The organism is Streptomyces sp. NPDC096176, from assembly GCF_044763255.1.
Classification (GTDB): Bacteria; Actinomycetota; Actinomycetes; order Streptomycetales; family Streptomycetaceae; genus Streptomyces.
In genome coordinates this window covers 1-55,393 of the sequence record NZ_JBIWFV010000017.1, presented here as the reverse complement: position 1 = coordinate 55,393, position 55,393 = coordinate 1, and the positions used below count along the sequence as shown (strand labels likewise).

The 55,393-nt window shown below is 70.7% G+C and carries 51 protein-coding genes, 2 tRNA genes and 6 pseudogenes; 27 read left to right on the top strand and 32 right to left on the bottom strand.

The window, feature by feature from the left end; genetic code table 11:
• The first annotated feature begins 65 nt into the window (after positions 1–65).
• The gene (locus ACIQ7Q_RS32045; protein WP_403869951.1) at positions 66–818 is read left to right on the top strand and encodes a hypothetical protein; all 753 of its coding nucleotides are present in this window, start codon (positions 66–68) and stop codon (positions 816–818) included.
• A 21-nt stretch (positions 819–839) separates the two neighbouring features.
• On the opposite strand, the gene ACIQ7Q_RS32040 is transcribed toward ACIQ7Q_RS32045, so the two are convergent.
• Both ACIQ7Q_RS32040 and ACIQ7Q_RS32035 read right to left on the bottom strand, forming a co-directional pair.
• A complete protein-coding gene (locus ACIQ7Q_RS32040; protein WP_403869948.1) occupies positions 840–1,727 on the bottom strand; it encodes a transketolase family protein in 888 nt (295 codons plus the stop codon).
• A gap of 33 nt (positions 1,728–1,760) precedes the next feature.
• A complete protein-coding gene (locus tag ACIQ7Q_RS32035; RefSeq protein ID WP_403869945.1) occupies positions 1,761–2,495 on the bottom strand; it encodes a transketolase in 735 nt (244 codons plus the stop codon).
• A gap of 139 nt (positions 2,496–2,634) precedes the next feature.
• Here ACIQ7Q_RS32035 and ACIQ7Q_RS32030 point away from each other — a divergent pair.
• A tRNA-Pro gene (locus ACIQ7Q_RS32030) sits at positions 2,635–2,708 on the top strand.
• Positions 2,709–2,724: 16 nt separating this feature from the next.
• On the top strand, positions 2,725–2,919 hold the full coding sequence (locus ACIQ7Q_RS32025; RefSeq protein WP_403870072.1) for a hypothetical protein: 195 nt from the start codon (positions 2,725–2,727) through the stop codon (positions 2,917–2,919).
• A gap of 114 nt (positions 2,920–3,033) precedes the next feature.
• Here ACIQ7Q_RS32025 and ACIQ7Q_RS32020 read toward each other — a convergent pair whose 3' ends face one another.
• From ACIQ7Q_RS32020 to ltnD, 7 genes are all read right to left on the bottom strand, one after another.
• Positions 3,034–3,789, bottom strand: a complete 756-nt coding sequence (locus ACIQ7Q_RS32020; protein ID WP_403869943.1) for a FadR/GntR family transcriptional regulator — start codon at positions 3,787–3,789, stop codon at positions 3,034–3,036.
• 10 nt (positions 3,790–3,799) lie between these two features.
• Positions 3,800–4,867, bottom strand: a complete 1,068-nt coding sequence (gene denD / locus ACIQ7Q_RS32015) for a D-erythronate dehydrogenase (RefSeq protein WP_403869940.1) — start codon at positions 4,865–4,867, stop codon at positions 3,800–3,802.
• Positions 4,864–5,667 (bottom strand): 2-oxo-tetronate isomerase, encoded by an 804-nt coding sequence (gene otnI, locus ACIQ7Q_RS32010; RefSeq protein WP_403869937.1) that lies wholly within the window; start codon positions 5,665–5,667, stop codon positions 4,864–4,866. The genes denD and otnI overlap by 4 nt, the downstream gene beginning before the upstream one ends.
• A 63-nt stretch (positions 5,668–5,730) precedes the next feature.
• Positions 5,731–7,038 (bottom strand): MFS transporter, encoded by a 1,308-nt coding sequence (locus tag ACIQ7Q_RS32005; RefSeq protein ID WP_403869934.1) that lies wholly within the window; start codon positions 7,036–7,038, stop codon positions 5,731–5,733.
• Between the two features lie 50 nt (positions 7,039–7,088).
• Positions 7,089–7,763 carry an aldolase gene (locus tag ACIQ7Q_RS32000; protein WP_403869931.1) on the bottom strand — a complete coding sequence of 225 codons (675 nt, stop codon included), beginning with the start codon at positions 7,761–7,763 and terminating at the stop codon, positions 7,089–7,091.
• On the bottom strand, positions 7,760–9,040 hold the full coding sequence (gene otnK / locus ACIQ7Q_RS31995) for a 3-oxo-tetronate kinase (RefSeq protein WP_403869928.1): 1,281 nt from the start codon (positions 9,038–9,040) through the stop codon (positions 7,760–7,762). Before otnK ends, ACIQ7Q_RS32000 begins: the two co-directional genes overlap by 4 nt.
• Before the next feature lies 1 nt (position 9,041).
• Positions 9,042–9,959, bottom strand: coding sequence for an L-threonate dehydrogenase (gene ltnD / locus ACIQ7Q_RS31990; protein WP_403869926.1), 918 nt, complete (start codon positions 9,957–9,959; stop codon positions 9,042–9,044).
• A 361-nt stretch (positions 9,960–10,320) separates the two neighbouring features.
• Here ltnD and ACIQ7Q_RS31985 point away from each other — a divergent pair, with 361 nt between their 5' ends.
• A complete protein-coding gene (locus tag ACIQ7Q_RS31985) occupies positions 10,321–10,512 on the top strand; it encodes a hypothetical protein (RefSeq protein ID WP_403869923.1) in 192 nt (63 codons plus the stop codon).
• Between the two features lie 134 nt (positions 10,513–10,646).
• On the opposite strand, the gene ACIQ7Q_RS31980 is transcribed toward ACIQ7Q_RS31985, so the two are convergent.
• Entirely contained in the window at positions 10,647–13,079 is a 2,433-nt protein-coding gene (locus tag ACIQ7Q_RS31980; RefSeq protein ID WP_403869920.1) for a SpoIIE family protein phosphatase, read from the bottom strand.
• A gap of 231 nt (positions 13,080–13,310) precedes the next feature.
• Here ACIQ7Q_RS31980 and ACIQ7Q_RS31975 point away from each other — a divergent pair, with 231 nt between their 5' ends.
• From ACIQ7Q_RS31975 to ACIQ7Q_RS31960, 4 genes are all read left to right on the top strand, one after another.
• On the top strand, positions 13,311–13,676 hold the full coding sequence (locus ACIQ7Q_RS31975) for a DUF488 domain-containing protein (RefSeq protein WP_403869917.1): 366 nt from the start codon (positions 13,311–13,313) through the stop codon (positions 13,674–13,676).
• Positions 13,677–13,845: 169 nt separating this feature from the next.
• Complete coding sequence (locus tag ACIQ7Q_RS31970; RefSeq protein ID WP_403869914.1) at positions 13,846–14,598, top strand: (Fe-S)-binding protein; 753 nt, start codon at positions 13,846–13,848, stop codon at positions 14,596–14,598.
• Positions 14,595–16,013: a lactate utilization protein B gene (locus ACIQ7Q_RS31965; RefSeq protein ID WP_403869911.1), complete on the top strand. Its 1,419-nt coding sequence runs from the start codon at positions 14,595–14,597 to the stop codon at positions 16,011–16,013. Before ACIQ7Q_RS31970 ends, ACIQ7Q_RS31965 begins: the two co-directional genes overlap by 4 nt.
• The gene (locus ACIQ7Q_RS31960) at positions 16,010–16,657 is read left to right on the top strand and encodes a lactate utilization protein C (protein WP_403869908.1); all 648 of its coding nucleotides are present in this window, start codon (positions 16,010–16,012) and stop codon (positions 16,655–16,657) included. Before ACIQ7Q_RS31965 ends, ACIQ7Q_RS31960 begins: the two co-directional genes overlap by 4 nt.
• A gap of 251 nt (positions 16,658–16,908) precedes the next feature.
• On the opposite strand, the gene ACIQ7Q_RS31955 is transcribed toward ACIQ7Q_RS31960, so the two are convergent.
• On the bottom strand, positions 16,909–17,130 hold the full coding sequence (locus ACIQ7Q_RS31955; RefSeq protein WP_403869905.1) for a transposase: 222 nt from the start codon (positions 17,128–17,130) through the stop codon (positions 16,909–16,911).
• 130 nt (positions 17,131–17,260) lie between these two features.
• Positions 17,261–18,814: a BTAD domain-containing putative transcriptional regulator gene (locus tag ACIQ7Q_RS31950; protein WP_403870069.1), complete on the bottom strand. Its 1,554-nt coding sequence runs from the start codon at positions 18,812–18,814 to the stop codon at positions 17,261–17,263.
• 162 nt (positions 18,815–18,976) lie between these two features.
• Here ACIQ7Q_RS31950 and ACIQ7Q_RS31945 point away from each other — a divergent pair, with 162 nt between their 5' ends.
• Complete coding sequence (locus ACIQ7Q_RS31945; protein ID WP_403869903.1) at positions 18,977–19,960, top strand: helix-turn-helix domain-containing protein; 984 nt, start codon at positions 18,977–18,979, stop codon at positions 19,958–19,960.
• Here the strand turns inward: ACIQ7Q_RS31945 and ACIQ7Q_RS31940 are convergent.
• The 5 genes and pseudogenes from ACIQ7Q_RS31940 to ACIQ7Q_RS31920 all read right to left on the bottom strand — a co-directional run.
• Positions 19,896–20,621, bottom strand: coding sequence for a S26 family signal peptidase (locus tag ACIQ7Q_RS31940; RefSeq protein ID WP_403870067.1), 726 nt, complete (start codon positions 20,619–20,621; stop codon positions 19,896–19,898). The two genes, ACIQ7Q_RS31945 and ACIQ7Q_RS31940, sit on opposite strands and share 65 nt — an antisense overlap.
• 2 nt (positions 20,622–20,623) lie before the next feature.
• Positions 20,624–22,528 (bottom strand): ABC transporter ATP-binding protein, encoded by a 1,905-nt coding sequence (locus tag ACIQ7Q_RS31935; RefSeq protein WP_403869901.1) that lies wholly within the window; start codon positions 22,526–22,528, stop codon positions 20,624–20,626.
• The gene (locus ACIQ7Q_RS31930; RefSeq protein ID WP_403869898.1) at positions 22,525–23,061 is read right to left on the bottom strand and encodes a TlpA family protein disulfide reductase; all 537 of its coding nucleotides are present in this window, start codon (positions 23,059–23,061) and stop codon (positions 22,525–22,527) included. Before ACIQ7Q_RS31930 ends, ACIQ7Q_RS31935 begins: the two co-directional genes overlap by 4 nt.
• Positions 23,062–23,077: 16 nt before the next feature.
• Positions 23,078–23,653, bottom strand: coding sequence for a MauE/DoxX family redox-associated membrane protein (locus tag ACIQ7Q_RS31925; RefSeq protein ID WP_403869895.1), 576 nt, complete (start codon positions 23,651–23,653; stop codon positions 23,078–23,080).
• Positions 23,654–24,356: 703 nt separating this feature from the next.
• Positions 24,357–24,628, bottom strand: a pseudogene (locus tag ACIQ7Q_RS31920) (TetR/AcrR family transcriptional regulator C-terminal domain-containing protein); the annotation flags it as partial.
• Between ACIQ7Q_RS31920 and ACIQ7Q_RS31915 the strand changes: the two are divergent.
• Positions 24,548–24,796 carry a hypothetical protein gene (locus tag ACIQ7Q_RS31915; RefSeq protein ID WP_403870091.1) on the top strand — a complete coding sequence of 83 codons (249 nt, stop codon included), beginning with the start codon at positions 24,548–24,550 and terminating at the stop codon, positions 24,794–24,796. The pseudogene ACIQ7Q_RS31920 and the gene ACIQ7Q_RS31915 sit on opposite strands and share 81 nt — an antisense overlap.
• 21 nt (positions 24,797–24,817) lie before the next feature.
• Here ACIQ7Q_RS31915 and ACIQ7Q_RS31910 read toward each other — a convergent pair whose 3' ends face one another.
• The gene (locus ACIQ7Q_RS31910; RefSeq protein ID WP_403869892.1) at positions 24,818–25,285 is read right to left on the bottom strand and encodes a DUF309 domain-containing protein; all 468 of its coding nucleotides are present in this window, start codon (positions 25,283–25,285) and stop codon (positions 24,818–24,820) included.
• Positions 25,286–25,534: 249 nt separating this feature from the next.
• Between ACIQ7Q_RS31910 and ACIQ7Q_RS31905 the strand changes: the two genes are divergently transcribed.
• Positions 25,535–25,608 (top strand) — tRNA-Pro (locus ACIQ7Q_RS31905).
• 63 nt (positions 25,609–25,671) lie between these two features.
• Here the strand turns inward: ACIQ7Q_RS31905 and ACIQ7Q_RS31900 are convergent.
• Positions 25,672–25,791 (bottom strand): annotated as a pseudogene (locus tag ACIQ7Q_RS31900) (TetR/AcrR family transcriptional regulator); the annotation flags it as partial.
• Between ACIQ7Q_RS31900 and ACIQ7Q_RS31895 the strand changes: the two are divergent.
• A pseudogene (locus tag ACIQ7Q_RS31895) lies at positions 25,787–25,953 on the top strand (carbohydrate kinase); the annotation flags it as partial. The pseudogenes ACIQ7Q_RS31900 and ACIQ7Q_RS31895 sit on opposite strands and share 5 nt — an antisense overlap.
• On the opposite strand, the pseudogene tnpA reads toward ACIQ7Q_RS31895, so the two are convergent.
• Positions 25,954–26,184, bottom strand: a pseudogene (gene tnpA / locus ACIQ7Q_RS31890) (IS200/IS605 family transposase); the annotation flags it as partial.
• Between the two features lie 23 nt (positions 26,185–26,207).
• On the opposite strand from tnpA, the gene ACIQ7Q_RS31885 reads away from it, so the two are divergent.
• From ACIQ7Q_RS31885 to ACIQ7Q_RS31860, 6 genes are all read left to right on the top strand, one after another.
• Complete coding sequence (locus ACIQ7Q_RS31885) at positions 26,208–27,530, top strand: RNA-guided endonuclease InsQ/TnpB family protein (protein WP_403869890.1); 1,323 nt, start codon at positions 26,208–26,210, stop codon at positions 27,528–27,530.
• Between the two features lie 527 nt (positions 27,531–28,057).
• On the top strand, positions 28,058–29,590 hold the full coding sequence (locus tag ACIQ7Q_RS31880) for a DNA-3-methyladenine glycosylase 2 family protein (protein ID WP_403869887.1): 1,533 nt from the start codon (positions 28,058–28,060) through the stop codon (positions 29,588–29,590).
• Positions 29,568–30,134: a DoxX family protein gene (locus ACIQ7Q_RS31875; protein ID WP_403869884.1), complete on the top strand. Its 567-nt coding sequence runs from the start codon at positions 29,568–29,570 to the stop codon at positions 30,132–30,134. Before ACIQ7Q_RS31880 ends, ACIQ7Q_RS31875 begins: the two co-directional genes overlap by 23 nt.
• A gap of 87 nt (positions 30,135–30,221) precedes the next feature.
• Entirely contained in the window at positions 30,222–30,857 is a 636-nt protein-coding gene (locus tag ACIQ7Q_RS31870; protein WP_403869881.1) for a TetR/AcrR family transcriptional regulator, read from the top strand.
• Positions 30,858–30,871: 14 nt separating this feature from the next.
• Positions 30,872–32,581: an acyl-CoA dehydrogenase family protein gene (locus ACIQ7Q_RS31865; protein WP_403869878.1), complete on the top strand. Its 1,710-nt coding sequence runs from the start codon at positions 30,872–30,874 to the stop codon at positions 32,579–32,581.
• 400 nt (positions 32,582–32,981) lie between these two features.
• Positions 32,982–34,463, top strand: a complete 1,482-nt coding sequence (locus ACIQ7Q_RS31860) for an aminotransferase class I/II-fold pyridoxal phosphate-dependent enzyme (RefSeq protein ID WP_403869875.1) — start codon at positions 32,982–32,984, stop codon at positions 34,461–34,463.
• A gap of 44 nt (positions 34,464–34,507) precedes the next feature.
• Here ACIQ7Q_RS31860 and ACIQ7Q_RS31855 read toward each other — a convergent pair whose 3' ends face one another.
• Together ACIQ7Q_RS31855 and ACIQ7Q_RS31850 are read right to left on the bottom strand one after the other, a co-directional pair.
• Entirely contained in the window at positions 34,508–35,608 is a 1,101-nt protein-coding gene (locus ACIQ7Q_RS31855) for a glutamate--cysteine ligase (RefSeq protein WP_403869872.1), read from the bottom strand.
• Between the two features lie 137 nt (positions 35,609–35,745).
• Entirely contained in the window at positions 35,746–36,822 is a 1,077-nt protein-coding gene (locus ACIQ7Q_RS31850) for an aminopeptidase P family protein (protein WP_403870064.1), read from the bottom strand.
• Positions 36,823–37,104: 282 nt separating this feature from the next.
• Here ACIQ7Q_RS31850 and ACIQ7Q_RS31845 point away from each other — a divergent pair, with 282 nt between their 5' ends.
• A complete protein-coding gene (locus ACIQ7Q_RS31845) occupies positions 37,105–38,106 on the top strand; it encodes a glutathione S-transferase family protein (RefSeq protein ID WP_403870061.1) in 1,002 nt (333 codons plus the stop codon).
• Positions 38,107–38,169: 63 nt separating this feature from the next.
• On the opposite strand, the gene ACIQ7Q_RS31840 is transcribed toward ACIQ7Q_RS31845, so the two are convergent.
• Positions 38,170–38,598 (bottom strand): DUF2000 family protein, encoded by a 429-nt coding sequence (locus tag ACIQ7Q_RS31840; protein WP_403870058.1) that lies wholly within the window; start codon positions 38,596–38,598, stop codon positions 38,170–38,172.
• 55 nt (positions 38,599–38,653) lie between these two features.
• On the opposite strand from ACIQ7Q_RS31840, the gene ACIQ7Q_RS31835 reads away from it, so the two are divergent.
• Complete coding sequence (locus tag ACIQ7Q_RS31835; RefSeq protein WP_403869869.1) at positions 38,654–39,514, top strand: AraC family transcriptional regulator; 861 nt, start codon at positions 38,654–38,656, stop codon at positions 39,512–39,514.
• Between the two features lie 109 nt (positions 39,515–39,623).
• On the opposite strand, the gene ACIQ7Q_RS31830 is transcribed toward ACIQ7Q_RS31835, so the two are convergent.
• From ACIQ7Q_RS31830 to ACIQ7Q_RS31820, 3 genes and pseudogenes are all read right to left on the bottom strand, one after another.
• Entirely contained in the window at positions 39,624–41,714 is a 2,091-nt protein-coding gene (locus ACIQ7Q_RS31830) for an FUSC family protein (protein ID WP_403869866.1), read from the bottom strand.
• Between the two features lie 873 nt (positions 41,715–42,587).
• Positions 42,588–43,124, bottom strand: a pseudogene (locus ACIQ7Q_RS31825) (DUF1707 domain-containing protein); the annotation flags it as partial.
• A 57-nt stretch (positions 43,125–43,181) separates the two neighbouring features.
• The gene (locus ACIQ7Q_RS31820) at positions 43,182–44,855 is read right to left on the bottom strand and encodes a tetratricopeptide repeat protein (RefSeq protein ID WP_403869863.1); all 1,674 of its coding nucleotides are present in this window, start codon (positions 44,853–44,855) and stop codon (positions 43,182–43,184) included.
• 534 nt (positions 44,856–45,389) lie between these two features.
• Between ACIQ7Q_RS31820 and ACIQ7Q_RS31815 the strand changes: the two genes are divergently transcribed.
• The 3 genes from ACIQ7Q_RS31815 (at position 45,390) to ACIQ7Q_RS31805 (ending at position 47,801) form a co-directional block, all read left to right on the top strand.
• The gene (locus tag ACIQ7Q_RS31815; RefSeq protein ID WP_403869860.1) at positions 45,390–46,205 is read left to right on the top strand and encodes a DUF899 domain-containing protein; all 816 of its coding nucleotides are present in this window, start codon (positions 45,390–45,392) and stop codon (positions 46,203–46,205) included.
• 411 nt (positions 46,206–46,616) lie between these two features.
• The gene (locus ACIQ7Q_RS31810; protein WP_403869857.1) at positions 46,617–47,174 is read left to right on the top strand and encodes a hemerythrin domain-containing protein; all 558 of its coding nucleotides are present in this window, start codon (positions 46,617–46,619) and stop codon (positions 47,172–47,174) included.
• A 219-nt stretch (positions 47,175–47,393) separates the two neighbouring features.
• Positions 47,394–47,801: a hypothetical protein gene (locus tag ACIQ7Q_RS31805; RefSeq protein ID WP_403869854.1), complete on the top strand. Its 408-nt coding sequence runs from the start codon at positions 47,394–47,396 to the stop codon at positions 47,799–47,801.
• Between the two features lie 161 nt (positions 47,802–47,962).
• Here the strand turns inward: ACIQ7Q_RS31805 and ACIQ7Q_RS31800 are convergent, their stop codons facing one another.
• Both ACIQ7Q_RS31800 and ACIQ7Q_RS31795 read right to left on the bottom strand, forming a co-directional pair.
• The gene (locus ACIQ7Q_RS31800) at positions 47,963–48,205 is read right to left on the bottom strand and encodes a DUF6332 family protein (protein WP_403869851.1); all 243 of its coding nucleotides are present in this window, start codon (positions 48,203–48,205) and stop codon (positions 47,963–47,965) included.
• 159 nt (positions 48,206–48,364) lie between these two features.
• Complete coding sequence (locus ACIQ7Q_RS31795; protein ID WP_403869848.1) at positions 48,365–48,640, bottom strand: DUF5958 family protein; 276 nt, start codon at positions 48,638–48,640, stop codon at positions 48,365–48,367.
• 343 nt (positions 48,641–48,983) lie between these two features.
• Here ACIQ7Q_RS31795 and ACIQ7Q_RS31790 point away from each other — a divergent pair, with 343 nt between their 5' ends.
• The 4 genes from ACIQ7Q_RS31790 to ACIQ7Q_RS31775 all read left to right on the top strand — a co-directional run bounded on the left by ACIQ7Q_RS31790 (position 48,984) and on the right by ACIQ7Q_RS31775 (position 52,135).
• A complete protein-coding gene (locus tag ACIQ7Q_RS31790) occupies positions 48,984–49,790 on the top strand; it encodes a DUF2785 domain-containing protein (protein WP_403869845.1) in 807 nt (268 codons plus the stop codon).
• A gap of 396 nt (positions 49,791–50,186) precedes the next feature.
• Positions 50,187–50,573, top strand: coding sequence for a hypothetical protein (locus ACIQ7Q_RS31785; RefSeq protein ID WP_403869842.1), 387 nt, complete (start codon positions 50,187–50,189; stop codon positions 50,571–50,573).
• A gap of 796 nt (positions 50,574–51,369) precedes the next feature.
• A complete protein-coding gene (locus ACIQ7Q_RS31780) occupies positions 51,370–51,648 on the top strand; it encodes a hypothetical protein (RefSeq protein WP_403869839.1) in 279 nt (92 codons plus the stop codon).
• Between the two features lie 19 nt (positions 51,649–51,667).
• On the top strand, positions 51,668–52,135 hold the full coding sequence (locus ACIQ7Q_RS31775; RefSeq protein WP_403869836.1) for a hypothetical protein: 468 nt from the start codon (positions 51,668–51,670) through the stop codon (positions 52,133–52,135).
• A gap of 30 nt (positions 52,136–52,165) precedes the next feature.
• Here ACIQ7Q_RS31775 and ACIQ7Q_RS31770 read toward each other — a convergent pair whose 3' ends face one another.
• From ACIQ7Q_RS31770 to ACIQ7Q_RS31755, 4 genes and pseudogenes are all read right to left on the bottom strand, one after another.
• Positions 52,166–52,960 (bottom strand): alpha/beta hydrolase, encoded by a 795-nt coding sequence (locus tag ACIQ7Q_RS31770; RefSeq protein WP_403869832.1) that lies wholly within the window; start codon positions 52,958–52,960, stop codon positions 52,166–52,168.
• A gap of 375 nt (positions 52,961–53,335) precedes the next feature.
• Positions 53,336–53,686: pseudogene (locus ACIQ7Q_RS31765) on the bottom strand (transposase); the annotation flags it as partial.
• A 101-nt stretch (positions 53,687–53,787) separates the two neighbouring features.
• Positions 53,788–54,201 carry a hypothetical protein gene (locus ACIQ7Q_RS31760; protein WP_403869829.1) on the bottom strand — a complete coding sequence of 138 codons (414 nt, stop codon included), beginning with the start codon at positions 54,199–54,201 and terminating at the stop codon, positions 53,788–53,790.
• A gap of 190 nt (positions 54,202–54,391) precedes the next feature.
• Entirely contained in the window at positions 54,392–55,102 is a 711-nt protein-coding gene (locus tag ACIQ7Q_RS31755) for a DUF899 domain-containing protein (protein ID WP_403869826.1), read from the bottom strand.
• Positions 55,103–55,393: the final 291 nt, after the last annotated feature.

Below are 55,393 nucleotides of genomic sequence, written 5' to 3'. Positions count from 1 at the left end.
CGCTTCCGCATCCGGACCGGGTACGCATTGCGGGGCCGTTCCACGACGCCGGGAGGACCTGCCTCATGCCCGCCACCAGACGCGCCGCGAACACCCTCGCCGCCACTGCCTGTGCCGCACTGCTGCTCACCGGCTGCACGGAGCCGCCGCCCGCTCCGGAGCCGGGCGCGAAGGCCCAGGGCGGTCCCGCCGGGCAGCCCGGCCCCGCACCGCGGGAACTGCCGGCCAGTCACATCCCCGGGCTGGGGCCCGACTTCCGTTCCAGGATCCCGGACGCCACCCTCCAGGCACTTGTCGTGACCGGGGAGACGTCGGACACCAACGTCGCCACAGCGGTGCTCCACGAACGGACGGCGGGCGGGCCGTGGCGGTCCGTCGCCGGCCCTTGGCCCGCGCACAACGGCGTGCGCGGCTGGACCGACGACCACTACGCCGGCGACCTGCGCACCCCCATCGGCGTCTATGGCCTGGGCGACGCGGGCGGACGCTCACCCGATCCCGGCACCCGTCTGCCGTACGACGAGGACGAGGAGTTCGTGGCCTCGGGCACCGGCTTCCTCGGCGAGCCCCTCGAAGGCTCCTTCGACTACGTGGTCGCCATCGACTACAACCGGGTGTCGGGCACCTCTCCGCTGGACAAGGAGCGACCGCTCGGACCGGAGAAGGGCAACGGGTTGTGGGTCCACGTGGACCACGAAGGGCCCACCCAGGGGTGCGTTTCGCTGGCCGAGGACCAGATGCGCGAGCTGCTGCGCGCGCTCGACCCGGCCAAGCGGCCGGTCATCGTCATGGGCCCCGCCTCTGAGCTGCGGAAGTGACCGAAGAGCCGGTCGCCGCCGTCACATGAATGCCGCGATGCGGGCGCGCAGGGACTTGGGATCCAGTCCGTGGGCGTCCAGGTGCTCGTCGATCGTGCCGTAACGGCGCAGCTCGCGCCGGGACACACCCAGGCCCAGCACACGGTGGGGCACGTCCCGGAGGGCGTCGTTCGCAGCCGGCGTCGACGTGCCGGCCAGGTAGGGCTCGACGATCACCACATCGGCCCGGTCGCCCGCCGCCCGCCGGACGGCCTCGTCGTCGAAGGGGCGCACCGTCGTCGCGTACAGCACGGTCACGTCCATGCCTTCCGTCGCCGCGAGGACGTTGTCCAGCATGGGCCCGACGGCGATCACGACCGGGCCGCGGCCCTCACGCACGGCAAGGAACCGGCCGCCCGCGAACGGCCTGGCCTCGGCGTTGCTCTGCAGTGACAGGCGCACATACACCCGGTCGTCACCCGCGGCGGCGTTCCGCAGCACTGCCTCGGCCTCGTCCGGGTGGCCGGGGACGTGGACCGTCCACCCGTCCAGGGTGTCCAGCAGCGCCACATCACCCGGCGCCATGTGCGTGAAGCCGCCCGCGGGCCAGTCGTAGGACGCTCCGGCGCTGACCAGCACCCCGCCCGTGCCCTGATGGCCGAAGTCGAGCTTCACCTGCTCGAACGGCCGCTCGACGAGGAAGCTCGCGAACGTGTGCATGATCGGCCGCATCCCGGTGAGCGCGACACCGCCGCCTGCGCCGATCAGCAGTTGCTCCCGGATGCCCACGTTGATCACCCGGTCGGGATGACGCCGCTGCGCCTGCTCGAACCCCGCGACGCTGATCTCCGCGAGCACGAGGGCAAGGCGCGGATCCTCGTCCAGCAGGCGGGTGGTGGTGGCGATGAAGCGGTCCCGCATGGTGTCCATGGTCGACAGTCCTCTCGGCGGTGACGTACGTGGTCAGACGTTCTTGGGTTCGACGCGGGCGACGACCGCCCTCGGCCTGCCCGGATGCGGCGCCGTGAAGGCGGCGAGCAGTGCGTCGTGGTCGCGGCCGTCGACCGTCCGGGCCGACCAGCCGGCAGCCTCGAACCGCGACGCGATCCCGCCGGGCCAGCCGTGCGTGGCGGACGAGTTGTCGATGACGAGCGTGTGGAGCTGCTCGAGCCCGGCGGGACCTGCGTAGGCGATGGCCTCGTGATTGCTGCCCTCGTCCAGCTCGGCGTCGCCGATGAGAACCCAGACCCGTGGGCCGGTCAGCCCCTGTGCGCGCAACCCGAGAGCAGTGCCCACCGCCAGCGGAAGCCCGTGCCCGAGCGACCCGCTGCCTATCTCCGCCCCCGGCACGAGGAGTCGGTCCGGGTGGTGACCGAGGGGGGAGTCGTAGGAGCCGAAGTCGGGCAGCCACTCCACGGGCACGAAGCCCTTGGCGGCGAGCACGGCGTAGTACGCCATGGGGCCGTGCCCCTTGGACAGCAGGAACCGGTCTCGTCCGGGGTCGTCGGCGGTCTCCGGCGACACGCGCAGAACGCGGTCGTAGAGGACCCAGAGCGCGTCGAGCGTGGATGTGGCGGCCGGCCCGTGCTTCTCGTCTCCTGTCATCAGGGCCATCAGCCGGTCGAGGTCGTCGAAGCCGAATGCCCGGGTGCTGGACGCCGAGGCGCCGGATACGGGGGTGGAAGCCGTGTTCGCCATGCCCCCAACCGTGCAACCTCAAGTTGACTTCCGGTCAAGCGTGGCGGGTCGTGGAATACGGGTTCGTGACCAGTGGCCGGAGTGCGGTATTGTTCTCATGTCCGTTCGGCGGGGAGAAACGCCCAGGTCAGACGGGCACCGGGACGTGGCGCAGCTTGGTAGCGCACTTGACTGGGGGTCAAGGGGTCGCAGGTTCAAATCCTGTCGTCCCGACTCGAGAGAGTCGCAGATCGAGGGGCCGTTTCAGAGCAATCTGAAACGGCCCCTCGATCGTGCTCGGGCCGATTGTGGCACCAGCCTCCTCGACCGCGTCCCCGACTGCGGTCTGAAGACCCGCGGTTGGCCGGAGACCCGCGAGGCCTTGGACAACCTGGTCGCCGTGGCCCGCGACGTCAGGGCCGGCCTCGGGACCAGCGCTTCCTGACGCCAAGGGCTCGTGAGCGGAGCGGTGATCGCTCCGCTCACGAGCCCGGCGTGCCCCGGCTCAGGACACCGGGTTGGCCTCGCGGCGCCCTGGCGCGCCGCCGGTCCTCTCGTGTCAGGGGCCGGTGTCGAGCTCGACGTCGAGGTCCTCGGCCTCGGTCCAGAACCCCTCGTCCGCGTCCTGGAGCCGAGAGGCCGCGTGCTTCAGGTGGCGGCGGGCGGCGGCACGCGCCGTCTGGGCGTCGCCGGCCTCGATGGCGGCCAGTATGGCGTGGTGCTCCTGGCGGACTGCCTCGAAGAAGTCGCCCCGCCGGGCCTCGTTCGCGCGCGTGACGCGGATGCCGCTGCGCAGCACCTCGCCGAGGTACCGCAGTGTCGAGACCATGACAGGGTTGCCGGTCGACTCGGCGATGGACCTGTGGAACGCGAGATCCTCGTCGACGCCGTCACCGCCGGCCGCGACCGCTGCGTCGATCGCGGTCAGGGCCTGACGCATCCGGGCGAGGTCGGTGGGAGTGGCGCGGGCGGCTGCGAGGGAGGCCGCCTCACCCTCCATGGCGCGGCGTACCTCCACGATCTGCAGCACCTTGGCCATTGTGCCGTCGGCAGCCTCGGCCTCGAGGTCGAGCGGCCGGGTGCGCCGGGGCATGACGAACACGCCGAGGCCCTGGCGCGCTTCGACCAGGCCCGCGTTGCGGAGCCTCGAAACGGCCTCCCGCACAACGGTGCGGCTGACGCCCAGCTGCTTCACCAGCGCGACCTCGGTCGGCAATTTGTCACCCTCGGCCAGCCGCCCGGACTCGATCTCTTCCGAGAGCAGCGCGGCGACCCGATCCGCGAGCCGTACGGGACCGCTCACCTTGGAAAACATGGTCTTCAGTCTATCGGCCCGATCCGGCTGCGAGACGGGCGCCGAACTTGACCGCGTCAGCGTGGTCGTCCATGTAGTCCCGCACCACCGATTCGAAGCCTGGGTCGGGCTCCAGACCGAGCGCGGTGGCGCGTGCGTTGTCGAACACAGCGGGCCAGGAGCCCACGATGGCCTCGACGCCGCGGTCCGGCGCGATGGTGACCAGATCGGCGACGGCGTTGCCGGCCACCCGCCGCAGCGTGGCAAGCATCTCGGCGACCGTGACCGTCAGGGCCGGCAGGTTGACCGGTAGCCCGCCGTCCAGCCGGCCCGGGCCCTCGCCGCGCTCGGCCTCGGCGACGCGGAGGATTCCCTCGACCGTGCGCCGTGGGGAGGCCAGCGCCACCCGCAGGTCGGGACGGACCGGGCAGGTCGCGGGGATGCCCGCGAGGGGCTCGCGGATGATGCCGGACAGGAAGCCGGAGGCGGCCGCGTTCGGCTTGCCCGGCCGTACCGACACGGTCATCAGACGGGTGACGCGTCCGTCGATGAAGCCACGGCGGGTGTACTCCGCGACGAGCTGCTCGCAGACCAGCTTCTGAGCCCCGTAGCTCGACCGCGGCGTGGGCAGGGTCGACTCGCTGACCATCGGCGGCAGGGGCAGCGCCGGGTCGGAGCCGTAAACGGCGACGCTGCTGGAGAACACCACCAGCGGCGTCGGCCCGCCGGCCGCCGACTGGGCACGGGCGGCTTCGAGCAGCGCACGGGTCGTGTCCACGTTGGCACTCATGCCGAGGTCGAAGTCGGCCTCACACTCGGCCGAGACCGCGGAGGCGAGGTGGATCAGCACGTCCACCGGCTCCGTGAACACCTCGTCGAGGCTGTTTGCGAGGTCGCCCTGCACGACATCCACGATGGGGTATCCCCTGCTCGAAGAGCTTGGGGAAGGGTCGGTCGCCGCCTTCGCGTCGGCCTGCACGTAACGGTCGGCGAGCACCAGCCGGTCGATCGGTGCGCCACGGAAAGTACGCGTCGTGAGCAGGGCGTCGGCCACCTGCCGGCCCAGGAAGCCGAAGCCACCCGTGATGACGATCCTCATGCGTTGTCTCCTCGGTGGTTGTCGAGCCAGCCGAGCCCCTCACTCGTGCCGGCACGGGGGTGGTACTCGCAGCCGATCCATCCGTCGAAGCCCACGTCGTCGACGACCTCGAACAGGTGGCGGACATCGAGTTCGCCCCGGTCGGGCTCGTGGCGGTCGGGTACGCCCGCGATCTGCAGATGGCCCACGCGGCCTGTGGGCAGGTCGCGTCGCAGGGTGGTGGTGAGGTCGCCCTCGACGATCTGGCAGTGGTAGAGGTCGAGTTGTACTTTGAGATTCGCGGCGCCCACCTCCTGCACCACAGCGTGGGCCTCGGCCTGCCTGCTCAGGAAGTACCCCGGCATGTCACGGCCGTTGATGGGCTCGATCAGGATGTCGATACCCGCCGCGGCGGCCTGCTCCGCGGCGTGGGCGAGGTTGGCCAGGTAGGTGTCGCGGTGTGCGGCGAGCTCGGCCGGCTCCGCGTCCGGCGGCACCAGCCCGGCCATGACGTGGACCCGCGGGCAGCCCAGCGCCGAGGCGTACTCGAGAGCCCGACCGATCCCGGAGCGGACCTCCGCCTCGCGTCCGGGCAGGGCGGCGATGCCGCGCTCTCCGGACTCCCACGATCCGGGCGGTGCGTTGAAGAGCACCTGCTTCAGGCCGTGGTCGTCGAGCCGGTGGCGCAGCTCGGTGGCGTCGTACGCGTAGGGGAAGAGGTACTCGACGGCCTCGAAGCCGTCCGCCGCCGCTGCGGCGAAGCGGTCGAGGAAGTCGTGTTCGGTGTACATCATGGACAGGTTCGCGGCGAACCTCGGCATGCTTGCTCCAGTGTTCGGCCCGGTGCCGGGCCGAGTCGACGGGCCCGGCACCGGGACCCGGGGTCAGCGGTTGACGACCTGCTTCTTGGTGGTGAGCACCGCGCCGGCGCCGACGACCAGGCTGAACGCCAGGACGTACATGGGAAGCGACGTCGAGCCCGTGGCGTCCTTGAGCGCGCCGATCATGTACGGGCTGACGAATCCGGCGAGGTTGCCCACCGAGTTGATCACCGCGAGGCCGGCCGCGGCGGCGGCGCCGCCCAGGAACGCGGTCGGGAGCGACCAGAACAGCGGTGCGCAGGTCAGGACACCGGCCGCGGCGAAGGACAGCGCGGCCAGGGACAGCGCGGTCGACCCGGTCGAGACGGCGGCCAGCGAGAACCCGACGGCGCCCATGAGGCTCGGGACCACCAGGTGCCAGCGGCGCTCCCGGCGCTTGTCCGCCGAACGTCCGAAGAGGTTCATCGCGACGAGGGCGGCGAGGAACGGCACGGCGCTGAGCACACCGATCGCGAGGTTGCCCTCGATCCCGGTGGACTCGACGAAGGTGGGCATCCAGAAGGTCAGGGCGTACTGGCCCATCACGAAGCAGAAGTAGATGAGGCACATCAGCCACACCTTGGGGTCGCGGAAGGCGTCCCAGACCCGGCCGTGCACCGTCCGGTGCGCGGCGTCGTCGGCGATCGCGCGCTCGACGACGGCCTTCTCGTCGTCGGTGAGCCACTTCGCGCTGCGCACGCCGTCGTCGAGGTAGAACAGCGTGGCCACACCGATGGCGAGCGCGGGGATCGCCTCGAGCAGGAACATCCACTGCCAGCCCTGCCAGCCGTTCACGCTCTGGAACCGGTCCATGATCCAGCCGGAGAGCGGATTGCCGAAGATGCCGGCCACCGGGATGGCGGACATGAACATCGCGATCACGCGGGCGCGGCGGTGCGAGGGGAACCAGTAGGTGCAGTAGAGGATCACGCCCGGGTAGAACCCCGCCTCCGCGGCGCCGAGGAGGAACCGGAGGACGTAGAACGTCGTTTCATTGGTGACGAACATGAACGCCGCCGAGACCAGGCCCCAGGTGATCATGATCCGGGCGATCCAGGTGCGGGCGCCGATGCGCTGCAGCATCAGGTTCGAGGGGACCTCGAAGAGGAAGTACCCGATGAAGAAGAGGCCGGCACCGAGGCCGTACGCCGCCTCGCTGAGACCGAGGTCGTCGGACATCTGCAGCTTCGCGAAGCCGATGTTGACCCGGTCGAGGTAGGAGAAGACGTAGCAGAGTATGAGGAAGGGGACGATGCGTCGCACGACCTTGCGGAAGACGGCGTCCTCGCGGGCGAGGTCGGGGGCCTCGGCAGTCGTTGTGGGCACAGACATGCGGAATCCTTCGTGCGGCTCGGGGGATTCTCCGACAGGGGCGGGGATGGTCACCACGCGGCGTCGAACACGGACCTCAGTTCGTGGAGAGCGTGGGTGGGGAGGGGCTCCGGGCGACGGTCGGTCAGGAACCAGAGGCGTGCCGTCTCCTCGAGTTCTTCGAGGACGGCGAGAGCGGTGGCCGCGTCCGGGCCCCAGACCACGGGGCCGAGACGGTCGAGCAGCACGGCCCTGATCGGTGTGCCGCTCGCCGCGCGGTCGGCGATGCCGGCGGTCACCAGGTCGGCCACGCGGGGGTCGCCGGGCCGGTGGTAGGGGACGAGTGGGACGTGCCCGACCTTCATCACGTAGTAAGGGGTGAGGGGCGGGAGCACGTCGTCCTCGCTCCACACGCCGGCCAGCGTGAGTGCGACCAGGTGCGTGGAGTGGGTGTGGACGACGAACCGGGCCGTGGGGTCGGCCTCGTAGATGCGTCGGTGGAGCGTGAGGGTTTTGCTGGCCCGGTCGCCCGCGATCTGCTCGCCACCGGCGTCGACCAGCGCGAGGCGCCCGGGTTCGAGGAAGCCCAGAGCGGCGTCGGTGGGCGTGATGAGGTGGCCGTCGCCCACCTTGGCGCTGATGTTCCCCGCGCTGGCGTGGACGTAGCCCCTGGCGAACAGGCTCGTGCCCACCCGGACGATCTCGGCGCGTGCCTCATCGACGGCAGAGCTCGCGGGCCGGGTCACGATGCCTCCCGGTCCAGCAGGTCGAACGCGGCGCTGAAGAAGTCGGGACCGCCGAAATTGCCGGACTTCAGCGTCACATGCAGCGTGTCCCCGTCGGGCAGGGCCGCCGCGCACCAGGGCACGCCCGGGTCGATCTGCGGTCCGATCCGCAGCCCGGTGAGGCCGAGTGCCTGGACGACCGCGCCCGAGGTCTCGCCGCCCGCGACGACGAGCCGGCGGACGCCGCGCTCGACGAGCCCCTGTGCGACGTGGGCCAGGGTCCGCTCCACGAGCTCACCCGCCTCGGCGGCGCCGAGCCGGCCCTGGACGGTCCGGACCGCGTCGGGTGTCTCGGTGGAGTAGATGAGCACCGGCCCCTCGGCCAGGTGCGTGTCCGCGAAGGCCAGCGCCTGGCCGGCCACGTCCTCGCCGGCCGCGATGCGCAACGGGTCCACGCTGAACGCGGGCCGGCCGCTGCGCAGGAACTCCAGAACCTGACCGTTCGTCGCCACCGAGACGGAGCCGGAGACGACGGCCGCGTGACCGTCGGTCGGCGGCAGCTGGGCGGCGGCCGGGGACGGCTCGAAGCCCCAGTTCGCGGGCAGGCCGATCGCCAGGCCCGAGCCGGCGGTCACCAGGGGCAGCCCCTGGACTGCGGCGCCCAGGCGCAGGAGGTCGTCGTTGGAGACGGCGTCCGCGATGGCGATGGAGATGCCTTCCTTGCGCAGGTCCTCGATACGGGCCCGGATCGCCTCCGGACCGCCGGCCAGGACGGTGTGGTCGACGAGGCCGACCGTACGCGAGGTCTGTGCGGCGAGGACGGAGACCAGGTCGGAGTCCGTCATCGGAGTGAGCGGGTGATGGCGCATACCGCTCTTGCTGAGCAGGACGTCGCCGACGAAGAGGTGTCCCTTGAAGACGGTGCGCCCGTTGTCGGGGAAGGCCGGCGTCGCGATGGTGAAGTCGGTGCCAAGAGCCTCCATCAGGGCTTCCGTGACCGGCCCGATGTTGCCGGCCGGTGTCGAGTCGAAGGTGGAGCAGTACTTGAAGTAGATCTGTTCCGCGCCGACGGAACGCAGCCATGCGAGTGCCCGCAGTGACGCCTCGACGGCCTCGGGCGCCGGGACGGTCCGCGACTTGAGGGCGATGACCACGGCGTCCGCGTCCGTCGCCTGGTCGGTGCCGGCGGGCGGCACGTCGATCAGCTGAACCACGCGCATGCCCGCGCGGACCAGATTGTTGGCCAGGTCCGTGGCGCCGGTGAAGTCGTCGGCGATGCAGCCGAGTCGGATTCCCATCTCAGCCCCCCGCCTGCTCGGGCAGATCGACACCCGGGAAGATCTTGATGACCGCGCTGTCGTCCTCGCCCCCCAGGCCGGATGCCGAGGCCTGGAGGAACATCTGGTGGGCGGTGGAGGCGAGGGGGAGCGGGAACTTTTCCGGCCGGGCGGAGTCGAGCACGAGCCCCAGGTCCTTGACGAAGATGTCGACCGCCGAGAGGGGTGTGTAGTCCCCGGCGAGCACGTGGGCCATGCGGTTCTCGAACATCCACGAATTGCCGGCGCTGTGCGTGATGACTTCGTAGAGCGCCTCCGCCGGAACACCGGCCTTGATGCCCAGCGCCATCGCCTCGGCTGCCGCGGCGATGTGCACCCCCGCGAGCAGCTGGTTCACGATCTTGACCTTGGAACCGAGCCCGGCGTGGTCTCCCAGGCGGTAGACGGTGCTGCTCATGGCCTCGAGCACCGGGTCGGCGAGCGCGTACGCGGCGGCGGAGCCCGACGTCATCATGGTGAGTTCGCCGTTCGCCGCCCGTGCGGCGCCACCGGAGATGGGGGCGTCCAGAAAGAGCACGCCCTTGTCGGCCAGGCGCTTCTCGAGCTCGGCGGACCACACGGGGTCCACCGTTGAGCACATCACGAAGACGGCGCCCGGTCGGAGGCGGTCGGCCGCCCCGTGGGGGCCGAACAGCACTGCTTCTACCTGTGCCGCGTTGACCACCACGCCGACGAGGACGTCCACGGTGGCCGCCAGCTCGCCGGCGGAGTCGAACGCCGTTCCGCCCTCACGGGTGAAGGCCGCGGCCGCCTCCGATCGCCGGTCGTGCACGCCGACGTCGTAGTGCGCGGTCCGCAGGCTGCGGGCCATTCCGAGCCCCATGGCTCCGAGGCCCACCAGGCCCACGCGCGGCAGTGCCGGCCTGTCCTCGTCGTTCATGTCCGTCCTCGCCTTGCTGTGCCGTCCGGGTGTGGCCCGGCCTTCGGGTTGTCTACAGCGATCAGGTCATATGATGACCTGATGAAGCGCTCCTCGTATACTGTGACGTCCGTCGCATTGGTGCCGGTCGGCAGACGGGTCGCGATCCCGAATACGCGAGTTTCGGTGGAGCCGCCCCGGGCACCCGTGCGCCCCTGGTCCTGCGGGACACCGCAGATCCGGCGCAGCCCGCCGGCCGGAGGCCTTCGCCCAGCCGGGTCACGGAGGTTTCCAGGGCGAGCGTCGAGTGGAACTTTCCAGCGGTGCCCGTCGCTGCGATGGAGCACCTGATGGCTCAGCCGGAACGAAGCACGGAGGCACTATGAACGCCGACGCCAACCCGGACGACAGGGTGACGCCCGACAGCCGGCTCCACACCGGCTCGGAGGGAGAGGTGACCGCGGAGGACGTGGTTCTCGCCTCGGGTCGCGAGATCACGCCGAAGAGCCTGGCATGGGCGGAGCGCCGCCTGGCGGAGAAGGGCCGTGCCGCACTCGACGAACTGCTTCCCTGAGGAGCGGGCCCTACAGGACGAGCGGCTTCCGCGGAGAGAGCCGCTTCCCGGAAAGCGCGCCGCTTCCCCGTCTGCGAAACCGCCGGTGACAGCCGAGCGCCGTCCGCGCACGGGGCGCCCGCGCCGACGGCATGTCAGTCCGCGTCCCCCGACAGGATCATCTCCGCCCACACCTGCTTGCCGCCGCCGAGCGGCACCGAGCCCCACGCCGCCGTCGTCGCCTCGACGATGAGCAGCCCGCGGCCGCCGGTCGCCTCCCAGCCCACGTTCGCCGGTTTCACGGGGCTGCGGGGCGAGGTGTCGTTCACCGCGATCCGCAGGCGGTCCGCGGACAGGGTCAAGTCCAGGCGTACCTCCCCCTGCGTATGGGCGATGGCGTTGGTGACCAGCTCGGACACCACCAGCAGGGCCATGTCCTTCTCCTCGGTCAGACCCCAGGAGCGCAGGGTGCGCGCGGCGAAGCGGCGGGCGTGCAGGACGGCGTTCGGGAGCCGCCACACCGTCCAGTGGGTCCGTACGGGGCGCACGCGCGTCCCGTCGTAGCGCAGGAGCAGTACGGCCACGTCGTCGTCGCGCCCGTTGGCGCTGCCGAGCAGTTCGTCGGCGACGCGCCCGATGTCGGACAGGTCGGACGCGCCCACGACCTCGCGCACGCGGCGCATCCCGTCCTCCAGGGGGAGGTGGGCAGACTCCACGAGACCGTCTGTCACCATCGTGACGAGCGTCCCGGGGATCAGGCCGGCCTCGGTCATGGTGAACTCCGCCTCGGCGAGCACACCCAGCGGCGGCCCGCCGTCCACGACCAGTTCCTCGGTCGTGCCGTCCGGGTGACGCAGCACCGGCGGCAGATGCCCGGCGCGTACGAAGCGGGCGATGCCTTCCTCCATGTCGAGGTCCGCGTAGAGGCAGGTGGCGAAGAGATCCGTCTCCATTCCGACGAGGAGCCGGTTGGCACGGGACACCACCACGTCGGGCGGATGGCCCTCTACGGCATAGGCACGAACCGCCGTGCGCATCTGGCCCATGATGGTGGCGGCGCCCGCGCTGTGGCCCTGCACGTCCCCGATGACGAGCGCCACATGCCCGTCGGCGAGCGGAATCACGTCGTACCAGTCGCCGCCGACCTCCAGCCCCACCGTCGCCGGCAGGTAGCGGGCGACGGCGACGCCTCCCGTCAGTATCGGCAGCTTGCGGGGGAGGAGGCTGCGCTGCAGCATCCTGGCGAGTTCGTGCCCTGCGTCCAGCGCGTGTGCGCGCCTCAGGGCGCTGCCCACCAGGCCGGCGACCGCCGTCAGCAGCGACCGTTCCTCCGGGGCGAATTCGTGCTCCGTGTCCCAGCCCACCAGGCACACCCCGACTACTCGCCCGTCGGCAGGCAGAGGCAGGACCGCCAGTCCGCCGGGGCCGATGCCGAGGAGGCCGGGCTCGAGCTCGGCGCCCGGGGGCCACAGGCTCATATGGCCCTCGCGCAGCGCGCTCTGCAATGTGGGCAGGGCGTGGCACGGCGCGTCCGGCCATTCGGAGCGCCATTCGGCCTGCCATACGCCGGGCCACGCGTCCGGTTCGGGCGGGTCCAGGGTGGTGACCAGGAGCCGGTCGGCCTCCAGCTCCGCGACGGCGATCCGGCTCGCGTCCAGCGGGAGGCGCAGGGCTTCGACCACCATCCTGCTGACGTCCCGCACGGTCGCCGCTCCAGCCAGCCGCGCGGACAGCCCCTGCACGATGGAGACCTCGTGGTCGGTGGGACGCAGATAGACGGCGTCGGCGACCACGCCGAGGACCCGTTCCGGCGTGCCGTCGGCGCCGAACCGCAGACGGCAACGCAGGCCCAGCCAGCGCAGCTCACCGCCGGGGCGGCGGATGCGGAAGGCCAGCTGCTCGCCCGAGGACGACAGCGGACCCGGTTCGACGAGGGACATCAGTGCGGGGATGTCGTCCGGGACGGCGCAGGCCAGCAGGGTCTCCACTCGCCCGTCGAACTCCTCCGGGGCGATCCCCAGCAACTCGAGCACCTTGGCGTCCGCGTCCATCAGACCGGTTTCGAGCGTCAGTGTGAACGCACCGCCCTGGAGCGGCACCAGGGTGGGCCCCAAATGCGACCGCGGCTGGGTCATCCGCCCCGCCACGCGCCCCGCGCGTCCCGCCGCCTCGAGCCCGGCGGCCACCTGATCGGCGTACAGCTCCAGCAGGCTGCGGCGGTCGGCGTCGAAGCCGTCGGCCACCTCGCCCGCCACAAGGAGGCAGCCGATCTTGGCGACTCCGTGGCCCAGCGGCAGCGCTCCCAGCGAGAACTTGGGCGGCAGCGTTCCGGCGCCGACGGGGTGCCCCCCGATGGCGTCGCTCGACATGTACACGGACAGGTCCGCCGGGCTCAGCCAGAGGGGGCGGGCCGCACGATAGGCGTCCGTGACGGGGGAGCGGCTGCCGAGGTTGATGAATGCCGGCAGTCCGTACGTTCCGCCGCGGTCACCCACGGCTTCGGCCAGCCGCAGTTCGTCGCCGCTCTCCGTGAGCACATAGACAGCGGCCAGCTCAGCCCCGCAGAACGCAAAGTTTTGCCGTGTCAAAGCGCGCACCGCCTCCATGCGCGGTCACATACCGCGTTGCTCCCATGCTGCCGTTGTTCGCAGGGTGGGAGCTAGTCAGGAGACGAAGGTGGCGGCGCGGAAACACTGGTCGGACGGGCAGGCAGCCGCCCATGAGCGGACGGAACCATGCCGGATACGCCGAAAGGGGACGGCGACCTGTCCGCCGCTGCCTGCATGCGCGCAGCGCGACGGTCTGTGACCCTGGAAGGCATGCAGCGAGGCAGCGGGAAGGCGGAGATCCGGGTCCGCAGGGTCTATGAGGCGCCCTCGCCGGACGACGGGATGCGGGTCCTGGTCGACCGGCTCTGGCCGCGTGGGCTGAGCAAAGGGGACGCCCGCGTCGACGAGTGGCCCAAGTCCGTCACTCCGTCGACGGAGCTCCGGCGCTGGTACCACGGGCCGGACGGGGAGTACGAGGAGTTCTGCCGCCGCTACGAGGCCGAACTCGCCGAGCCTGCCGCCGCGGAGGCGCTCCAACGGCTCCGCACTCTCGCGGCCGAGGGGCCGCTGACCTTGCTGACGGCGGCCAAGGAGCCCGACCGCAGTCACACGTCCGTCCTGAAGAGGCTTCTATAGTGCCTGCGGGCGCACCCGGCACCCACCCGATGTCTTCAGCAACTCCCGGGGCAACGGTCACCCGAAGCCCGCGTTCACTGAGGTCAGCTTCGGTACGCGACAGGCCGGTCGTCCGACGTTTCGGCCCGGCGTAGTTCGCACAGTACCGTCCCCGGCATATCCTCCGGCCATGCGTGTCGCACTCTTCGTCACTTGCGTCAATGACGCGGTGTTCCCCGCCACGGGCATCGCGACGGTGAGACTCCTCGAACGGCTGGGCGTCGACGTGGACTTCCCCACCGCCCAGACGTGCTGCGGGCAGCCGCAGTTCAACACGGGGTACCGGCGTGAGGCCGAGCCGCTCGTGCGCCGCACGGTCCGGGCCTTCGAGGGGTACGAGTACGTGGTCACGCCGTCCGGATCCTGTGCGGCGATGGTCCGGCACCACTATCCCCGGCTCGGCGGCCCCGCGGCCGCGGACCTGGCCTCGAGGACGTACGAGCTGACCGAGTTCCTGGTCGACGTCCTCCAAGTCACCGACGTCGGCGCCTACTTCCCGCACACCGTCACCTACCACCCCTCATGCCACGGCCTGCGGCTGCTGAACCTCGGCGACCGGCCCCGCCGACTGCTGGAGTCGGTGAAGGGGCTGGAGCTGCGCGACCTGCCGGCCGCGGCCGAGTGCTGCGGGTTCGGCGGCACGTTCGCCGTCAAGAACATGGACGTGTCCGCCGCCATGGGCCAGGACAAGGTCCGCAGCGCCGTCTCCACCGGAGCCTCGGTGCTGTGCGGGGCCGACAACTCCTGCCTGATGCACATCGACGGCATCCTGCGCCGCCAGGACGAGCCGCTGCGCGCCCTGCACATCGCCGACATCCTCGCCTGCACGGAGGAACACCCCTTCGAGGAGCACCCCTTCAAGACGGAGGAGACCCCCGCATGAGCGGCGCCTTTCTCGGCATGCCGTCCTTCCCCGAGGCTGCCGGCAAGGCCGTGGGCAACCCGACCCTGCGTGCCAATCTCCGCCACGCGACCCACACCATCCGCGACAAGCGGGCCAAGGCCGTGGCGGAACTCGACGACTGGGACCGGCTGCGCGAGGCCGGCAAGCGGATCAAGGACCATACGCTCCGCCATCTCGACCGACACCTCGTGCAGTTGGAGAGCGCGGTCACCGAAGCGGGTGGCACTGTGCACTGGGCCGCCGACGCGACGGAGGCCAACCGGATCGTCGCCGACCTCGTCAAGGCGACCGGCGAGCGCGAGGTCGTCAAGGTCAAGTCCATGGCCACCCAGGAGATCGGCCTCAACGAGGCACTGGAGACCGAGGGCATCGCCGCATACGAAACCGATCTGGCGGAGCTGATCGTGCAGCTCGGCGACGACCGGCCCTCGCACATCCTCGTCCCCGCCATCCACCGCAACCGGGGCGAGATCCGCGACATCTTCGCCCGGGCGATGGGCAGTTGGGGGAGGCCGGCACCAGAGGGGCTGTCCGACAGCCCCGCCGACCTGGCGGAGGCCGCCCGGCTGCATCTGCGGGAGAAGTTCCTACGGGCCAAAGTCGGCGTCTCGGGAGCGAACTTCATGGTCGCGGAGACCGGCACCATGGTCGTCTTCGAGTCCGAGGGCAACGGCCGTATGTGCCTGACACTGCCGGACACGCTGATCTCCGTCGTCGGCATCGAGAAGGTGGTGCCGAGCTGGCGGGACCTCGAGGTCTTCCTGCAGACCCTGCCCCGCTCCTCGACCGCCGAGCGGATGAACCCCTACACATCCATGTGGACCGGGACGGCCGACGGGGACGGCCCCCGGACCTTCCACCTGGTGCTGCTGGACAACGGCCGGACGGCGGCCCTCGCCGACGAGGTGGGCCGCCAGGCCCTGCGCTGCATCCGCTGCTCGGCCTGCCTCAACGTCTGCCCTGTGTACGAGCGGGCCGGCGGCCACGCGTACGGCTCCGTCTACCCCGGTCCGATCGGCGCGATCCTCAGCCCCCAACTGCGCGGCACACAGAGCGACGTCGACGCCTCCCTTCCGTACGCCTCTTCGCTGTGCGGCGCCTGCTACGACGTGTGCCCCGTCGCCATCGACATCCCGGAGGTGCTGGTCCACCTCAGGGAACGGGTCGCCGACCAGGGCGGGAAGGGCCACCGCCTGGAGAAGGCCGCGATGAAGGCCGCGGGCTGGCTGCTCGACCATCCGGCCGTGCTCGCCGCCGGTGAACGTGCCGCGTCGAGGACCCGCAGGCTGCACCCCAGGAAGCCGCCGGGCGCGGGGGCGTGGACCGCGTCACGAGAACTGCCGCAGATGCCCGCCGAGTCGTTCCGCGAGTGGTGGAGGAAGAACCGCACATGAGCACCGAGTCCCCAGCGCAGGGAAGCCGCGAGCGCATCCTCGCCCGGGTCCGGGCCGCCGTGGCCGACGCCCCGACGGCGCCCGAAGCGGCACGTGACTACCTGGACCGTCACACCCCCGACGACCCTGCCGTCGTTCTCGACCTCCTGCACGACAACCTCGCCGACTACCGGGCGATCGTCCACCGGAGCACCGAGGCGCAACTGCCGGAACTTCTCACCCGGTTGCTGGCAGGGCACGGAGCACGTTCGGTGGCCGTGCCAGCGGGACTGCCGGACGCGTGGCTCGCGGAGACCGACGCCGAACAGCGCCACGACGCGCCTCTGACCCCGTACGAGCTGGATGCGACCGACGCCGTGGTGACCGGCTGCGCACTGGCAATCGCGGAGACCGGCACGATCGTCCTGGACGCGGGCCCCGCCCAGGGCAGGCGCGCCCTCACCCTCGTGCCGGACCTGCACATCTGCGTCGTCCGTGCGTCTGAGCAGGTCGTGGCCTCCGTTCCGGAGGCGATGCCGCGGCTCGACCCCACCCGCCCGCTGACCTGGATCTCCGGCCCGTCCGCCACGAGCGACATCGAACTCGACCGCGTCGAGGGTGTGCACGGCCCCCGCACCCTGGAGGTGGTCCTGCTGCAGGACTAGCCTCAAGGCCGTGAAGTCTGCGGCTGGGTTGTGTTGTCAAGGGCTGGCCGGGTACTTGGAGATGGCGCGTTTGACGATCCGGGGACTGATCCGCAGGCGCCGTGCGGGCAGCAGGCCGGCCAGGACGTGTCGGCCGAGGCGTTTCTTGTGGGCGTAGTAGGTGGAAGGGGCGATCTTGCAGTCGTGCTCGGTGAGCGTCCTGCAGATCGGCTCGATGCCGCCGAAGCGGTCCCGGTGCTCGTCGATGAACGCTACGAGCGTGTGTGTGGCCGGTCGAGCGAGGCCGCGAAAAAACTCGCCGCGGCCTTCAGGATCTCGTTGGCCCGCTTGAGTTCGGCGTTCTCCTTCTTCAGCGCCTTGAGCTCGGCTGACCCCTCCGTCGTCGTCCCCGGGCGCGTCCCCGCGTCGATTTCGTGCTGCTTCACCCAGTTCCGCAGAGTCTCGCGGAAGCCGATGCCGAGCTTCTCGGCCACCGCCTGCAGGGCGGCCGTCTCGTTCGGGGGCCGACGCGCGTGCTGCCCATCCTCGCCCCGGCCGTCCCGGCAGGTCGTGTCCCACGCTTGTGCTCGCTCTTTCGACGTCCGGCCGTACGCCCAGGAAGAATCAGGACGACATGATGCGGAATCGCTGGTCCGGTGCGTCCGTACACGGTTCGACCTTGGCCTCCGCGCCCACGGCTGAGGCGTTGCCGGCCAGGCCGACGCACTGGTCGGTGTCCGCCGGACGGATCCTGTACGTGCCGGCGCGGGAGGGACCGACGCGCTCCAGGCGAAAGTGCTGGAAGGGCCGGCTCTCCCGGCAGTCCGTCCAGGGTTCGAGCATTCCCTTCACCAGCTCCTGGGCCACGACGGTGAGGCAGCCGGGGCCGAACTGGGGATGGTTCCACATGATGTAGAACCGTCCGTCCCCGACGGGTTTCAGGGAGGTGGTCGGCGGGACCGCCGTGGAGCAGGGGCGTTGAACGGCCACGGCCGCCGAGTAGCGGCCGGTCCGTTCACGCCCTTCCGTCAGGCAGAGGTCACGGTCCTCGCCGGGAAGGGGTCGGATCTGCAGCGGACCTGGTGGCATCGTCACGACGGCGGGCGTGCCTGTGCGCGGTTCCAGTGCTCGCAGGGTGTCGGGGCGATCGGCGCTGAGGAGTTGTGTACCGGTCGCGGCGAGGCTCAGGAGGAACAGGGCGGGGAGAACGAAGCCGGCTCTGCGGGGCCGCGGGGGCACCCTGGGACTTCTGGGCGGCGGTGAGCCGGTGGGGACTGCCGCCACGGGCGTCGCTGGTGCGGCAGGTGTGGCTTCGGACGGGCCGGCGTTGTCGCCGAAAGCGGCAGCCGGGCCCGCCGGGCGACGGATGTCCTTGGTGTCGGCCGGCCGCCCGTGCAGCAAGAGGCCGTCGGCGGTGGGCGCTGGCTCGGGGACGGGCGGCGCGAGGGCGGAATCGGCTGTGAGGATCTGCTGGTGCACGCGCCGCAGCGCGACAGCCGGGTCGGTGCCCAGTTCTCTGTTCAGCCGCCGGCGTACCTGCTCGTAGTGCTCGAGGGCCTGGGTGGCACGGCCGCAGCGGTACAGGGCCAGCATCAGCTGACCGGCCAGGCGCTCGTCCAGCGGATGCTCCTTGGCCCGGGCGGACAGGCACGGCAAGAGGTCGGCGTGGTGCCCGAGTCTCAGCCCGACGTCGTTGCGGTCCAGCTGCGCCCCGAGCCGCTCCTGTTCCAGCGTGTCGCGCAGGGCGTTGATCCACGGCGTGTCCAGACCGGTGAAGGGCTCTCCCCGCCACAGACCGAGCGCCTGGTCCAGCAGCGCCTTGACCCGCTCGTCGTCGTCATCCGTGCGGGCGTGTGTGACCAGTTCACGAAAGTGGTGCAGGTCCACCCGTTGCGGTTCCACGATGAGTACGTAGCCGCCGGACCGCCGGGTGATGGTGGCGCCGCCGCCGGTTTCGGCCAGGGCCTGCCGGAGCCGTGAGATGTAGCTGTGAAGCGTCTGCCGGGCCCGCTGGGGAGGACGCTCACCCCACACTCGATCGATCAACTGATCGACCGTCACGGGGCGTTGGCCGTCGACCAGCAGCGCCGCCAACACACAGCGCTGCCGGGCATGCCCGAGATCGACGTGTCGGCCGTCGATCCGAGCCTCGACCGCTCCCAGAACCCCGAACTGCACGCCCAATGCGGCCCACCCCCCTCGGGCCCGGAGCCTAAGCCCCCCCAATGCGCCTGACCAGGCGATTCAAGGCCAATGCAATTTTTGTCCACGGCGTGCCCTCCACCGTTCACCACGTGCCCTTGCGCCACGGGGCGTCAACACGCCGGAGGAAGGGAGTGGATGGTGATCGAGACAGTGTTGCGTACCGAATCAATGCCCGCGGCGGAGCGCTTCACCAGATGGTGCGAAGTCATCGCCCGGTCGATGCCCACGGCGATCAGCAGCAGCGAGGAGTCGGACTTCCGCGCCACTGCCCGCGTGCTCGACCTGGGAGCCGTGTCCGTCCTCGCCCTGAGCCATCCGCCACTGCGTACGCATCGCACACAGGAACTGATTCGCCGGCGTGACCCGCACATCTACCAGTTGTCCCTCACCGTGCGAGGCCACGCACTCGTCACCCAGGAGGGACGGACGGCTTCTGCCGCCCCGGGCGAGATCGTGCTGTGCGAATCGTCCCGGCCCTTCCGCACCTCGTCCGGCGCGGACCGCAGCGCCGTCGAGGAGATCGTCGTGCAGGTCCCCAAGCAGCTGCTTCCCATCGATCCAGGGAACATGAGCCGGATCACCGCGGTACGGATGCCCGCGGTGGCCGGGGCAGGCGCACTGCTGGCCCGTCACCTCACCGAACTCGTCACGCAGGGCCGCCATTGCCGGGTTTCTGACGCCCCGCCCCTGGGCGACGCCGTGGTCGATCTGCTCACGGCCTTGTGTACGCACAGCCTGGGAGCTGGCGCCGACGTGCCAGGAGGGCCGGACGCGGACCGGGAGTTACTGCGGGCACGGATCCACGCGTTCATCGAGCGGCATCTCGCCGATCCATGCCTGTCACCCCACGGCATTGCCGCCGCGCACCAGATCTCCACCCGCACCTTGTACAGGCTCTTCCAGGCCGACGGGCTGGGCGTGGCCGCATGGGTGAGCAGGCGGCGACTGGAGCGGTGCCGCCGCGATCTGCTCGACTGCCGGCTGTCCGCGCGCCCCGTGCACGCGATCGCCGCCCGCTGGTGCTTCACCGACGCGCCGCACTTCAGCCGGGCGTTCAGGGCTCAGTACGGCACGTCCCCCGGCGAGTACCGTCGCTCGGCAGCCGACGGCGGCGCGTGAGTGGCCCCGAGGCCGTGGCTTCATAGGGGGGCAGCGAGCGCACCACTGCTCCCAGTACCCGTTCCGCGGGGAAGTAGCCCACGTGCCGGGAGTCGAAGCTGGCCTGCTGGTTGTCCCCGAGCAGAACCAGGCTGCCCTCCGGCACACGCTCTGCGGGGGAGCCGGCCAGGACGGGCACACGGTCCCGGGGCACGGGGTCACCGGGCACGGCTGCCACCCTTTTGATCAGCCATTGCCTTCGTGCGAGGGATGGGCCAGGGGCGGTGGTGGCGACCGGTGGTTCACTCCATCCGGCGACCCCTGCCGGCCGTTCCACCACGACCACCTGACCACGGGTGGGCTTGCGGTCCCGGCGTACCAGGACACGGTCTTCGTCCTGGTACGCCGGCTGCATGCTGTCTCCTCTGACGGTGACGGCGACGAGTCTGCGGCCCAGCAGCGAGCCGAGGGCCGCGCCCAGGGTGAGAAGCACCGCCGCTGCGCAGCACAACAGACCCCAGGGCAGGCGTCCCGCGAGGAGAAGCACGGGCCCCGCGGACCCCAGCACGATCAGCGCCAGGCTCCGTGTCGCGCGAGTGGCGGGTCTCGCGCGAGCCGTGGGAGCCGTACGTGTGCGAGGCCCGCGCAGGTGCGCGGCGGGTGGAGTGGACGGCTCGCGCATCCTCATGCCGGCTCCTCAAGCGCCATCGGCTCGCTCTCCGGTTCTCGCTGACTCTGCCGGTAACCGGAGGCCTGCAGACCGAACAGCCGAGCGTACTCACCGTCGGCGGCCATCAGGGACGCGTGGTCGCCTTCCTCGACGATGCGACCCTGCGCGATCACCACGATCCGGTCGGCGTCTCGCACCGCTCCCAGGCGGTGAGAGATCAGCAAGCTGGTCCGCCCGGCACGGTGGTGGCGCAGCGTGCTGTGGATGTCGTGCTCCGCCTCCGCGTCCAGTCCGGCGGAAGGCTCGTCGAGGATCATCAGGTCTCTCCTGTCACGCAAGAACGCCCTGGCCAGCGCGAGCCGTTGCCACTGGCCTCCGGAGAGGACCACACCCTTGTCGGGATCGTCCTTGTCGGCCTCCATGAAGAACATGCGTGACAGGAGGGTGTCGTAGCCTCGTGGCAGCCCGGTGAGCTTGTCGTGGATCCCCGCGCGTTGCGCCGCCGCCCGGATCCGGCCGTGGTCCTCGAGTGCCTCCAGATCGCCGAGACCGATGTTCTCCGCAGCGGTGAGGTCATAGTGCATGTAGTCCTGGAACACCGCGCCGATCCGCCGGCGCAGTTCGGCTACGTCGGCCTGTCCGAGGTCGAGGCCGTCCCACAGGATCTGCCCCCGGGTGGGGTCGTAGAACCGGCACAGCAGTTTGACCAGGGTGGACTTCCCGGCACCGTTGAGCCCGACGAGGGCGAGGCTCCCACCCGCGGGAATACGCAGGTTAACCCCCCGCAGCACCCAGGGATGGTCGTCGGAGTACCGGAACCACACGTCCCGGAACTCGATCCCCCGTCGCAGGGGCGCCATGGGGCGCGGCTCCGGCGGGACCCGCAGGTCGGGGCCGGCGGTGGTGACCGCCGCGTAGTGGTCGAACATCAGCAGCGCCTGGTGAGCGCGGGCGAACTCGCTCGCCATGGCGATGAGCCCGCCCTGGACACCCGCCACCGCGGCCACGAACATGGTGATCCCTCCCACGGACAGCGTCCCGGTCCGCGCCGCGGCGACCGCCCAGAGCAGCCCGCCGCCCGTCACCAGTGCGGCCAGCAGGCCCAGTCCGCTCTGTACCAAGACTTCGCGCCGGTCCACGTTCCGTTTGGCGGCGTTCGTCGCACGCCGTTCGGTCAGCATCCGCTGCTTCAGGTACGCGCCGATGCCGAACAGCCGCACCTCCTTGGCCGACTCGAGGCTGGACAGCAGGCGGCTGTAGAAGAGCTCCCGCCGCTCTGCCGGGCCGATGTCCCAGTACATGTGCGCTCGTTGTCGCGAGAGCGCCACCTCGGCCACGAGCGTCGGTGCCGCGGACAACAGGACCAGCGCCGTCATCAGCGGGCTGAGCAGCAGCAGTGAACCCAGGAAGCCGATGACGGTGACGGCCGCGCGGGTCATGCCCAGCATCCCGTCGACCGTGTGCCCAGGCGCACTCCCGCCGGACTGCTGGGCGAGCCGCAGCCGGTCCAGGAACTCGGGGTCTTCGAAGCGGGCCAGTCCGGGGAAGCCGTTCACCGCGGTGAAGAGCCGGTCCTGCGCGAGCAGCGTCACTTCGCGTTCGGTCTCCGCCCGGAGGTACTGGGTCAGCTGCGGTGTCACCCCGGCGAAGACGCCGGCCGCGGCCAACCCCACACCCAGGCCGACGAGGGTGCCGAGAGTGGCGTCCGCCATCAGTGCGTCCAGGATCAGTTTGGTGAGCCAGGCGGTGGTCACCGGCACCGCACCGCCGGCCAGCGACAGCACCGCGTACAGTGCCATCGTGCCGGGAGCCGCCCTGGCCGCCAGCGCACACGTCGTCGTGACACGGCGGGCGCCCGACGCTATGCGCCCGAGGCGGCCGTGCGGCTGGTCGGCCGTGGGCCGTGTACCGCCGCTCACGCTGCCGCGGCGGCCGGGTGGCCCAGTTCGATCCGGTTGTCCGTCACCACGAGTTTGCCGGCGCCGTCGGGAGCGACCCGTACCAACGTGGGGAACGCCGCCACCTTGAACGCGGATCCGAGCGGGCCGTCGCCGCTCTCGACCACCACGCGGACCACCGGGTTCAACTCGGTGATGAATGGCGCGCCTTCCTCCACGTCGCCGACTACGACGGCCAGCGCGCTTTCCCTGCCGCCGGCCAGACCCCGCGCGAAGTCGACGAAACGCGGCAGCTTTTCCTTGCACGGCCCGCAGGTCGGGGAGAAGAAGGCCACCACGGTCTCCTCCTTCATCGATTCCCGGCTCAGCGGCTCGCCGTCCGTCGTGACCGCCGCGAACTCCGCGACCTCCGCACCAACGGGGATGTCGGCGGGGCTGCGCGCGGACAGCAACTCGGTATGCTCACGCAGTCGTTTGATGACGCCGAGCGTCAGAATCAGATCGAGGGCACAGATCGCTCCGAGACAAGCGAGTGTCGCGATCAGGAAAGGCATCACGGTTTCCTCCGACTCAGGGGACGCTGCGGGTGGTCACCCGGCCAGCGCTCCCGAACGATTGGCTCCGGACGGGCGTGAAGAGCCCGACCAGGTCGTCCAGCTTCACGACCACCCCTGCGGCCATCACGCCCGCACACACCGCGGCCAAGGCCCCCGCGCCCTGCACGGGTCCGCGTGGTGCGTCGACCACGGCGGCGAGGATCGCGAGCGAAGCCAGCACGCCGTTGCGTACGACGTGGAGAAGGCCGAGCGGCGTCGTTGATGCGCCGAAGCACCGGCAGGCAACGCGCCCGCCTCGGCGCAGGGACAAGGTGATGGCGGCCGCGAAAGTGGTCAACATCCCTGCCGCAGCCAAGAAACCGAGCGTCATGGCGGGCGCTGCCGGAATCACCAGCAGCACGCACACGGCACACTCCGCGGACACCACCGCCGATGCGACCGTGCCGGCCAGCGCCGGGGGAAGCAGTCGCATCTCGCTCACCGATGCAGTGAAGCTGGCGAAGGCCCCACGTCGTGACACCTTGCTGAGCGAGGAGACGAGGAACACGACGCCGATGAGGCACCGGATCCCGATGGCCACGTAACTCATCACTCGGCCTTTCGCATGGTTGTGGTGATTCGGACGCGTGAGTACGGCTCAGCGCAGGGACGCGGTGGGCAGGGGCGCCACGACGCGACGGGGGGTGGACCACCGGCAGCCGCAGCGCGTACTGCTGCCAACAGCCGGTGATCCTTTACGGGGCACTCAGCGGGTGACCGGGTGACCCGCACCTGACGAACGGGCCCTGCGATGCGTGCGAGCCCGATGGGTACCGACGGACTTCAGCACTCGCAGACGTACCGGCAGCCGCCGCCCGTTACACAGCACCCGTGGCACGGAGCCGCGTAGCCGCACTGGGACACACACCGCGAGCACCTTCCCCATTCGCCGCAGTGGTCCAGAGCGGCGGCCGCCGCCTCGGCCCTCGGGACGAAGCGCTCAAGGAAGCGGCTGCCCATCTCTTCGAGTTTCCGGTACACGTACTTCTCCTCGGCTCGATCGGACTAGACGCCCAAGTGGGCGCAGACACGACCTTGCCCGCCGGCCGTGGGGAAGTCATTGACGCTCCTCGCCACCCCGTTGGCCATCCGTGCCTGACGGCGATTTCATGACGGTACGTGCTGGCGCCGGTGTCGACGGCAGCGAGGTGGGCGGTCTGCCGTCAGTCGGTGTCGTCGGGGCGGAGGGCGAGTTGGAGGAGGCGGGGAAGCGGGCGCCGCCTTGCCCTCGCCCTGAGTCATACCGGCACACGCTATTGGTCGGGGCCATCGACCAGGCGGTCGAGGAACCGGGCGAAGGTGGCGTCGGGGGCGAGGGAGCGTCCGGGTGCGCTGAGGCCTCGGCGAGTTCCGGGTGGTGGCCGTCCGCGGCGACAGTGGCGAGGTAGCGGGCCTCGGCCGCGGCCCGGTCGGGTGATCGCGCGGCTTCGGCCTGGGCGATCTCGTGCGCGACGTACCCGGCCACGAAGCCGGTGAGGTGGCCGACGACCTCCAGCTTCGCCGCACCGTCCAGGCCGGTGGGCCGCTGGTGGGCCGCGGGGCGGCGAGCACGGCCGTTGTCACTACACGCGGCGCGGGCACACGTTCGCGGGACGGCCCTTCCAAGACCGCCCCGCACCCACCGACGTCCCGCTACACTCCCACCCCGAGGCTGCTGACCAGGACAGATACAGAAGTCCCGCTGGAGTACTAGTAGCGGACCAGCCTCGTTCCACTACCGAACCAGCCGAGGAGCCTCCGCGGCCGGGTCCACCGGGCCCGTCAGCCGGCCTGCCAGATCACGCGCCCATGCGACCAGCCCCGGCACCGCGATGCCGTGAAGTGCCGGGAAAACCGCGATCCGGTCGGCGCCGCGCAGCAGCAGCCGGGCGCCGCCCGTGATGTTGCCGCGGGCCGCGTGGGTGAGGCCCACCGCGAGCTGGGCCAGACCCCGCCACAGCTCGCGTTCGCCCTCGGGGCCCGACTTCCACGCGTCCTCCAACACCTCGTGCGCGTGGAACGGCATACCCGCGTCGAGCAGGCGCTGCGCCTCGAGGAGCGTCTGCTCGGGCGTGCGCAGCACGCCCTCGGGCTGGCGCTCCACGCCGGGTGCGCCGTGGGGGAGAGGGCGGCCGAGGCCGTCCCGCGGGCGGGCGTTACGGGCGCGGCCCTCGGCGTCGCGGTCCCTGCGTGGCTGGTCCATGCCGCAATTGTCCTCCCTCCCCGGCTCCGTCCCGCAGTCGCGCGTCCTCCCCGGCTCCGTCACGCAGCGGCACGTCGCGCTCGCAGCCGGCCGCCCGGCCGCGGCAGTGGGCGGGCGTGGCGCGGGCCGGGTGCGGCGTGCGGCAGCAGGCGGCATGCGAGTGACCGCAGGCCGGGCGACCGCCGACCCCGCAGAGTGAGGTAATGTTCTCTTGCGCGCCCGGTCCGGGAAACCGGCGGAACGCGCAATCGGGACGTGGCGCAGCTTGGTAGCGCACTTGACTGGGGGTCAAGGGGTCGCAGGTTCAAATCCTGTCGTCCCGACTCGAAGGAGTCGCAGGCCGAGGGGCCGTTTCAGAGCAGTCTGAAACGGCCCCTCGGTCGTTTTCACGGGGCGAGCGACCGCCAGATACGGTCCGGCAGGATCCGGGCGGCCTCGTCGAGATCGACGTCGTCGATGCCAGAGAGTCAGCGGCGTGCGACGCCGACGACCGGGCCGAGGACCAGCGGCCATCTGGCGCGGGCGCTGTGCGAAGGTATCGCCCCCAGGTCGTCTCCCTCACCGACGCCGTGGCCGCCGACCTCGGCAGCGCTGCGCGTCGACGGGGCCTCACCCGGTCCGCAGTGCTCATGCAGACCCAGGCCGACCTGCTGCAACTGCCCGTCGAGGGGCGGGTAGTGCACCAGGAGGTGCACGTGGTCGTCCTCGCCGTTGAACTGCTTGAGTTCGGCCTCGAAGTTCTCGCAGACCTCCCGCATGATCTCCTCACAGCGCGTGAGCATGGCGTCCGTCATAGCCTTGCGCCGGTACTTCGTGACGAAAACCAAGTGGACATGCAGGTTGTAGACGGCGTGACGTCCGGTACGTATGTCGGGATTGGGGTTCCATCTCGGTGACATGAACCAAATGATAGATTGATCGCATGAACTCGGAACTCTGCCTGGTCAAGCGGCAGTTCGGGCATCGAGCCCGTCTGGCGCTGTCGCCTGCCGAGTCCCGGGCCATGGACGATCAGGCGCACGCGGCCCGCACCATGTGGAACTGCCTGCACGCGTGGTGGCTGATGATGCCGAAGCGGAAGCGGTCCCTAGCCGCTGCGGACGCGGCGATCCGGCAGGCCCGCAAGGACATCGATTTCCTCGCCGTGCTTCCGGCGCAGGGCGCTCAGGCGGTCCTCAAAACGTATTTCCAATCCTGGAAGAACTGTTGGGACGGCCGGGCACAGGAGCCGAACTTCAAGAGCCGGTTCCGATCAGTGATGTCCGTGGACATCCCCCAGGGCCGCGACCTCCAGATCAAGCGGATCCACCGCCGATGGGGCATGGTCAACATTCCCAAGGTCGGAGGTGTTCGCTTTCGCTGGACCAAGGACCTGCCCGTCGGCAAGAAGGCGAATGCCGACCACCGGATCACCGGAGCCCGGCTGGGCAAGGACGGGCTGGGCTGGCACATCGCCTTCCGGATCACCACCCTGGACCGCACCCCAGAACCCCACTCGGGGCCGGAGGTCGGCATCGACATGGGCGTCAACCTCCCCATGGCGCTCTCCGACGGCAACCACCACGACCACGGCCGGCCGCCCCGTCTCCCCGACGGCACCTCCGACCGGGACAAGTGGCTGGGCCCCGACGAGAAGGCCAAGCTGCTCCGCCTGGAACAGCGAGCCGCGCACCGCGAGACCTTCCGCAAGCCGAAAAAGAAGACCTCTCGAGGCCTGCACCGCACCTACGACCAGATCCGAGCACTGCGCGCAAAAGCCACGCGCCGCAGCATCGACTGGCAGCACAAGACCACCACGACCCTCGCCGAGCGGTACAGCGTGATCGTGGTGGAAGACCTGCACATCACGAACATGACCAAGTCCGCGAAGGGCACCGTCGAGAACCCCGGCAAGAACGTCAAGCAGAAGTCCGGTCTCAACCGCTCCAGCCTCCAAGAGGCATGGGGCCGCACCGTGACCATGCTGACGTACAAGACCGCCCGCCAGGGCGGAGCGCTGGTCAAGGTCCCCGCGCCCCACACCTCCCAGCGCTGCTCCGCGTGTGGCTTCCTCACGCCCGGCAGCCGGGAAAAGCAGGCCCTGTTCGTGTGCAAGAACCCCGTTTGCGGATGGATCGGCAACGCCGACCACAACGGAGCCCGGAACGTCTTGCACCTGTACCGGATCGGCCACGTGGCGATCCCGGCTGCCGGGAGGGCAGCCGTCAGGCGCACTCGCGGCGTCAAGCCCGCCACCGCAAGGTAGACGGGAATCTCCTTCCTGAGCTTGCGAAGGGAGGAGAGCACTTCAAGAAGCCCGTATGAACCCCGACCGGGCAGCCGAACGGCTCGCGCACTTCCGTGCCGAGGTCGCGGGGCTCCTGGACCGCTCACCGTCGGCCCCCCGTACGCCACCCGGCCTGATCCGACAGCAGGCCCAGCCCCGCCCATCCCGGCACCCCACCCGGAGCGCCATGACACGCACGACCAGCGGCGAACTCCCCGGCAACGTCCATGATGTCGTGGTCGTCGCACGGCCATCGCCCGCGAACTGGGCCGCCACCGGTTGCGCATCGCGCGTGGACGCGGGCGACGCCGTCGGCAACGTCATCTCCAAGGCCCGGCCGCCTGCTCGAACGGTAGCTCCTGCCCCGCGCCGCCCTGCCCGGCCGGGCGGTCATCCTGGGCGCCCGGCCGGCTCGCCGCGGCCGATCCCACAGGCGGGGCGATCGACGTCAGCGTCATGTCCGATTCCCGCCAGCCCCCGCTCGGGGAGGCTCGCATACTGACCGTATGACCACCCAGGCCGCGACGGTCGACGACAGCCGTTACGAGGCGGTGAGCAGCCGGGACGCCCGGTTCGACGGCGTGTTCTTCTTCGCCGTCTCGACGACCGGGATCTACTGCCGCCCGAGCTGCCCCGCGATCACCCCCAAGCGCCGGAACGTGTCGTTCTACCGCACGGCCGCTGCCGCACAGAGCGCGGGCTTCCGAGCCTGCCGCCGCTGCCGCCCCGACGCCGTGCCCGGCTCCGCCGAATGGAACGTCCGCGCGGACGTGGTGGGCCGCGCCATGCGGCTGATCGGCGACGGGGTCGTCGACCGGGAGGGCGTCGCGGGCCTCGCCGGCCGACTCGGCTACAGCGCCCGCCAGGTACAGCGGCAGCTCAACGCCGAACTCGGCGCCGGTCCCATTGCCCTCGCCCGCGCCCAACGCGGCCACACCGCGCGCGTGCTGCTTCAGACGACGACCCTCCAGGCCGCCGAGATCGCGTTCGCGGCGGGATTCGCGAGCGTGCGGCAGTTCAACGACACGATCCGACAGATCTACGCCGTCACCCCCACCCAGCTGCGAGCCGTCCGGCCCGGCCGCACCCTGCCGGACGACGGCGCCGCCGGAGTCCCGCTGCGGCTCGCCCACCGAGGCCCCTACGCGGCAGCCGAGATGTTCGACCACCTGGCCGCCCACGCTGTGCAGGGCGTCGAAGAGGTCACCGGTACACGCGGCGCCCGCACCTACCGCCGCACCCTGCGCCTCCCGGGCGGAGTGGGCATTGTCGAGGTCGGTGAACCCACAGGCGCCGACCACTGGTTGGACTGCCGGCTGCACCTGGCCGACCTGCGCGACCTGACCACCGCCATCCAGCGGATGCGGCGTCTCTTCGACCTCGACGCCGACCCCTGCGCCGTCGCCGAACGCCTCGGCGCCGACCCGGTCCTCGCACCCCTCGTCGCGACCCGGCCCGGCCTGCGCGTTCCTGGTACGGCCGACCCGCACGAGGCCGCGATCCGCACCGTCGTGGGGGAGGAGGCCGCCGCCGCACTCGTGGCAGCGCACGGTCGCAAGCTCTGCACCCCGAGCGGTGGCCTCACCCACCTCTTCCCCCGCCCACAGGACCTGCTCACAACGGACCTGCCCGCCCTGCGCGTGCTGGCAGAAGCGCTCACGACGGGCGAACTCGTCCTCGACCCCGGCGCCTACCGCGAAGAGACGGAACGCCGGCTGCTGCGTCTGCCGGGCCTCGACCCTCGAACCGCCGCCCGCATCCGTCAGAACGCCCTCGGCGACCCGGACGTCCTGATCCCCGCCGACCCCGCCGTCCCCCCACCGCGGACCCCGGGCGATGGCGGCCATGGAGCTCGTACGCGATGCAGCACCTATGGACGGTCGGCGGCTCGAGGGCGTGACGACCACGGCCGACGGTCCACCGCCTCACCCGTCCGGCCCAGCAACGCAGCCGCTCGCGGTCCCGGCCGGACGAGAGTGGATGTCGTCGCCCACCGTCATCGCACCGGGAGAACCCATGACCCCCCTGAACCGACGTGACCTCGGTCTGCTCGTCCTCCGAGTCGGCACAGGCGCCGTCCTCATGGCCCACGGCTCGCAGAAGCTCTTCGGCTGGTTCGGCGGCGGCGGCCTGGAGGGGACCGCCAAGGGCATGGAGGCCATGGGCTTCCACCCGCCCAAGCAGGCCGCTGCCGCCGCCGGTCTCGCGGAGGCGGGCGGCGGAGCGCTGCTCGCGCTGGGCGTCGCCACTCCCGCGGCCGGTGCCGCGGTCACCGGCAACATGGCAGGCGCCGTGGCCGTGCACGCACCTGCGGGCTTCTTCGCCCAGTCGGGAGGCTTCGAGTACCCGGCGTTCCTCGGCTTCACGGCGGCCGCGATCGGAGTCATGGGCCCCGGCCGCTACTCCGTGGACCATGTCACCGGGCACCGCTTCGACCGGCCATGGATGCTGGTGGCGGCGTTCGCCGTCAGCGCTGCGGCCGCCGCGGCCGTGGTCGGCAGGCGGTCCAGGGGGCAGATCGGCGCGGACGTGGACCCGGGGGACGCCGAGGAGGAGCACGGGGACGAGGCTCTGGAGGAGTAATCCGGGGCCCGGGCCGCCGAGGAAGGTCCTTCGGCCAGGTCCCGCGAGGGTCTGGATCGAACCTCTGAACAGTGGTTCACTTGTTGCATGGCCTACCGGAAGACACCCGCGGTGCAGAGCCGTCTGGACGCGGCCAGGGAGTACCTGGTCGAGCAGGCCACCTCCGTCGTCGCCGAAGTCGGCTGGGCGAACGCCTCCGTGACGGCCGTGGCCGCCGCCGCCGGGATGTCGGTCGGCTCGGTCTACCAGCACTTCCCCTCCAAGGGTGCCCTCGCCGTCGAGGTCTTCCGCCGTGCGTCCGGGCACGAGGTCGAGGTTCTCGGCGAGGTGCTCAGGGAGGGCAGCGGCGATCCGGTGCAGCGGCTCGCGCTCGGCGTCGAGGTCTTCGCGCGCCGTGCCATGGAGCGCCGCGGTCTCGCCCACGCGCTGCTCGCGGCACCTGCCGACCCGGCCGTGGGCCTGGAGCGGTTGGAGTTCCGGCGCCGTTACCGCGAGGTGTTCGCCGAGATCATCCGCGAGGGCATCGGCAGCGGCCGGCTTCCCGAACAGGACCCCGACGTCACCGCCGCCGCACTGACCGGCGCGATCGGCGAGGTGCTGGTGGATCCCCTGTCCGCCCCCGCTGAAGGAGACGCCGCCGACCACCTGGTCACCGAGCTGGTGGCGATGTCCCTGCGCTGCGCGGGCGCCGAGCCCGTCGCCCGACCACCCCGACGACCTTGAGGACCGTGACCGTCATGACCGCGAACCCCGCCGCAACGGCGGACGCCCCTGTACCCGAGCCGCCGGCACCCGCCCCGAGTAGCAATCCCACGGCCCGCACCCACGACGTCACCAACCAGCCACCGCCGCTGGTCGGACACGACGTCGCCGACGACGCCGTACTGCTCGAGGGTGTACGGCGCGAGGGCGCCGGGTGGTACACCGAGGACCTGCACCGCATCGGGCGACTGGCAGGCTCCGAGCAGGTCCAGCACTGGGCCGAGGAGGCCAACCGCTGCGAGCCGATCCTGCGGACCCACGACCGCTACGGAAACCGGATCGACGAGGTCGAATTCCACCCCTCGTACCACGCGCTCATGGACGTGGCCATTCGTGAGGGACTCGGCGGAGCGCCGTGGGCCGACGACCGGCCCGGTGCCCATGTCGCCCGAGCGGCGGGCTTCATGGTGTGGAGCTCGGCCGAACAGGGCCACGGCTGCCCCGTCTCCATGACGTACGCCGTCGTCCCCGCCCTGCGCTCCGCGCCGCGACTCGCGGCGGTGTACGAGCCGCTGCTGACCAGCCGCGTGTACGACCCCGGGCTGCGCGAGCCCGGCGGCAAGCGCGGCCTGCTCGCGGGGATGGGGATGACGGAGAAGCAGGGTGGCACCGACGTCCGCGCCAACACCACCGTCGCCGTCGATCAGCGGGACGGCACCTGGCGGCTGCGCGGCCACAAGTGGTTCACCAGTGCCCCCATGAACGATCTCTTCCTCGTCCTCGCGCAGGCACCGGGAGGGCTGTCCTGCTTCCTGGTTCCCCGGGTACTGCCCGACGGCAGCCGCAACACGTTCCGTATCCAGCGGCTGAAGGACAAGCTCGGAAACCGGAGCAACGCCAGCAGCGAACCCGAGTTCGACGACACCGTCGCCTGGCTCGTCGGCCCCGAGGGGCAGGGGGTGCGCACCATCATCGACATGGTCACCATGACCCGCCTGGACTGCATCCTGGGGTCGGCGTCCGGCATCCGCACGGCACTGGCGCAGGCCGCGCACCATGTCCGCCACCGCTCGGTCTTCGGCGCCAAGCTGATCGACCAGCCGCTGATGCGCAATGTCGTCGCCGACCTGGGCATCGAGTCGGAGGCCGCGACCACCCTCGCGCTCCGGGTCGCGGGGGCGGCCGACCGGGCGCAGCGTGGCGACGCACAGGAGCGGTCCTTCCTGCGGCTGGCGACGGCGGTCGGCAAGTACTGGGTCTGCAAGAGGCAGCCCGCGGCGGTCGCGGAAGCCCTGGAGTGCCTCGGCGGCAACGGCTATGACGAGGCGTCCGGCATGCCCCGGCTCTACCGGGAGGCGCCCCTGAACGGCATCTGGGAGGGCTCGGGGAACGTCAACGCCCTCGACGTACTGCGCGCCCTGACCCGGGAGCCGGGCTGCCTGGAAGCCTTCGCCGCTGAGGTGCAGGCCGCCGCCGGTGCGGATGCCCGACTCGACGAGGCCTGGCGGCAGTTGCACGGCGAACTGGCGCTCACCGACGACGCCGCGCTGCGCGCGCGCCGTCTGGTCGAGCGCCTGGCCCTCGTGCTGCAGGGCTCCCTGCTCGTCCGCCACGCGCCGTCCGCGATCGCGGACGCCTTCTGCGCCTCCCGCCTCGCCGGTGACCGCGGACTGGCCTTCGGCACCCTGCCTACCGGTCTCGACCTCGCCGCGATCATCGACCGCGTACCGGCGGCGACGGGCTGAGCACGGGCGGGGCGTCGGGCGTGCCGGGACGCGGTGGCGACCCGGCCCGTGACGGCGGGCGGCCTTCACCCGGCCGGGTCGCCCACCTCCCGCAGTGGCCGAGCGGCATGCCACCCTGCGTTCAGGGAACCAGGTCACTCATGGCACCGACCAAGCGCAGGAACGAGACCGTCTGCGGCCTGTCGCCGAACCGGTCCGGTCCAACCCGGTTCTCACCCCACTGGCCCGGCGCCGTTCCGGAGCCCGGCGGGACGGGCGACCATGTCCGACGGCTGTGTCCGAGGTGCCTGTCGCTCGTCGGGCGCCGGGTGGTGGGCGCCCGCTCCGGCGGCGCATCGACCCCCGTCCGCAGCTCGTTGGATCGCTTTTGTGCTGCTGTGTCCCGGGGAAGTGGAGGATCATGGATCACTCGCAGGTACCCGTACTGGAAGCACTGGCCGCCTACCACGCCGAGAAGCACACCCCTTTCACGCCACCCGGACACAAACAGGCCCGCGGCGCGGATCCGCGGGTGAGTGCGGTTCTGGGAGACGCCGTCTTCCGCGCCGACGTCCTGGCCATCAGCGGCCTGGACGACCGCAGGTCCTCGAACGCCGTGCTCGAGATGGCGCAGGAGCTGATGGCGGACGCAGTCGGCGCGGAGCACACGTTCTTCTCCACGTGCGGCAGCTCGCTCTCCGTGAAGGCGGCCATGCTGGCGGTCGCCGGACCGCACGAGAAGCTGATCGTCGGCAGGGACGCGCACAAGTCGGTGGTGTCCGGCCTGGTCCTCGCCGGAATCCGGCCGGTCTGGGTCGACCCCCAGTGGGACGCCGAGCGTCACCTCGCCCACCCGCCCTCGGCCGACGCCTTCCGTGCCGCCCTCAGGGAACACCCCGACGCCCGCGGCGCGCTGGTGACGACACCCACCCCGTACGGCACCTGCTCCGATCTGTCGAGCATCGCCGAAGCGTGCCATGAACACGGTGTACCGCTCATCGTCGACGAGGCATGGGGCGCGCACCTGCCCTTCCACCCGGAGCTGCCGACCTGGGCCATGGACGCCGGGGCCGACGTGTGCGTCACCTCCGTCCACAAAATGGGATCAGCCCTAAAGCAGAGTTCCGTCTTCCACCTGCAGGGCGATCTGATCGACCCGGCCGTCCTCAAGAACCGCGAGGACCTGCTGGGCACCACGAGCCCCTCCGTGCTCATGTACGCGGCGCTCGACGGCTGGCGCCGTCAGATGGTCGAGCACGGTCACGCCCTGTACGACGAGACGCTGGCGCTCGCCAAGGACGTCAGGGCCCGCATCGCGGAGATCGACGGCATGCATGTCCACGGGCGGGACGACTTCTGCGGCCCCGGCCGGGCCGTGGACCTTGACCCGTTGCAGCTGGTCGTGGACATCACGGCTCTCGGAACCACCGGCTACCGGATCGCGGACTGGCTGCGCGAGCACCACCGCGTCGACCTCCACCTGGCCGATCACCGCCGCATCAGTGCCCAGTTGACCCACGCGGACGACCAGGACACCGCGCGCGCCCTGGTCACAGCCCTGAGTGACGTGGCGGCCCACGCGGCGGAACTGCGCCCCGCCCTCCATGTCGAGGTGCCCGACCCGGCGCGCCTGCGGCTCGAGCAGGTCATGCTGCCGCGCGACGCCTACTTCGGCCGGATCGAGGAGGTGCCCTGGGAGCAGGCCGCCGGCCGCGTCAGTGCGGAGATGCTCACCCCGTACCCACCGGGCATTCCGGCCGCGCTGCCCGGCGAAAAGCTGAACGCGGGCGTACTGCGCTACCTCCGCAGTGGCGTCGACGCCGGCATGGTCGTCCCTGACGCGGCGGACACGGAGGTGAAGACGGTCCGCGTGTCGGTCGAGGACGTCGAGAGCGGTGACTGACCGCCCGGGCAGCGGCGTGCGCCCGCACTCTCCGCGCACGCCCCTCACGGCGCCGTCGTCTCGGCGATGATCATGTCGGTCACCGCCTGCAGACCGCCCTCGACGAGAGCCCGCCGCTGCCGGTCGGCCGGGGTGCCCTGCTGCAGAAGTCGATGGACGAGCGAGACCACCTCACGGGTGTCGCCGGCGGCGTCCAGAGCGGGCGTGATGTGCTCCATCAGCATGGCGACGACGTCACCGGCGTTGCGGCGCTCGCCCGTCGCGGTGATCAGATGACCGTTCAGCCCGTGCCGGGCCGCCTGCCAGTTCGCCGCCTGCACCACCTCGGGCGGACCGACGAGCACCGGCGCACCCGCCTTGGTCTCGTGGATGGCCGTCGTGACCAGCGCGCGTACGATGCCGGCGAACATGACGGCCTCGTCGACCCGCAACTGCACGTCGGTACACCGGACTTCCAGGGTCGGAAAGCGGTCCGAGAGCCGGGCCTGCCAGTACAGCTGCCCCGTGTCGGTGATGATCCCGCTGCCCAGGAGGGTTTCGATCCGCTCCTTGTGGTCCGCGAGGTCCCTGAAGGCGGGCGGCGGTCCACTGACCGGCCAGCGGCCGAAGATCACGGTCCGCCAGCTGGCGAACCCGGTGTCCTGCCCGTCCCAGAACGGCGAGTTCGCGGACATGGCGACGAGCACGGGCAGCCACCCGCGCAGCCGGTTCATGACGGCGACCCCGACTTCCGGGCTGGGCACGGCGGCATGGATGTGCATCCCGTTGACCAGCTGTTCGGCGACCAGCTGCGGCGCCTGCAGCCGTATGGCGCGATAGCGCGGCTTCTCGGTCACCGGTGCCGACACCGCCCCCCGTCGCGGAGGTGTCGCGCACGCCGCGAGCCGGCATCCGTTCGCCTCGGCGGCAGCGCCGACCGCATGCCGCATGCGCAGCAGATGTCCGCCCGCCTCCTCCAGCTCGGCGCAGACCGGGGTGGCGACCTCCACCTGCACCTGCAGCAGCTCCGTCTGCAGCTCGTCCTCGCCGAGGATCGGTCCGAGACCGACCGCCGCACGCACCTGATCCGCCCGCGGCACCGGCAGTCCGGTGTCCGCGTCGAGCAGCAGGTATTCCTCTTCCACCCCTAGGGTGACCGGCTCCATGGGGTCAGTCTCGCGGCGCGAACGGCATGATCGGCCAAGGACACGGAGCATCGCCCGAAAGACGTCGCCGAATGACTGTCCTGGCCAGCCGGGAGAGGGGCCTCAAGCCTGTCCCTCAGGAGAGGAGCCTCAGCGTGTCACCGCACGAGGACCATGTCCCTGCGGGTGTTGTTCAGGCGTCGGCCGCCGTCCTCCGTCACCGTCACGATGTCCTCGATCCGCACACCGAACCGGCCCGGCAGATAGATCCCCGGCTCCACGGAGAAGCACATGCCGGGCACGAGCGGCTGCCGCTCGCCCTCGATCATGTACGGCGGTTCGTGCGTGGTGACGCCGATTCCGTGGCCGGTCCGATGGATGAAGTACTCGCCGTACCCGGCCTCCGTGATCACGCGCCGGGCCACCCTGTCCACCTCCTGGCAGGCGATGCCGGGACGTACCGCCCGCACGGCTGCCTCCTGGGCCTCACGGACGATGTCGTGCACACGCCGCTCCTCCGCGGTCGGTTCGCCGACGTGGACGGTGCGTGACGTGTCCGACCCGTAGCCGTCCTTCAGACCGCCGAAGTCCAGGACGACCATGTCCCCTTCCTCGATGACGCGCTCACCGGCCTCGTGGTGCGGGTTCGCGCCGTTGGGGCCCGAGCCGACGACGGTGAAGTCGACCTGCGAGTGCCCGAACCGGCGCAGCGATTCCGTGAGATCAGCGGCCACGTCCGCCTCCCGGCGGCCCGCGAAGGGCACCTTCTGGATCTCCTCGTACGTGGCGTCGGCCGCCGCCCCGGCCGCCGTCAGCCGTTCCAGCTCCGCGCGGTCCTTGACCGCTCGAAGCATCGGCAGGGCGGCGGTCAGCGAGGCGTACGAGGTGTCCGGCAGTGTGCGCTGCAGCTCCAGCAGGTGCAGCGCCCACGCGTTGTCGCTGATGCCGAACCGGCCGACCTGGGAAAGGAGGCCGGCGGCGGCCTCGTAGGGGTCCTGTCCGTCGCGCCAGCTGTGCAGGGCCAGCGCCCCGGCGCCCGCGGCCTTCGCCGCGTCAGGGGCTTCCAGCGCGGGGACGACGAGCGCGGGGTCACGGTCGGCAGTGAGGACCAGCAGCGTGAGCCGCTCGGTTGCCGCGGGCGGCTGGTATCCCGTGAGCCACACCATGTCGGGGCCGGGCGCGACCAGCAGTCCGGCCAGTCCCGCGTCGGCGGCGGACCACGCCGCCCGTGCCATCCGGGCGCGGTAGTCGTCAGCGGTGAACGCGGCGGTGTCGCTGGGCAATGTGGTCTCCCTGGGAGGTGTGGACGCGCGGAGTGAGCATCGCCTCGGAGAACGGGTCGGGCAAGAGGAACGCTCGAACACACGCGAGCTCGACGACCACCGGTCCTACCGCCACGGGGCCGGGTGGCCACGGTAGCTGTTCGGCGGACGGGCGCAACGGCGGCCGACCAGGGCCGGGCGGTCGTGCCGCGTTCGCTGCCGCTGTTCCCGGGTAGGGGCCGCTACGTGAGCTATGTGAACCCCGGCGGGGAGTACTCGCGCGACAGCCGCTACATCACCACCCGGATCACACGCGACGGAAGCGACGGATTCCCGGTCGAGCCCGGCCGCTACCGCCTGGTGGTCAGCCGCGCCTGCCCGTGGGCGAGCCGGGCGGTGATCGTACGGCGGCTCCTCGGGCTGGAGAAGGCGCTGCCGATGGCCGTCGCCGGTCCCACGCACGACGAGCGCAGCTGGTCGTTCGACCTCGATCCCGGCGGGCGGGACCCGGTGCTCGGCATCGAGCGGCTCCAGGAGGCGTACGTGGCCCGTGATCCCGGCTACGACCGGGGCGTCACGGTGCCGGTGATCGTCGATGTGCCCAGCGGCAAGGCGGTGACGAACGACTTCGCGCGGATCACGATCGACATGTCGCTGGAGTGGGCGGCCCATCACCGTGAGGGCGCTCCGGCGCTCTACCCGCCCGCGCTGCGGCCGGAGATGGACGCGATCAACGAGGTGGTCTACAAGGACGTCAACAACGGGGTGTACCGGGCCGGCTTCGCCGGGTCGCAGGAGTCGTACGCCGCAGCGTACGAGCGCCTGTTCGCCCGGCTCGACCGGCTTTCAGAGCGGCTGAAGGTGTCCCGCTACCTCGTCGGCGACACGATCACCGAGGCGGATGTGCGACTGTTCACCACCCTCGTGCGCTTCGACGCCGTCTACCACAACCACTTCAAGTGCAATCGGCAGAAGCTGTCCGAGATGCCGGTGCTGTGGGCCTACGCGCGAGACCTGTTCCAGACACCCGGCTTCGGCGACACGGTCGACTTCGACCACATCAAGCAGCACTACTACGTGGTGCACCGCGACATCAACCCGGCCGGGATCGTGCCGGCCGGCCCGGATCTCTCCAACTGGCTGGAACCGCACGGCCGGGCGGCGCTGGGCGGGCGCCCGTTCGGCGACGGTACGCCGCCGGGTCCGGTCCCGCCCGAGGAGGAGGTACCGGCCGCCCACGGGCCGCGGACCGGCTGACCCGGCGGCCTGAACCGCAGGCCCCCCGCTGCGCCGGTCAGCCCGTGCGGCCTTCGCCGGTGCTCAAGGGTGAATGCGGGCGCCCTTGAGTACCTTGTCGACCGCGTTGCGAGGTCCGTACACAGCGAGACCCACCAGATCCAACTGGTCCCTCTGCACTGCCTGTACCGCCGCGCGATTGTCCCGGTCGTTGCCGGTGGCGAAGAGGTCGGAGGTGAACACCGCCCGAGGAAGCGAGCGGGACAGGGCGCGGCCGTGCGCGGCGGTCAGCGTCTCCTTCGTCCCCTCGAAGACCAGGACCGGCTGGCGGAACATGGGCAGATACGGGGTGCCGTCGGCGTCGGCGTACGGTTCGCCGATCACCTCAGGGCGCTGTGACCCGAGACCGCTGACCAGGAACGCGGTCACGTTCAGCCGCTGCCAGGACTCCAGATCCCCGCGGAGCAGCACGGCGATCTTGGTGTCGAACCGTACAGGGGTGGTTTCGCTCATTGTCATGCTCCGAGACTGCCAACCGCCTCGCGACACCTTCTTGTACGTTCTTGGCATGGTGGTACGGCAAGAGGTCTCCGCGTGGCGCCCGCAGATCCCGGGTGTCGTGGAGGTCTTCCACGCCCATTTCACCGAACACGCGTATCCGATGCACGTCCACGACGTGTGGACCCTGCTCATCGTCGACGACGGCGCGGTCCGCTACGACCTGAACCGACGCGAGCACGGGACGCCCCACGACACCGTGTCCCTGCTCCCCCCGCAGGTTCCGCACAACGGCTCGTCGGCCACCTCGGAGGGCTTCCGCAAGCGCGTGCTCTACCTGGACCTCACTCAGCTGGACGAGAGGTTCATCGGCCCGGCCGTGGACGACCCCGACATGAACGACCCTCTGCTGCGCCGACGCGTCGGGCAGTTGCACGCGGCCTTGTCCCGCAGGGGCGACGAACTGGAAGCGGAGAGCCGTCTCGCTCTGGTCGGGGAACGGCTGCGCAGCCGCCTGCGGCCCCGGCTGGTCGCCGACGCACCGGTAGCCGGCCGCGGGGTGGCTCAAAGCCTGCGGGAGCTCCTCGACGAACGGCTGCTCCACGGCGTGAGCCTGGACGAGGCCTCGAAGCTGGTGCATGCCCATCCCACGCACCTGGTGCGGGCGTTCACCGCCGCCTTCGGCATCGCCCCGCACCAGTACATGATGGCCCGCCGGATCGACCGAGCCCGACGGCTCCTCCTCGACGGACGGCCTCCCGCAGAGGTCGCAGCCGCGGCCGGCTTCTACGACCAGTCGCATCTGACCCGGCACTTCAAACGGCTCGTGGGCATCACCCCGGGGCGCTACGCCTCCAGGGTCCCTTCCCCGGGGCGGGGGGCCGTCGGGGCGAAGCCCTCGGCGACGCGCAGGGACAGAGCGCCCGCATAGGCACAAGATCCGCAGACAGGCCCGGTCCGGGTCCGCGTCGACGGCTTCCTGGACGAAGTGCTCGTGGGCCCGGCGCTCGCCACAGCCCCAGCAGGGAGAGGACGCCGCGTCACCGAGGCGAGGACACGATCCGCCTGAGATCGCCGGTCACGGTGTTCAGCCAGTGCTCCAGATCGACGTCGGCCACCGTGCCGGCCCCCGGCGGCAGTCGCACCGGGGCCAGGGCCGCCTGCTGCGGCCGCTCACCCGACTCGCTCAGCGTGCCGACGCGCCGCATCGCGGCGGCGACGCGCTCGGCGGCGGCGTGCGCCCAGCAGGCCGCCCTGTCCTCGGCCCCCAGCGCCGACCCGTCCAAACGCGGCAGCCAGTGCGCGCCGGTCAGGACGTGGTGTGCGGCGAGGAGCACGGCGTGCCAGTCCCCGGAGGAGCCGCCGGTGTCTCCGGGCTCGCTGCGGTACTGCGCGAACGCGGCCTCGGCCAGGTGCCACCGGTGCAGGGCCAGACCGGTCGCCTCGGCCGGGACCTGCGCCGGCCGGTCGGCGAGCACCGCGGAGACCGTGGCCGGGACCAAGGGCGCGGTGTCCCGCAGCAGCGCGGCCATGTTGCGGCGCATCTCGTGCCGCGCGCCGGCCGGCCAGGCGAGCAGGCCGCACAGCAACCCGATCGCGCTACCCGTCAGCACGTCCAGCATCCGCACCTCTGCGATCTGCCACGAAGCGGGAGCGAGCTGGGCGAACGCGGAGGACACCACGAGAGTGAACAGCCCCTGCGCCCAGGCGACCCCGAACAGCGGCCCGAGCGAGAACGCGGCCAGCATCGCGGGCGCGAGCACCACCGCGTACGTGCGGGGATCATGGCCGACGGCGTAGAGCAGTGCCCCGGCGGCGAGCGCACCCAGCAGCGTGCCGATGAGGGCCCCGCGGACCGCGGTCCATGTGGCGCCCGCCGTCGTACGGCCCAGGGTCAGCACGGCGAGCAGGACCCAGAAGCCGTGCGCCAGATCGAGTGACCCCGCGACCAGACGCGCGGCGCCGAGGCCGACCGCGACACGGACGGCGTTCTGGAACGCGACGGACTGCAGGTTCGCGTTCCCCGCCAGCCGACGCGCCCACAGTCGGAACGTGGAGGTGTCGGCATACCAGAACAGCTCGCGCGGCGGGACCGGCGGCGTGCGTTTCCCCTCGATGCCGACCGCCGCGGCCACCTGTGCGATGCGGGCCGAACCGGCAATGGCCAGCACTTCCGACTGGGCTCGCAACACCGACGTCGGGACCCCCGGCGGCGTGGCCGCTGCTCCCACCCGGTCTGCCTGGAAGCCGAGGATCGCCTCCTCGAGTGACAGGCCCGTGCGGGCCCCGTGGCGCGAGTGCAACGCCGCCGCCGTGTCCGCGCAGACCCCCGCGACCACCCGCAGCAGGCTGGCCGACGCCGGATCGACGCCGGAGCCGGGCCGACCCGGCGGGCTCTCAGCCAGGTCGGCCAGCTGGTTGAGCAGCCGCCTCGTGCCGGACCCCGCCTGTGACAAGGCGCGAGGGGAACGGCCGGCACCGGACGGCCGTTCCACGGGGGGCACCTGCGAGGGGCGCAGCGCGACGCCCAAGGCGCGCAGCCGGCCGGCCCCCGCGGGATCGAGCCGCCCGGCGGCCGCGTTCGCGGCGGCGTACGACGCGGCCGACAGAGCGTCGGCGAGACGTGACCGGTACGACGCGGCGGCTGCGGACGGCATCAGGAAGCGTTCGCACAGCGCGAGCAGCAACGTGCCGATGGTGAGACCGACGATCCGCTGCCAGAGCGTTTCCGGAGCGTACGGCGGGAAGCACGCCAGGATGTAGAACAACTGCAGCCCTGGCGCCACCCCCGCCGACCGCGGCCCGCCGACGCCCGCGAACGCCAGGACAAAACCCACGACCAGCATGCCGATCACGGCGGTGGCGGTGCTCACCGCCAGAGCTGTCCCGAGGCCGGCCAGGACGATGCCGACGGGCAGCGCCCGCACGAAGACGGCGGCCCGCTGCCGCCCTGAACCCGTCACGCGGGACAGAACGCCGAGCGCCACCGGCGCGAACAGCGCGTACAGCGCCATCTCGTGCTGGTGGAACACGTACACCAGCGGGTAGAAACCGGCTGACGCGGCGAGTGTCACGCGCACCGCATGCCGCAAGGTCTCCGCGCGCTCCGGCCCAGCCCGTCCTTCCGGCATGAGCGCACTCCTCTCCGCCGGAGACCGGCGAGACCGGCGACACCGCCCCGACTCGTGACGACGGCGGATGTGTACCCCTTCTCCCATTCTCGGGACGCTGCCCGCCCGCGCCTCGCGACACCGCCGGTCGGCCTTCCGGCGCGGCGCGCTGCGCACTGCGCCAGGATCTGCCGCCGTGGGCAGAAAACGCATGGGGAGACCGTGAACGCTCACACGGGTACAGAAACAGGCGCTTGCGCCGGTCCTGCACCCGCGCCTGCCCCGCAGGCTCTCGGAGCATGGTGGTGGAGTTCTGCCCAGCGTCTATCGCCGTGGCTTGATCGGGTGCATGCTGTGCCCACCTCGCCTGCGGCTTGCCGCATGACCGGGCGGGGCGCGCCCCCTCCCGGCTCCCCACGGGAGGCAGGCGCATGCCGTCAGACGGCGGCCCGGCCACAGAACCTCGAGCATCAGGCATTCCCGGAGCGGCGGGCCACGGCGAAGGCTTGCCCCGGGCGTATGGAGTGCGACCCCTCGCCAAAAGCCCGCTCCTCCGGGTGGCGCTCAACGCAGACGGAGCACGCTTTTGACACCGGCGTGGCCGGCGGGCCACAGACGCGACGGACGGGATGCGGTCAGCCTGCCTGTCACCCACCCGATCGCTCGCCGGCGCGGTGACCTTGCCGCGACAGAGCACGTAGTCGATGTGCTGGGAGAGGGCGGAGACACGCGATTGCGCAGGTCGGCGCCCTGGCAGCAGATGAAGCCGCGGCCGCGGCCTCGGTCGGCGGTCCCGGCGTCGGCGGAGCCGGGTTTGCGGCCTGGGCGGCGGTCCCGGCGTCGGTGAAACCGGCGGCCAGGAGATTGCCTTATGTTCGCGCTGCCGTCACCTGAACGCCGCGCGTGGCGGATCTTCAATCGTCCGAACCCCATGGTCCCGGAGATCCGGATCCTCGGCCCGCCGGGGCGGGAGCGTCGCTGCATCTTGTAGAGCGGGTCCTTCCACCCGGCGTGCAGTTCCTCGACGTCGACGATGGCGTCGCGCGGGACCGTGATTTCGGCCCTGCCGGTGCCGAGTTGCCATTCGATGTCAACCACCGGATGCTCGAAGACCGCCCGGGACAGGTCCAGATACACTCGTCCGAATGCGGAGTGGACCTTGAGGATCCGCAGTACCCGCCATGCGCCGCGCCGCCGGATCCGTCCGCTGTGGGCGGCAATTGTGGACGTGGTGCCCGCATTCTCCGGCGGGAGCGTGGCCAGAGCCGACGTGAGCTCGCTGTGCGTCTCGGCAGTGAGCGCCTGGTGGAGGGCTGCGTCCATCTCCTCGTGCGAGATGTGCCCCTCGGCGTACGCCTCCTGCAGGTGCAGCACCGCCGTGTCGCGGACGTCTTCGCCGATGCGGACGCGGCAAGGTTCTGGGTGAGCCAGGAAATTGACGGGTCGGACGGACCGTCGGGTACGTGCGCGGCCGCCATGCGCGGGTCGTCAGCAGCAGTCGCCCTCCGCCGCGCCCGCGACGGCTTCGAGACGGCAGAAGCAGGACGCGTTGATCGGTACGTCCGCCATGGCGGACGCCAGCTTCAATTGCTGGGCCACGATCTGCGCTTCCGCTGTTCTGCCCAGGCGCAGGAGACACTCGTGGAATCCGTGCAGCGCCCATACGTTGCAGGGGTGTTGGGCAGGACGCGGCAAGGTGTCGTCGAGGCCCAGGTCGGCCCGGTACACGGCCTCCGCCTCTGCCACGCGTCCCTGCTCGAGGAGGAGTGCGCCGTACGCGTGCCGGGTGGGTTGCATCCATCCCCACGGCTCGTCGTAGGGAAGGGTGTCGTCGAGTGTGATCGACCGCTCCAGCGCGGCGAAGGCCGCGTCGTGGTTCCCCTTGCGGTACTCCAGTTCGCCGTCGAGCATCTCGGACGCGATCGCGAGGATGTCGACGCAGGTGTTGTTGAACAGCATGCGGGACTCGGGTACGCGGGAGACGGCCTGACGGAACAGTTCGCGTTCGGCCTCCGCCTCGGGGATCCGGCCGGTCGCCGAGAAGGCGACGCCGCGGGCGTAGTGGAGCATCGCCGTGGTCGCGCAGTACAGCTCCGGGTCGTCGGGCAGCGGCAGTTCCAGGATGTCGGACCAGCGGCCGAAGCGGATGAGCACGTGCACCCGCATGGCGAGGAAACCCTCCAGCCAGTCAGCCATGGGCGGACTCTGCACCCTCAGCAGTTCCTCGGGGATGGAGGCTTCGAGCTGTGCGGCGGTCTCCAGGGCGGTCGCCGACCGACCGAGGAACATGGCACCGTAGATCTTGAAGTGGTAGTTGTGCGATCGGTACAGGGTGTAGAAGTTCATCGCGCCGGCCCGCGCGTAGTACTTCTCGTCGGCGGCGATCGCGGTGGTGTTGTCCGACACCACACGCCGGTAATCGCCGCAGAGCACCTCCAGGTGTGTGGGCATGTGCTGCAGGTGCCCGGCGTCGGGTACGAGGCCGCGGAGCCGGTCCGCGACGGGCAGGGCGGCCTCGGGGGTGGGGGACATCTCCATGAGGTGGATGTACATGTGCAGAAGTCCGGGGTGCGTCTTTCCGGGCCCGGTGCCGATCGCCCGCTCGAGGACCGCCTTGGCCTCCAGCGTGCGCGAGCCTGCCGCCGGCAGCCCGGTCCGCAGGTCCCACAGCTGCCAGGGCGTGAGGTTCATCTGTGCGTCCGCATGAAGTGTGGCGACATCGAGGTCGTCGGGAGCGAGTTCGTACACGGCGCGCATGCTGTCGGCGTAAGGCTCGTTCCACACCGAGCAGTCCTCGACCGCTTCCGCCTGCGGATAGCGGTGCCGCAGCGCTCGGATCAGGGCCTGCTCGACGGGAGTGGCGCCGGCCGCCTTCTCATGAGCGCGTTCGACGGCCGCGTGGGTACGCTCGACGGTCCGGACCAGGTCCTCGCCGTCGAAGAACTCCCAGGGCTTGTTGTAGTTCGGACCGAGGGCGTAGGCGATGCCCCAGTAGGCCATCGCGCAATCCGGATCCGCCGCGGCGGCGGCCTCGAAGCAGGAGACGGCCTCCTCGTGGTGGAAGCCGTACGACCAGAGCAGCCCGCGGTCGAACCACATCTGGGCGGACGGGGAGGACGTCGTCACGGGGCGGGTGTGGGTGCCGAGGTCGTAGTAGTCCATCCGTCGCTCCTGAAGGTACGGTCCGGTCGGCCAGGTGGTGCTGACGAGCCGCTCGGCCGGGCCGGGCATGTGAACGCGCCGTGACCGGCACGCACTGTCCCAACGTGATGAAGGCCTCCGGGGACACCTGTAGCCCGAGGGTAGAACCGATCTCGCCCGGCCGGGAAACGGGCGCGTGAGGGCGCCTTCCGCGGGCACGTCGTGGGCCCGTCCCGTGGGGCGGGTACCTGCCCGACGTTCTCAGGGGAGCCGTCCGTGACGGCACTGGTGGCACCGGCGTGGAAGCAGCCGTGCTGCTGGGCCACCTCGGGACGGTCCGGGAGACCATGAGGCAGCGGGCCATGCGTGCGCTGCGCCTGCGCAGGGCCTCGAGGATGAGGCGTGTCTGTGAACTTGTCAGCCCGACGTGGTCCCTGCATGCTCGGCCGCTGGCCTCCCTGCCGCGATGAGTTCCGGCCGGGCCGCGAGTCTGTTCTGGTGCCGTCGTAGAACGTCGCACGGCGGTGCCCGGCACGAGACACCACGGAGGACACCATGACGACCACGCCGGACGACCCGACCACCGCGCTGCCCGGCCGCCCGCCCGTGGTCGCCCTGGCCACCTGGCAGGCCGCCCGTGACGAGCTGCTGGTCCGCGAGAAGGCCCACACCCGCGAGGGCGACGCCATCGCCGCGGCCCGACGCCGGCTGCCGATGGTGGAGCTCGACGGGACGGTCGAGGTCGTCGGATCCGATGGGCCGGTCCCGTTCCTGGACCTGTTCCAGGGCCGTGACGAGCTCGTGGTCTACCAGCACATGTGGTACGACGGCGCGCCGCACCAGGGGCAGTGCGAGGGCTGCACGACCACGGCCTGGCACGTGAAGGACGCCGTCTACCTCAACGCCCGCGGCGTCTCTTTCGCCGTCCTGACCACGGGCCGTTGGGACGAGGTTGCCTCCTACGTCGAGTTCATGGGCTACACGCAGCCCTGGTACTCGGTGCGCGACGTGGAGGCACCGGTCGGCGGGGAAATGGGGCACATTTCCTGTTTCCTGCGCGACGGCGACCGCGTGTTCCTCACCTACTCCACGACCGGCCGTGGCAACGAGCCGGTCAACGGATCCCTCGGCCTGCTCGACATGACGCCCTACGGCCGCCGCGAGGCATGGGAGGACAACCCCGAGGGCTGGCCCGAGGCTCCTCAGGCCGACTCGCCGGTCGGTGGGCACGGCTCGCCGATCTGCTGGTACTGGCGCACGGACGCCGACGGCGTCGCCACCTGGGGCCCGACCAGCCGGCCGGTGCCGCAGTGGACCCGCCCCGGCGCGACCCCCGTGGAGACCCTCGGCCGGCACGGCCACGACCACTGACGCGCCGCGGCCGTAGGGCGTCGGTTCTCGATGCCCCGCCCCTCGCGATGTCAACCCGGCACTGAACACCGATTCGGAACGCAGCAGTGTGTCACGAGGCTTCTCACCCCCTGACGAGGTTCTTCGACAACGGCTCCGACCGGAATCCGGGGAGAGACCCGACGCCAAGCCCACAGCAGCCACCCCCACGATCGATGCGCGCGGGCCCGCAAGGCGGCACCCTCGGCCGCTCCTTCGTCGGCAAGGGCGGCACGGGAACGTGCCCAGGGGACGGTGGGACCCGGCCCGAGGCGACGGCCCTCGGCGCCCGCCCTGCTGTGCCGGTTACACCCGACCGCTGCCCGGTTACAGATGGCGGGTATCCCGCGGCCGAGGGCGGCCGCAACCGGACCTGGAGAGGACCACACGGACATGGAGCACGGCGGGAATGTGATCGAGGAGCTGACCGAGGAGCACCGGGAGATGGAGGCGTTGTTCGACCAGGTCCAGGACACTGCCATGGATAACGGGCGGCGCCGTGAGTTGGCGGATCGGATGACGATCGAGTTGGTGCGGCACGCAGTCGCCGAGGAGGACTACCTGTATCCGGCGGTACGCACGCACCTCAAGGGCGGCCGGCAACTGGCGGACAAGGAGATGGTGGACCACGCGCTTGTCGAGCGGCTGCTGAAGGACCTGGAAGACACCGACCCGGGCAGGACCAAGTTCGAGCAGACGATGATTCGGCTGGTGGAGGCGGTCAACGAGCACGTCCGGGACGAGGAGGACCGCCTGTTTCCGATGCTGCAGGCCGCCTGCTCATCGCAGTTGCTGCAGGAGCTGGGGGAGAAGGTGCGAGCGGCAAGGGCCGAGGCGCCCACCCACCCACACCCGGCAGCTCCGGCCAAGCCTCCGGCGGACAAGCTCCTTGGGCCCGGTGCGGGCCTGGTCGACCGCGCCCGGGACATGCTTACCGGCCGCGGCCGGTAAGAAACAGAACGTCCCTCATGCGGGACGGGTGGCGCGGGGGCACGGGTGGACACTACTCTCCCGGCCTCCGCGACCCCGACAGCCGTCACCGTCGATGTGGGCGGTACGGCGGCAGAGGCTGTACTGGTGCCGCTAGGGGCGCCGGTGGCTACAACGGCGGAGGCCCGGGCGGAGGCGGACCTACCAGTCCCCTTCCCCATGGCACGGGAGCTCTACCCAGTGAACCCGGCAGACGAGGACATGACCAACGGTCCTTGGCTGTACGGCCTCATGGACGACTGGCAGCAGTTGCCCGGCTGGAGCGGTCGCAGACCCGGCACGACCGCGGACTGCGAGGTCGTCCTTGCTCAGGCGACGCTGGCAGTGACCGAACACCTCGGCACAGCCCCTGAGCGGACGGTCCTGTCAGCCGCGGCCGTAGCGTGGCCCTCGCCGGCACTGACGCACCGCATCTGGCGTACCACCACCCATGCCCTGGTACTGGGGCCGGCATCCGACAACGGCCCCTACGGCTACCTCACCCACCTCCAGCTGTCCTATACCCCTCTCACCTGCGCGCCCGACCTGCCCCCCGAAGGGGACGCAGACGGCCTGGCCAAATGGATCAGCGCGCACGTCGACTGGTAAGAACCGGCCGCGCACGTCGACTGGTAAGAACCAGACAAGCCCTTGCCCCTCCTCGGGCGAGCGTCACTGGTACACCGGACTCCTCCGCCTCGACTCCTGGAGCACGCAACCGCTGCCGTCATCGCCGGACGCCTTGTGCACTGCCGTCGCGTGGCCGGGGGTCAGTGACGCTTTCCGTGTCGCCAGAGAACGTGAACGACACGGATCACCGCAAGAACTGCAGCAGCCCAAGCCCCGGCGACCAGGAGAAATTTCTCGACGGCTGGAGGAAGGTGCCAGACAGCGGCCGGACCGGCGACTGTCGCAAACACGATCGCGGCGAGAAAGCATGCGCTCAGCAGTGCATAGCCGATTTCAACAGGGATATCGCTTCGTTCGGCCTGGCTCCGTCGTCTCGTCGTCATGGCTGAAGAATTGCACCGGGGCCAACTGGTAGTCCAGGAGGTCAGCCGGCCTTGGCTGGGTGCTTCGGCTCGGGCCCTGTTGCTGGCGAGGCGGTGGCGCCCGCAGGGGCCGTCGCCGGCGCGACTGCCGCCCACGTGATGACGGCCGCGCTCTTCTTCTCAGGTCTGCTGGACCAATTGGTGCCACTCGTGGCCGCAGCCACCGGTGCAAAAGCGCTCCCGCCGCCGGGTGTCCGCGATGCCGAGCAGTGCGACCGGGAGACCGGAGGCCTTCGTCAGCTCGTACTCGGGAAGCGGGACCCCGGTCTTGTGTGTTTCTTGCGTGAGCATGACCGCCGGGGTACGCGTGGGTCGGATGCCGGAACGGGCGATGCTTTCCGCGGCGTCGGCAGCACCAGCACGCGCTTGCCGGCAGAACGATTCCAGCGTGCGCAAGACGTCACGCCGTTCCTCCAGCGGCAGGACTTCGCACCACCTGACGCGTCCGGCAGCGAACGCAGCCCCTGCGCCAGTTCGTTGAGGATGATCTCTTGCGGCCGCAAAGGTCCTCTCCTGTCCCTCTGACTGACGTGAGCGGCAGACCCGACGCTTGCGCCGTTACGCATCGGCGACATCCGACTGACCAGTGGCTTGCCGCTGCGGCCTCAGCCGCAGACCAGTTCAGGTGACATGTCGCCGGCGCCCTCGCACAGCTCCACACACAACCGGCCCCGCACGGCGCCCGCGGCATGCTGTGCGCCAGCGCTTAATCGGTTGTACCGCTCTTTAGGCTGATTGGGTGACCAAGACTGATCTCAAACTGTGGCAGGGCATCCACGCTGCCGACTTCGCCGTCCCTTCCGACCGGTCTCTCGAAGCCCTGGTGGACGAACTCGCAGAAGCCCTGCGCGACCCCGACCCGGAGATGCGGGACGGGGTCCCGTACGTGGTGTTGCGGACGTGGATCCAGCGAAGCGTGATCGACGGGCACCAGGGGGCACGGCTGGGTGCGGTGATGGCGGAGCGGTTCGGCGATCCCGACATCCAGGCCCGGACCTTCGCTCCGCTCGTCCTCGACATGCTGGTGGGACGGGGGGACTTCGACCCGGCATGGCTCGCTGCCTTCTCCGGCTGGTATTCGGCCGAGCAAGACCTGCGCGGTCACGATCCGGTTCTGGGCTGGCTGCACGCAGTCGCTCATGGCGCCGACCTGCTGGGCAGCTTCGGCACCCACCCGGCCGTGCGGCCCACGGACATGCTGGCCCTGGCAACGGCACGCCTACTCGCTGACACCGACTACGTCTTCGCACAGCAGGAGGACGACCGCCTTGCCCAGGCGATCGCCCTCATCCTGACCCGCCCCGAACTCGACGAGGACCAGGCCCTCGCCTGGTTGGATCCCGTCGAGAACGACTTCGGAGGCCTCCCCTCCGGCCCGCTTCCCGCGCACGCCGCCAACTGCCTACGGACGTTGCGCACGCTCTATCTCCTGGCTGACCTCGGCGTACGGCGCTCCCACGAAGCGGCACCGGTGGTACTCCCGCACCGCGACGCTCTCAAGCGGCGTCTGGTCGAGGTGATGGCACCGGTGTTCCAGCACGCTTGAGCGCCCGCTTCCTCAGCTTCCGTACCTCTCGCGGGCCGGCACTGCCCGGTTGCTCAGCTTCAGGTCGACCAGTGGCCCGCACACGGCGCCATCACGCACCTGCCCGAGACCATCCGCCCCGTGGGCTGGGCGGCGCGGCCATTGGACGCGGTCGGTCTGGGTGTGTCGGGGGAGAAGACGCCGGACGGATGAACCAGGCACTTTGATGAGTTTGAGAATTGACGCTCCATCGCACAATGTGAATTCTTGGGCGCACCCAAAGAACCCGCGTTCATCAGGCGAGGAAGAATGCAATCCATTTCGAAGTGGAGCGTGGTGGCAGCAACGGCGTTGTCGCTTGCGACTCTCGCCGGTTCCGCCTCTGCGTCCCATGAGCCGTACCCCCTGGACTGGGGCATGGACGTGAAGCGCAAGGAAGTCATCAGCCTGACGTCTACGGGCACAGGAACCACGGTGGTCGACAACGGGACACCTGGACGCGGGATCGGTGATCAGATCATCATCACCGCGAATCTCTTTCGTGGAGGTGTCAGCCATGGCACCGAGGGCGCAGTGTGCACCCGAGTAGCAGCGCAAACCACTCACTGCACAGGCACTTTCAGCCTTCCGCGGGGGCAGGTGACGTGGCAGCACCTGCAGACCACCCCTGCCGGCGCTCCGCCCAGCGACTTCGATCTCGCCATCACCGGCGGCACCGGCGCGTACGCCACTGCCCGAGGTCATGCTCACGTCGCCAGCATCTCTGAGTCCGGCGGAGCCCTCACCCTCTATCTCGTGCGCTGACCTGGGGTGATGCCCCGGTCAGCGCAGGGACTTGGTGGGCTGGCGGTGCCGGGAGCGCGGATTCAGTCACGGGGGCGCCTGGCAAGGCTTCGCAGACTCGCTGTGCGCTGCTTGCCTCCTTGCCTGTCGGCGCTGCGCGCCTTTGGGGCAGCGCCGACGCCCGCTGGGGGGGCGCCCCCTTTGGGGCCTCCGAGTGCTCCGCTCCTGGCGGGTCGAGTGCGGTCTGGCTCTCTCCACGGGTCGTTCTCGTGAACTCGGCTTGCAGGTGGATCATCGAATGCCTTCCGGACCGCTGGACAAACGCTGGCTTTGCAAGTGAGCGCCGCGAGACACCTGGCGCGGGCGGTGTGGTCGCGAAGTCGGACGGCGCCAGCTTCTGCCCGTACAGGGCGTCGCCGCCGACAGGCGCTGTCTCCAGGGGCCACGGACCTTCCGCTCGCCGGACGGATCGTTCGGCTCGTCCCGGTCCACCAGCGACGCAGGCGGCGCTGCCGAGGCCCGACGACGGACGTCGCCAAAGGCGAGATCCAGGCGGAAGACGAGTTCGTCCACCGGCCAGTTGGGAGCCTTGAAGGCCAACGGCTCGCCTTGGGCGGCGGGGCGCCGGCGGACGTGGGCCTGTACCCGGTGCGCGCCGGTGCACCTGCTCGGCCCGGTCCGGGTGGCGGGCGCGGCGCTGTCGGCGGCCGCGGGCCGCAGTGTGGAGACGTCGGGCGCGGCGCTGCTGCAGCGCGCCGCCGGGGTGAGCGCAGCTGACGTTCGGGATGGAGCATGCCTACCACTCGCGCTACGAACTGTGCGGCAGCCAGGGCCGCCTCACCGTGGACCGCGACTTCACTCCGCCGGCCGGCCGGCCGGCCACCGACCACGCCTGCTGCTGGAGAACGCGTCCGGCAGCCGCACGATCGACTTTCCGGCCGACGACCAGGTGGCGGCCGCTCTCGCCGCGTTCACCGCGGCGGTCGCCGGCACGGCGCCCGCAGTCGACGGCGCACACGACCTGCTGGCGCAGGCGGACGTGCTGTTCGCGATCCGCCGGGCGGCAGCGAAAAACGGGGCGCCGCCGGGCAGTTGAGGCGTGACAGGATGACCGCATGTCGGCTCAGGTCTGGGGATCCCTCATATCGCTCGGCGGCGTGGCGCTGGGCGGCACACTGTCCTTCCTCGTGCAGCACGCGACGCAGCGGTCGGCCGAGCGCGCGGAGCTGCACCGCCAACAAACCGCCCTCGCGGAGAGCCGGCGCACCGAACGCCTCGCCCTGCTGGAGCGGTTCGTGGGGGTGGGGGCGGAGGCCGAACGCTGCGCGTTCTCCCGTCCCTCGCACTGGGAGGACACCGACAGCTGGGCGGTGACGACCGAGGACGTGATGAACCGGCTGTGGGTCGCGGAGCGGATGATCCGCCTCCAGTTCCCGCTGCCGGTGTACGACGCGGCTCGCGCGTACTTCCTCGACCTCAACCGGACCGTGTGGGAGGGCCTGCCCGACGGCGAGAGCGTGCGTGACTACCTCGAGGACAACCGGCTGACGTTCCTCGACGCGGCCAAAGAGGCGATCGGCTAGCGGCGGGACTGCCGCGGCGCGGCCGACGGATCAGCACGGCCGGTCCGTACGGTCGTCGGCGGCGTGCTCTGGCTCCGCCGTGGCGGTGTCGGAGAGCAACCGGGCGGTTGCCGCGCCGGCCCGCAGGGCGTGCGCGTCCGCGGCGGGCACGCAGTGGCCCGCTGCGGCGTCGTAGGCGCACATGATGACGCCGGCGTGGTCGGTGGTCGGCTCGGTGAGCCGGACCGGCCAGTTCCGCTGCCGCAGCGCGGCCTGCAGCCGACGGGAGTGCCGGCTGTCCACCTGAGCGTCTGCCGTACCGTGGACGAGTGCCACGGGCACCTGCGGCAGGCCGGGCACGGCCGGCTCCTCCAGCGGTGCCACTCCGGTGGTGCGGGCCGGGCGGGTGTAGTCACCGGCGACGGCGACGATCGCGTGCGGATGCCATCGCGGCAGCACGCCGGGGCGCAGGGCGACACCGACCGCGGCGCCGGCGCCGGCCGACCAGCCGGCCAGCACGATGCGGTCGCCGCTGACACCGAAGTCGGCCGCGTGGTCGCGGACGAACGCGAGGGACGCCAGTAGATGCGACCGGCCGCCGTCCGGGCCGTCGGGGCGCCAGTCCGGCACGAACACCGTCACCCCGAGTGCAGCCGTCGCCCGGGCGAGGGGGGCGAGGACACGGCGCTCGTCCGGGCCGATGCCGTGCCACAGCAGCACGCCGGCCCGGCAGGGGGCCGTGGTGGGCGGCGTGTGGACGTCGAGGAGCTTTCCCCGGGCGGGGCCGGACTCTGCGTAGGTGACGGTTCGTGGTGCGGGCGGCGCGGGATTTATCGGTTCGGCCATGACCGCCATTCAAGCAACGCGCTCTGCCCGCCCGCTCGGCCGGGTTCAGGCCCGGGACCAGGGCCTCCACCGCGGGGTGGATCTCGGACGGGCCCGGCAGGGCGGCGAATTCGGCGGCGAGGGTGTGGGCGCGCTCCGAACTTCACGGGCCGCGCCGGGTTCCGCGGCGACGCGTTCCCGGCCCGCGTGGGTGCTGAGGATCTCCAGCGCCTGGTCCTCCGCGGGAAGCTCCACCTTCAACGGGTGGCGCCTGGTTCTTGAGACTCCCGCGAAGTGCATCTCGGGCGCTGGTCGCCGTCGGCCGGTGGCCACACCGGCGTCCGACAGCCCTCCGCCTGCCGAACGGGAAGAACGGCCTGTGCGCTGTCCGTCTCGGTGGACACTCTGCGTGCCCAGCACCACCAGGGTCGGGTCCTCTGATCGGCGGGCCCTCTCACGGACCTGGCAGCGCAGGAGTTCATGGATGACCTGGTCGGTCCCGTCGTCCCGGCAGGCGGCGAAGTAGTAGTACGTCGCGCTCTTCGGCGGCAGGTCGTGCGGGAGGTAGGTCCACTGGCAGCCGGTCCGGCCCTGGTAGAGGATTGCGTTCACGATCTCCCACATCACATAGGCGCCCTGGTGCCCGCTGACCGAGTGGTGCCGGTCTTTCCACGTTGTGATCACCAGCTGGATCAACGACCACTGCCCATCCGATAGGTCGCTTGGGTACGGCTTGCGTTCACTCACTCCGCCACACCAACAGATCACCGGCTACGGGCCAGCGGATTCCGCCCGCACTCACACCATCAGGCGAGGACAGACATACTCAAAGACTCATGAACCGACCTCTAAGAGGGTGATTCACCCCGGCCAGGCGTCTCGAGACGGTTGAAGCCGGCGAGGCGGGGCGAGATGACGAAGGGGAAGGATCCGCCGTCGGGGGTCTTGAGGGCCGCCACGATGTCATGGTCCGGCGCACCGAATATCTCGAAGTGCTGCACGGTGCAGTGCTCCATCACCTCGCGGATGTACGGATCCGACAGCCGCCAGTGAGCACGGATGGCATCGGAGTCGCGGTAAAGCTGGAAGCTGTGCGCCAGCATCCGCTCCTCGTCGATGAAGACCTCCACCATGAGCTGGGGGCCGTGCCCTTGAGCGAATGTCACCGCCTGCGTGATGGCGTGCCGGAAGCCGTCGAGGTGGCCGTCGGTGATGCGCATGGTGTTGCGGAAGAGAATGGTGCTGCTGTTTGTGATCTTCATGCGCCGAGTGTTGCACCTAAACCAAGGTTGAGGTCGAGGGTGCAAGTCATCCGGGGATATCGGCGACGATGCTGAGGTTGATGAAGAAGCCCTGGCGGGTCGGTTCGCGCTCTTCTCCGGCGCGGAGGACCGATCAGCACCTCTCACCCAAGTTTAACGATGAACCGGACATCAACTCGCAAACCGCCTCTTAGTCCCGGGCTCCAATCGGGGTTGCCCCGTACCTGTCGTGGTAGTTCCACCAAAGATACGGCGGCGTCTGCGGGTAGCCCTGCGGTGAGTCCTCCCATTCCTCCTGTCGTCCAAGCGCCGTGATGTCGAGGTAATTCCAGGTGTTGCCCATCTGCTCGTCGCCTCGGTCGGACACGAAGTAGGTGCGGAAGATCCGGTCGCCGTCGCGGATGAATGCGTTGGTCCCGTGCATCTGGTCGACGCCGAAGTCGGCGTCGAAGTCGTCAGTCAGGGTGTACCAAGGGATGAGGTGCCATCCCATGCGCTCCTGTAGCCCGCGAATGTCGGCCTGTGGTGCACGCGACACGAATGCCAACGTCGTGTCCCGCGCGTTGAGATGTGCTGGGTGCGCCACTTGGTCGGCGAGGAACGAGCAGCCGGCGCACGCCCGCTCCGGATACGAGCCGCCCGTCGACGGATACGTCGTCACATCAGGCGCGTAGAACGCCCGGTACACAATCAGCTGTCGACGACCCTCGAACAGGTCGAGCAGGCTCAGCCCGCCGGCCGGGCCCTCGAACCGGTACTCCTTGTCAACCGCCATCCAGGGCATTCGCCGACGCTTCGCGGCGAGGGCGTCACGCTCCTTCATGAGCGCCTTCTCTTCGACCAGGAGTTCTTGTCGAGCCGCCTCCCACTCTTCGGGCGAGACGATCGGCTGCAGAGTCATGGGGTTCCTTGAGTTTCAGTCGAGAGTTCGGGTGTCAGCCTGGTCGTCACCGCAGCACAGCGCAGAGTGCGATGACCGCCCCATCGCGGCAGCCGACGAGCGGACAGGGCCGCACTGGGGGGTCGACCAGCGCGACCATATCGTCGGCCATCCTGTGATGGCTGAAGGCATCCCGGGGCAAATGAGACGACTTCTTAGAGGTCGTTTTCGCCTGGACTGCCCGTGTATCCAGCGATTTTCAGACCGCCGGGTTGTGGTGCTCGTGCTGCTGGAGATGCGCGTTGATTCTTG

Coding starts and splice junctions, on each gene's coding strand:
- denD (WP_403869940.1), bottom strand. CDS start 4,867: ATGAGGATCGTCATCACGGGTGGCTTCGGCTTCCTGGGCCGGCAGGTG.
- ACIQ7Q_RS31965 (WP_403869911.1), top strand. CDS start 14,595: ATGAGCGGCGCCTTTCTCGGCATGCCGTCCTTCCCCGAGGCTGCCGGC.
- ACIQ7Q_RS32005 (WP_403869934.1), bottom strand. CDS start 7,038: ATGTCTGTGCCCACAACGACTGCCGAGGCCCCCGACCTCGCCCGCGAG.
- ltnD (WP_403869926.1), bottom strand. CDS start 9,959: ATGAACGACGAGGACAGGCCGGCACTGCCGCGCGTGGGCCTGGTGGGC.
- ACIQ7Q_RS31960 (WP_403869908.1), top strand. CDS start 16,010: ATGAGCACCGAGTCCCCAGCGCAGGGAAGCCGCGAGCGCATCCTCGCC.
- ACIQ7Q_RS31985 (WP_403869923.1), top strand. CDS start 10,321: ATGAACGCCGACGCCAACCCGGACGACAGGGTGACGCCCGACAGCCGG.
- ACIQ7Q_RS31775 (WP_403869836.1), top strand. CDS start 51,668: ATGTCGGCTCAGGTCTGGGGATCCCTCATATCGCTCGGCGGCGTGGCG.
- ACIQ7Q_RS31940 (WP_403870067.1), bottom strand. CDS start 20,621: ATGCGCGAGCCGTCCACTCCACCCGCCGCGCACCTGCGCGGGCCTCGC.
- ACIQ7Q_RS31835 (WP_403869869.1), top strand. CDS start 38,654: ATGGTGGTACGGCAAGAGGTCTCCGCGTGGCGCCCGCAGATCCCGGGT.
- ACIQ7Q_RS31755 (WP_403869826.1), bottom strand. CDS start 55,102: ATGACTCTGCAGCCGATCGTCTCGCCCGAAGAGTGGGAGGCGGCTCGA.
- ACIQ7Q_RS31770 (WP_403869832.1), bottom strand. CDS start 52,960: ATGGCCGAACCGATAAATCCCGCGCCGCCCGCACCACGAACCGTCACC.
- ACIQ7Q_RS31970 (WP_403869914.1), top strand. CDS start 13,846: ATGCGTGTCGCACTCTTCGTCACTTGCGTCAATGACGCGGTGTTCCCC.
- ACIQ7Q_RS31885 (WP_403869890.1), top strand. CDS start 26,208: ATGAACTCGGAACTCTGCCTGGTCAAGCGGCAGTTCGGGCATCGAGCC.
- ACIQ7Q_RS31855 (WP_403869872.1), bottom strand. CDS start 35,608: ATGGAGCCGGTCACCCTAGGGGTGGAAGAGGAATACCTGCTGCTCGAC.
- ACIQ7Q_RS31815 (WP_403869860.1), top strand. CDS start 45,390: ATGACGACCACGCCGGACGACCCGACCACCGCGCTGCCCGGCCGCCCG.
- ACIQ7Q_RS31880 (WP_403869887.1), top strand. CDS start 28,058: ATGACCACCCAGGCCGCGACGGTCGACGACAGCCGTTACGAGGCGGTG.
- ACIQ7Q_RS31785 (WP_403869842.1), top strand. CDS start 50,187: ATGGACGTGAAGCGCAAGGAAGTCATCAGCCTGACGTCTACGGGCACA.
- ACIQ7Q_RS31870 (WP_403869881.1), top strand. CDS start 30,222: ATGGCCTACCGGAAGACACCCGCGGTGCAGAGCCGTCTGGACGCGGCC.
- ACIQ7Q_RS31830 (WP_403869866.1), bottom strand. CDS start 41,714: ATGCCGGAAGGACGGGCTGGGCCGGAGCGCGCGGAGACCTTGCGGCAT.
- ACIQ7Q_RS31975 (WP_403869917.1), top strand. CDS start 13,311: ATGCAGCGAGGCAGCGGGAAGGCGGAGATCCGGGTCCGCAGGGTCTAT.
- ACIQ7Q_RS31865 (WP_403869878.1), top strand. CDS start 30,872: ATGACCGCGAACCCCGCCGCAACGGCGGACGCCCCTGTACCCGAGCCG.
- otnK (WP_403869928.1), bottom strand. CDS start 9,040: ATGGGAATCCGACTCGGCTGCATCGCCGACGACTTCACCGGCGCCACG.
- ACIQ7Q_RS31945 (WP_403869903.1), top strand. CDS start 18,977: ATGGTGATCGAGACAGTGTTGCGTACCGAATCAATGCCCGCGGCGGAG.
- ACIQ7Q_RS32035 (WP_403869945.1), bottom strand. CDS start 2,495: ATGGCGAACACGGCTTCCACCCCCGTATCCGGCGCCTCGGCGTCCAGC.
- ACIQ7Q_RS32020 (WP_403869943.1), bottom strand. CDS start 3,789: ATGTTTTCCAAGGTGAGCGGTCCCGTACGGCTCGCGGATCGGGTCGCC.
- ACIQ7Q_RS31875 (WP_403869884.1), top strand. CDS start 29,568: ATGACCCCCCTGAACCGACGTGACCTCGGTCTGCTCGTCCTCCGAGTC.
- ACIQ7Q_RS31840 (WP_403870058.1), bottom strand. CDS start 38,598: ATGAGCGAAACCACCCCTGTACGGTTCGACACCAAGATCGCCGTGCTG.
- ACIQ7Q_RS31820 (WP_403869863.1), bottom strand. CDS start 44,855: ATGGACTACTACGACCTCGGCACCCACACCCGCCCCGTGACGACGTCC.
- ACIQ7Q_RS31860 (WP_403869875.1), top strand. CDS start 32,982: ATGGATCACTCGCAGGTACCCGTACTGGAAGCACTGGCCGCCTACCAC.
- ACIQ7Q_RS32045 (WP_403869951.1), top strand. CDS start 66: ATGCCCGCCACCAGACGCGCCGCGAACACCCTCGCCGCCACTGCCTGT.
- ACIQ7Q_RS32040 (WP_403869948.1), bottom strand. CDS start 1,727: ATGGACACCATGCGGGACCGCTTCATCGCCACCACCACCCGCCTGCTG.
- ACIQ7Q_RS31930 (WP_403869898.1), bottom strand. CDS start 23,061: ATGCCTTTCCTGATCGCGACACTCGCTTGTCTCGGAGCGATCTGTGCC.
- ACIQ7Q_RS31800 (WP_403869851.1), bottom strand. CDS start 48,205: ATGACGACGAGACGACGGAGCCAGGCCGAACGAAGCGATATCCCTGTT.
- ACIQ7Q_RS31810 (WP_403869857.1), top strand. CDS start 46,617: ATGGAGCACGGCGGGAATGTGATCGAGGAGCTGACCGAGGAGCACCGG.
- ACIQ7Q_RS31925 (WP_403869895.1), bottom strand. CDS start 23,653: ATGAGTTACGTGGCCATCGGGATCCGGTGCCTCATCGGCGTCGTGTTC.
- otnI (WP_403869937.1), bottom strand. CDS start 5,667: ATGCCGAGGTTCGCCGCGAACCTGTCCATGATGTACACCGAACACGAC.
- ACIQ7Q_RS31910 (WP_403869892.1), bottom strand. CDS start 25,285: ATGGACCAGCCACGCAGGGACCGCGACGCCGAGGGCCGCGCCCGTAAC.
- ACIQ7Q_RS31760 (WP_403869829.1), bottom strand. CDS start 54,201: ATGAAGATCACAAACAGCAGCACCATTCTCTTCCGCAACACCATGCGC.
- ACIQ7Q_RS31850 (WP_403870064.1), bottom strand. CDS start 36,822: ATGGCACGGGCGGCGTGGTCCGCCGCCGACGCGGGACTGGCCGGACTG.